This window comes from Neobacillus niacini (assembly GCF_000759675.1).
GTDB lineage: Bacteria > Bacillota > Bacilli > Bacillales > Cytobacillaceae > Neobacillus > Neobacillus niacini_A.
This window is the reverse complement of the sequence record NZ_BAWM01000092.1, coordinates 1-57671: the sequence shown is the minus strand read 5'-3', so window position 1 is coordinate 57671 and position 57671 is coordinate 1. Positions and strand designations below refer to the sequence as shown.

Below are 57671 nucleotides of genomic sequence, written 5' to 3'. Positions count from 1 at the left end.
AATGTAGGAAGAGGGTATAACGTGAAAAAAAATATAATAACAGTACTGCTCGCAGGTGGTCTAGCTGTAAGCCCCACTATTGTTCCCCTTGCCAACAATGAAGTACAGGCATTAAGCACTGTGGAAGCGGAGGAAATAAGCGAGTCTACTCAGGAACAGATAAAAAACGATTTGGCAAAGTTCTATAATGGGTTACAAGGATTTCCTAGTTACTCCAGTTCTCATGCAGGTGGTGTAAGTATCATCGGCGAGAATGCCTTTGCTGTTGCGATTAATCCCGAAACGGTTCCCATTCTTGGTGCGGCTAGATTTGGTAAAGGTAGAGTAGTTGCAGCGGGTATGAGTGAGTATTTTGATTTTACAAATACGGATTCAACAAAAACAGCTGTTGCTAGTAACATATTAAAATGGGTGACAGATAAGGATAAAGTCCTGCCCCCTCATTTAACCTACGAGGATGCTTTAAAAGGCAAAGGAAAAATTACAATGGTGACAAATAGAGAAATCCCAGTCAGTCCCGATTTACCAATAGAGTTAAAACACGTAGATAATTTCTTATCCATTCTTTTACACCCGTTAAAACACCAGGTTGTTTACGTTAATAATTTCCATCAGCCTTTATCAGACAAAGAAGTTCTAGCATTGCTTAAATATGTGAAGCAGGGAGGAGCGGTAATCTTTGGAGAAAAAGGCTGGGTAATGGAAGGTTATCCGAAAGAATGGATGGCGAATGAAAACAGTAAGCCAAACCTTTCCGATTACGGTATTCAAAAGTTCCTCAACGAAGTCGGCCTATCGCTAACCAATATTACAGCAACCACAAAGACAGCAACACTGCCACCTTTCTCCTATGAAAAAACACAAAATTATTATGTACCTGCACTTATTGACAAAGCAAAGGCGATTGAAAATGGATCATTTGATGTCAGCACCCTTGATATTGGTCCTGAAGGAGCGACATCCACTAAAAAGAAAGAAATTATTGCTCAAATTGTCAGTGGAACCATAGCCGGCTTAGTAGAGGGCCATCCTCTTCAAAAGAAAGTACTTTCTGACTTAAGCCAGCTTAACGTAACATGGCCTTTTATTAAGAGCGATTATCCCTATTCAAGTGCACTTTTAGCCTATCAGGTGAACGAAGCAACCTTAGACCCGAATGGGGAAAAATCACCGTATGCCGACCATTTTCCAGGTCCGGTTCCACAGGATGCACCTCTGATCACTAACAAAGAAATACAGGTCGATTTTGATTATGAGGATTTTAGCCACTTAAGAATGGCATATCCTCCTGGGAACTGGATCAGTACAGGTCTTTATGCCCCTGCAGGAGGCATGATCAACATTGAAGTCCCAGAAGGAACAGAGGATTTATATGTTCAAATCGGTTCCCACACAGATGTATTAACAGGAAAACCTACCTGGAGCCGTATGCCTGTGGTCGCCTTGCAAGAAAAGCTTGAGCCTGGGACGAATCAAATAAAAAGCCCTTATGGAGGCCTTATTTATCTCATTCCTAAAAAAGCAAAAGCGAATACAAAATCTTCTATAAATATAAGCGGTGCCGTTTCGTCCCCTACCTTTGTAAAGGGACAAACATCGAATGAAGAGTGGCACAGTACCATTAAGAACAACCCGGCACCTTGGGGCGAACTAGTCGGTGAGCACGTTATTTTCACATTACCAAAGGAGTCTTTATTAACAATAAAGGACCCGGCAGCACTCGTAGAACATTGGGATAACATAACAGCCAGCTACAATACTTTCGTCAGTATCTCGCCTGAATTACCAATCCCCCATAGAGGTCCCGATAGACAGCACCGATATGTGGCAGATGTTCAGATTAGCGCAGGCTATATGCATGCAGGCTACCCGATGATGATTCCAATTGACCCAGCTGCTTCTCATGTAGTCGATCCAGAATTGGCATTGATTAGAGGATGGGGATTCTGGCACGAAATGGGCCATGAATACCAGCAAAACTCTTGGAAGTGGGGAGATATTACAGAAGTCTCGGTGAATATCTATACTCTTTATATTCAGGAAAAATTTACGGATGTTCAAAGGCTGCTCCAAAAAAGTGCAGATGGGAAATCCCATTATGATAGAGCCTTTGAATTTATTGCCAATCCTTCCACTTCGAAGAAATTTACAAACTTGGATGGGATGGATCAGCTGGTATTTTTTAAACAGCTTCAATTGGCATATGGATGGGACTTCTATACAAAATTGCATAAAGCCTATCGTGAGCTTGATAGCAGTACGCTTCCAACAACAGACCAGCAGAAGAAAGATATGCTTTTATTTATGACTTCCAAAATAGCCGGCAAAAATCTTGTTTCTTTTTACCAGAAGTGGGGTTGGAGTCTTACAGAAGAAGGAATTCAAAAGGTGAATGCATTAAATCTACCAGAACCTGAGGTTGCTGTTGAGACATTAAGAGAATACGAGTAACCAATAAAATCAATCATTTCATAAGTAGAGTCGATAGCTTATCCTATCGGACTACTTATAAAAAAAATGAAAGTGGTGAAAAAATGATACCCCAAGTTAAGAAAATGATGTATTCATGCTTTTCCCTTCTCTTCTTATCTGCGGCAACTGTTCCAGCATCAGGTGCTGCAGAAGTTCAGTCTCCCATCCAGACAAGTGTGGCTCCAGCCCATTCAGTGGAGGAAGACTACCCTTTTTTTATAAAAGATTTAGATGGAATCCCTGTTGTTTCTGGGAGCGGAGGTGTTGCTGCAATTGGTGAAGATGCATTTACTGTCAATGTCCCAGAGGCAATTCCAAATATGGCAGCATCCCGGTACGGGAATGGAAAAATTGTGTTAGCAGGTGATCAAAGATATTTTTCTTTGCAAAATAATAAGGAGCCGCTAAGCTTGCTCTCTCGTAATATACTACTGTGGTTAACAGAGGATTCTGCTATTAATAATGGCAAGGGAACAAAATATACAGGAAGATATGAAGAAGCTTTAACAACTAACAAGACTTTAAAATTGATTACGACTTCAGAGGATTTAACGATTGACCCTTCTCTTCCCGTAGAAGTCGTAAAAGTAGACAAATGGGACAGAAGCTCGTTAAACCCCAATAAATATACAGTTGCTTTGATTGATGAATCTGTTAAGGAAAGTGAAATACCTATTCTTGAAAAATATATACATCAGGGCGGCAATATTATTGCTACTATATACGGTGGTAATTTAGAAGGCATTACAAGAAATACACCTGTAGAAAAAAGAGCAAAGCTCGGAAACTGGAGAGGAATCCGGATTAGCGAGCATTACCCTGTCCAGAATCTGTTAAATAGGACTGGTTTATCTCTGCTTAATATAATAACCAATTCATCCGGAACGTTAAATCATATGACTCCCGATACCATTAAGGAAAATCACTTTTTAAATCGACTAAAACAAGGAAAGGAAATTGAGGATGGAGTTTTAGGCTATGAAGATATTAATCTTGGCCCTGCTGGTACAGATAACGAAAAAAAGAAAAACCTTTTACTAAGTGTCTTAACCGAAACCCTGGAAACCATCACAATAGATTCTCCACTGTATGATTGGGCGATTAATGAAGCTGCCTCATATGGTAAAGTTCAGTTTCCTATTAAAAAGGGAGAAATGCCCTATCGTAATTCTTTATTAAACTTTCAATTTACTCATTTCACCATTGATGCAGGAAATGAAACGTCACCTTATGCTGATGAATTTCCAGGAAAAGTGTCTGAAACGGCACAACTTGTTCAGGACAAAAAGATATCTATTAATCTAGGAAACCCTGACCTTATGTACACTCGTGCTTTACCAAGCAAAAACTGGATTAGCACTGGTCTGTATGCACCTCCAGGAAAAGACATAACCATTAAAGTACCTGAAGGTGTTGAAAATGTTAGTGTCCAAATTGGCTCACACGATGATGAATTAAATGGATTGTCAGAGTGGAAAAGGGTGCCGAATATTGTTCACTTTAAAAAACTCACTCCTGGAACCAATGTGGTCAGCAGCCCATACGGTGGTTTAATTTATTTTATTCCCATGATGACTAATACTCCCAATCAGCAAGCGGATTTTTCCATAAGCGGTGCAATCGAAGCACCCTACTACGAAATTGGGAAGACCACCGAACAAGAATGGCAAAAAATAAAGGCTAGAGGTGCCACTACCCCGTTCGGTGAATTAAAAGGAGAAAAACTCATTATAACCCTTCCATCTGAATACTTATTGGAACTGGAAGATCCCGGGCGAATCATGTCACTATGGGATGATATTATTACGGATTATGATCGACTCGCAGGGCTGGATACAGAAAAAGAAAGGCCAAATAAAAGACATCCGATCCCCTTCCGTATTGTTTTGGATAAACAAATTAAAGGCGGATTAATGCATGCTGGATATCCTATCATGTTACCAATTGAAAATGGTTCCACTAATTATGCGGCTTCCATACTTGATGAATCCTATATCAAAAATAACGCTTGGGGATTCTGGCATGAAATCGGACATGAGTATCAGCAGGCTCCGTGGACTTGGGGAGATCTTGGAGAAGTGACAGTCAATCTTTTCTCCCTTCTTACACAAGAAAAATTCAATAACCCCTCACGTCTATTGGTCGAAACCAATGGAAAAGACTCATATGACAGAGCTTTAGAATTTGTCTTGGATCCAAATCCTGATAAGCTTTACAAGCAATTAGGAAACTTTGAAAGACTAGTTATGTTCCAGCAGCTTAGAATGGTTTATGGTTGGAATTTTTATACGAGCATCTTTACAACTTATAGAGAGATGCCGGATGAACAGCTCCCAGCAACAAATCAGCAAATGATTGACACCTTTGTTACGATCGCTTCCAAAACAGCGGGAGAAAATCTGGTAGAATATTTCTCTAAATGGGGAATTTACTGTTCGAACGATACTCAATCTCTAATTGAATCGTTAAATCTTCCTAAACCTAAGACTGAGATATGGCTAATAAGAGAAGAGAAAAAATAATAGGTAAAGCAGCACATTAGTAAAAAAGAGCAATGTCATTTTTAAGACATGGCTCTTTTTTGCTGCGCTAATTTTCTGACTTCACAGAATGACAATGGAATACTAAAGTCTTTCAATGTATAATTAGTGTATTCGAAAATAGATTAAATTAACGCAATAAGGAGTAATATATGATGATTAAAGATCCGAGATTACCCCTATATTTTCAATTGATGGATACCCTCCTCGAAAAAATTGAACTTGGAGAACTGAAAGAGTATGAAAAGCTGCCATCTGAAAGAGAACTCTGTGACTTATATAATGTTAGCCGGACCACAGTCCGTCAAACCATGCAATCTTTAGAACGGGATGGATATATTTATAAAGTACATGGGAAGGGAAGCTTTGTCTCTCCCAAAATATATAATCAAAGCCTAGTCCAATTTTATAGTTTTACCGAAGAAATGAAGAGAGCAAGAAAAAAACCTTCTACCCAAATACTCTCCTTCGAACAAATTATTTGTGAGGATAACATTGCAAAAAAAATGAACCTATCAGAAAATTCAGATTTATATAAAGTGACCAGGCTGCGATTAGCAGATGATGAACCAATGCTTTATGAAACTTCTTACCTCCCAGTCTCTCGTTTTGAAAATTTAACAAAAAATCAGTTAGAAAATAAGCCGATGTATGAAATTTTCCGTGAATCTTATAAAGTAACAATTACCAGGGCGAGGGAAACGTTCAAAGCAGTATCCACACGATCGATTGAAGCTGAATATCTTCAAATAATTGAAAATACCCCAAGCCTCATGCTTGAGCGTACAACCTATGAGCACGATTCCATTATTGAATATACTGCTTCTATCGCTAGAGGTGATAAGTTTTCATATACAGTAGAGTTGAAATAATAGATTAAATTCCATGTCCATTACATCGAATAAGGCGCTCAGCGTCACTGCCGTTCTAGAATTTGCAGCAGAATTAAAAGCAGATTCCGTCCTGCAAGCGTCTTTACAGTCTGCCAAATGGATCTGGTGCCACAGCTGCTTTAGGTGCATTCGATTATCTAATTCGAAATTAATATACTCCATAAGTCCTTTTCAAAAAAACCTTACTTCCGATTATGACGAAGTAAGGTTTTTTTCATAAAATTAATTTCTAAAAATCGACAATTCCATGTTTTTCGTAGCTTTGCCAATGGCACCGCCATCATTTTTAAAGATGGTTGATTGGTTCTCTGTTGATGGCTCAATATGGATAGTTATTTTGTTTTCTCCTTGATTTAGCTTGATATTACGGGAGAATGTCATGTCGTCATTGACGGTTACGGCCTCTCCATTAATGGTAAGGACACCTTCTTTAATCGCGTTCCCCTGAAGGATGATACTGTCCGCTGCGACACTTTGCCCATCCGTATGAGAAGTCACAACCACTGGCATATCAATCCATCGGAGGATTTTATCTTGAACAACCATTTGGTTACCACCTTGATTTGTTACGATGATCGAAAGGTCGGTTCCCGTTGCTCCGTAACCATAATAGCTCACGTCATCATCATTTGGGTTCGACGGAGTGTGGTCTGCTAAACCTTCTTGCTCCCAAGAACCATTTTTGACGTATTTGTAAGTAAGCACTTCACCTTCCTGTGCTTCGATTGTGTACTCATAATCATTTGTGACGGCGCCGCCGCGTGTCATCTCCCATGCGCCCGTATTCCAGCCGTTTTTTGATCCTGGCATCGTTATGTTGATTCCTTGTGGAGTGTACGCTGGTGCGTTGACTTTAAAGGTTACCTTAACAGTTATAAGTTCAGGCGTCACCGTACCAGAGTTTGATTTTACAATATTACCAGCCTGATCATACACGTGCACTTCGTACGAATACAATTTTCCGTTCGAAACATTGATATCTTTGTAAGTTTGCTGTGTTGTATCAAACAACATATCGAGAATATCACCATCGCGGACAATGGCAATCACATATGGATCATTTGCTCCTTCTACTTTCCATGAAAGATTGACCTGTCCAGATTCCTGCTCAGGCTGTTCCAACGTTACTTTTTCAGCTGGAGCTGTGGTATCTTCCCCTTTTGTAAAACTTACCTCCTGCGTTTCACTCGTGACCCAGTTTCGACCAAGGTCAGTTGAAAAAGCAAAACGATATTCATAGTTCCCTTCTTTTAATGGAAGGAAATTGGCACTAAAGACATTTGCGGTTTCCTGTTGATTAATATAAGAAGACTTATAGATAGTCCAGTTTTCATTACCAGGTTGTTTTACCTCGAGCTTTGCCTGTAAGCCTTCCATTTGATCTGTTTCTGTTTCACCTTGTACAAAGATATTAGCAGTAACGGTTTGTGGCTTCGAAAGGTCAATGATGCCCGTTTCAAGTGCGGTTACGTTCGTAATCTGGTAATTTCCATCCGTTAACTCAACATGTGGAATAACCGCATTCTTTGTTGCTGTTTTATTTGAATCATTCCCGTTTTTATCCAAAGCAGCAACGGCAAAATAATAGTTCCGGCCATTATCTAAACCATCGATGGTTACCGTATTCGCAGACGTCTCCGTTACTTTTTTATAAAATGCTCCAGATATCGTTGTTTGATAAATGGCATACTTAGCGGCATCGCCTTCCCACTTTAAAGTTGCTGAGTGACTACCTTCATCAATAGTTAATCCTGTTACGGCAGCCGGACGTTTCAGATTTTGACCTTTATCAGACACAAGCATACGGCCGCTCATCGCTGGAACCGTGACTGAAAGCTTTCCATCTTTTGATACAGTTGTGAACTTTCTATCAAGCTGGTCTGTTAATTTCACACCATTAATCAATAAATCTTCTAGTTCAAGCTCAATCGTTTGTTCTTCAGTGCCTCTGTTTGTTAAAACAACCGCAAAGTTCTTTTTGTCTGATCGGGAGAAAGCAAGAACATCGCCTTTTGCATAAAGATGGTTTAAATCACCGTAACTGAAAAGGTCATGATAGGTGTTTCTTACTTTTCCAATCGATTGATAATGTTTTACAAGATCGGTGTCCTCGTTACCCCAAGGATACGTTCTGCGGTCATCGGGGTCCTTCGACCCTGTAACACCCGCTTCATCACCGTAATAAACAGTCGGCGCACCCGCATAACCCATTTGCAGAATCGCCGCAAGTTTTAAGCGCTGAATTCCGATTTGATGGTTGTAATTTTTATCGTACTCTGCACGTTCAAAGGAGTCGGTTCCATTACCTAACACAAATGCTGCGCGAGGAGTGTCATGAGAGCCCATTAAGTTCATAAGGGAGTAAAATGCTTCTTTCGGATAATCTTCGTATACCGCATTCAACTGATTTTCTGCCCCTTCGGCATTTCCGTTCTTCAGGTAATCGATAAGAGCACCGCGGAATCGGTAATTCATAACCGAATCATATAAGTCGCCAAGGAAATATTCAGAAGCATCATCCCAGATTTCACCTAGAATCAGCGGTTCATCTTTCTTTCCGGTCTTAAGCTCATTACGGAATTCGCGCCAAAATTCAGTGTCAACCTCGTTCGCAACATCTAAACGCCAGCCTGTTGCACCCCGATCCAGCCATGTTTTGGCAACAGAATCGTCATCATACATCATGTAGTTAGCAAACTGCTTATTATTCAACTCTGATGAGTAATCCACCGCTTCTCCAGGAATCGATTTGATTTCTGGCAATGAATCGAAGCCCCACCATGCCTGGTATTTATAAACACCTTCAACCTTCACATTTTCAATGTTAAACCAGTTGTGGAAACCATATGGGCTAAAGGTTTGTCCCTCTTCCTTTAATTTTTCTTCTACTTGTTTCTTAGCCTCTTCTTCTGTTACTCCTATATTAACGAGGTCATAAATGGCTGACCAGTATTCATAAGCACCAACCGTTTCATATTTTCCATAACGGTCAAAGTAGATGGAATCGTCACCGACATGGTTAAATACGCCGTCTAAAATTAAATGCATTTTCCGTTTCTTTAGTTCTTTTGTGAAAGCTTTAAATTCTTTTGGAGAACCAAACATTGGGTCGATTTCCTTGTAGTCTGTCGCATCGTACTTATGGTTCGAAGATGCATAAGCGATTGGGTTTAGATAGAGTGTGTTGACACCTAAAGATTGAATGTAATCGAGTTTCTTTTGAACACCAGCAATGTCACCACCGAAGAAATCATTGGACCAAATTTCATCTCCATGATAGCCTTCGGAAGTGGCTTCACGCGGGTTGTCCGGAAGCTCGCTCCATTCTTGATGTTCGATTGGCTCTTCGCCGCGTGCTGTATCTTTTGCATCGTCATTCTTTTTATTTCCATTGAAAAAGCGATCCGGAAAAATCTGATACACAACCGCTTCCTTCATCCAATCTGGCGTTTTGTACGCTGGATCAAAAACCGTTAATTGGAATAGAGACGCATTAGCATCAGAAGTTGTCCCATTTCCACCTTCATTAATGTCTTCACCGTATTCCTTCTGAGATTCTCCGTCACGCGCAATAAACTTATATCCGTAAACGCCCTTTTCTTCCGGTTTTATATCTGCTTCCCAAAACTCTACAGGTGTAGCATCTATCTCAACCCATCCGGCATATTCCATTTCCACCATGATGGTATTACCAGTGCTGTAGTTTTTCAACTGAACCTTTGCAGCGGTTAAATCGCCCTTCTTCGCTTGAAGACGAAGCTTAACCGTATCCCCTGTCTTTACTGCCCCGAATGGTGATCTGTAAGCTGGATCCCAAGTATTATGAAACAGCTTATCTCCTTGGACATTGCCATCTGGCAAACCTGAATCATAATCGGTGTACACTTCCTTTGTATCATGGTTATAAAAGAATGTAACCATCGTGTCTTTTACGACATTTAGAACAAAATTATCCGCTGGATACGCGGGAGCATCCCAGTTGTTCCCAAGAACAAGCTTAAATTCATGTTTTCCTTTCGGTACTTGTGCGGTATAGGTGTAAATATTGTCGAGGTCTTCATCCTTTAATATCGCAGTTGATTCACCTGGCGCCCACTCTCCACCAGCATTCAGCTCAGGTTGGATATCTCCCACAATCCTTGGCTTCTGGTCATCTGGCAGCTCCATCGGAACAGAAACTTTATGCGTAATATCATCGTAAATAAACGTGACTTGTTTTTCCTGATCAAGAGACAACATATAATTATCACCCCCAGAAACCCCATTTACTCCATAGTTTTCATCCCATGAACCATTAATCGCAATTTTATATTCATAGTTTCCTGCAGGAAGCGTGCCCGTCAGCTTGTACTTCCCATTTTCCTGAAGTGTCATTCTTGTAGCAAAGTCAGCTGGATTCCATTCACCCGAACCACCAAGCTCATCCTGTAAGCTGCCGACTAGCGTTACCACCCTTTCAGCTGCTTTTGTTTCGTTTGGGTTTATAAACCCAACTCCTGCAAGCGTTTGCATAAATAAAAAGAAAAGTGCTATGAAACTTACGATCTTCCTCGATTTTCTACTCATCCATCCATCCCCTTTTTGAACGATTTTTGAGCAAGTGCTTCTTTGTGCAAACGCTTGCTCAAAAACTATTATCTCATTTTCTATATTTTCTGAAGATAGGATATTATTACTTATTAAGGGATTTATTTATAGGTCTTTATGCTTGTTTATTGCTTATAGTATTGAAAAACACAGGCATTCTTTCCGTGAACATTTGAAACGAAAAATGAGTTGGCCTGACTTCAAGGAGTTATATAGTATTCAGGATTTTAGAAATAACGCCTAACCTTTCTAAAAAAATTCTTTTTATCATCTATAAAACAAAGGGTCTGACCCCACTATCTCAAACATATAGCGGGGTCTGACCCTTTTGTGACATCAGAGAGATTGTAAGTTGAACAATCTATAATTTGTAAAAAAATTCCCATCGCAAATGTCGAAAAGTGAAACTATCTGACTCCTATCCTCGTATGAATTAGATGAGGTGAAAGTGATGTACATAAATATTGAGGAACCAACAGAAACAATTTCAAATGACGCAATGAAAGTGTGGAGAATGTCAAATACCATTGGACACCTGTCAGCAATCCTGATTATTGCTGTTCTGGTCTTATGTTCAGAAAAGTTTGGCTGGTATGGTTGGATCGGTATTGTCCTTTATTTTCTTAGCGGACTATTCGTTGTATCAGCCATTTTTTCCATTTTCATTGAACCAACTTACCTACAAAACACCTGGAGGTATAATATCAATCAACAATTCGTTCAGTTGAAACATGGGAAATGGCAAGAAAAGCACACCTTAATACCGATGGAAAAAGTAGAATATGTTCGAACAGAACAAGGTCCTATTATGAGACGCTACGGATTGTACAACATTGAAATTGGGACCACAGCTTCCAACCATATCATTCCTGCCATTCCATCCGAAGAAGCAAAAAAACTAAAGGCACAAATCGCTGTATATGCAAAATTAAAAGATGAAGATTTAGCGGAAGGAGAAAAAGGCGCATGACCGATGGTGTAAAACGGTACCACCCCGCTTTCATTGCGGTTGAGCTAGTATCATTCTTAAAAGGCTCTATTGGATTTTTTCTCTTTTTATTTATTTTAAAAGCAACCTCCACGGCGACCTGGGTGATTTGGGGACGTTACCTTTTCTTAATCGCCTCCGTCTGCACGATTTTTTCCATTATCTTAAAATGGTACTTTCATCGATACGAAATCGTTGGGAATTCCATTGTTGTTTATGAAGGTGTTTACGTTAAAAAACAACGCAGCGTCGCTCTAGACCGTATCCATAACCAAGTATCGAACGCTACTTTTGTTCACCGGTGGTTTGGACTAACCTCCCTCACGCTTGAAACCGGTACAAGTGGAGAAAATGCCAGATTCAATTTTCCAGTCATTACTGAAAAAGAGAAACAACAAATCCTTCTTACCTTGGAACGAAGGGAAGTTTCTATAGAGGCAGTGGAAGAAGGAAAATCCTCAAAGCGTACGATTCATTTTCATTCAACTAAAAAGGATTTGGTTAAGGCGTCCTTTACATCACTTAGCTTCTTGGCCATCTTTCCTTTATTAACTGCGGTTTATTTCAATCTGGCAGATTTTTTTCAAATCGAAGAAACAGCAGAAAATGCTCTGGATTACTTATTAATCCATTGGTGGATGTTGATTGTTCTCTTTGTCTTAGCGCTAGCCTTATCTGTTGGGATTGGGTTCATAAAAACCTCCGTGAAGTATGGAAATTACGTGATCAGTGATGATAGTGAGCGAATTTATATTGAAAAAGGGATCGGGAATTTTATCAGCTTCTCTATTCCAAAACACAGGGTACAAGCGGTGATCGTTGAACAAAGCATTCTTAAGCGTTTACTTGGATTAGCGTCCATAAAGCTACTCAGCGCAGGAGATGATAAAGGTCAGGAAACGAGTTCATTATATCCCTTTATGCCCAAGCATGAGGCTTATCGAATTTTACAAATCATGCTGCCCCACTATCATATTGAAGAAAATATGAATCGATTTCCATTTAAAGTCCTATGGCTTAAACTTATTCAACCCTATTATTTAACGATTTTGGTGATAATCGGATTGATGATTTTTAAAAGAGAGTGGCTATGGGTGGCTGCCATTGTCTTTGGACTTTCGATTCTCTCTCGTATTCTGGACTACTGGTTCACAAGCTATATTCGTCATGGAAAGACCGTCCAAATTAGAAAAGGTGGATTTACAAATGAAACCTTTGTCACCCACCGTGAACGAATACAACAGATCACCGTAAAGCACTCCTGGCTGCAACGGAAATTTGGTGTCGCTACCCTTGTTTTTACAAATAAGGCGAAACCACTACATGAGAGTGAATTATATGGAGTTTCTAAAGAAGAAGCAGGTAATTTCTATAACTGGTATCACACGAGGTCCGCTTCATAGTAAGACAAAAAACTCGGTTGTAGCTTGCAGTCCCCAGTATGAAAGGAGACGCTGCTATTGACCGAGTTTTCTAAGTATTACTTCTTATTTATTCCTCATAAAAAGGATGGTGCAAAGTTGCTACAATCCTTTTTTCTTTTAGTTTAATTCATAATAACTGCAAACAACCTGACCAACCGCTTTGGCAGCCACTAGGAGTGCATCTTCATCGATATCAAATTTTGGATGATGATTGAAGTAAGGTTTTTCTACCCCTTTTGGCGTACATGCGATATAAAAGAAGCAAGCAGGGAATTTTTCAGCATAATAAGCAAAGTCTTCGGAAGGAGACAATGCAGGAAATTCTTTCACTTCTTTTATATCTTGATCATTCATGCTTCGTAAACTTTCTGCAACCTTTGCTGTAAGCTCAGGGTTATTGTATAAAGGTGGATAATCTGGAGTATACGTAAGCTCACAGGTTACGCCAAATTCTTCTTCAATTCCTCTTACAATCCGTTTAACTTCTTTCTCAATCGTTTCTTTTGTTTCTACAGTCATATAGCGAATATCGCCTTCAAGTTCAACGCTGTCCTTGATCACGTTGAATGTACCTTTTCCATCAAAAGATCCGATCGTAATAACACCCACATCGAAAGGACTTAATCTCCGGCTAACGATGGTTTGAGCAGCCGTAACAAAATGTGCCGCAGCCACAATGGCATCGTTCGCTAGATGCGGAGAGGAACCGTGTCCTCCTCTTCCTTGAACCTTCAATTTCATGTATGCTCGTCCATTGAAGGAAAACCCAGCATGATAACCTACTGTTCCCGCAGGTCCCATTGGCAACAAATGAATGCCATATACCGCATCTAAATCATCAATCAACCCAGACTCGACAATACTTTTTGCTCCACCTGGCGGAACTTCCTCGGCATGTTGATGAATGATTTTGATCGTACCTGGAATGGAGTCTTTTAATTGGATTAAGCAATCAGCTAAAACTAACATGTAAGCCGTATGTCCATCATGTCCACACGCATGCATGACTCCATCATTTTTTGATTTAAATGGTACATCCGTTTCTTCTACAATGGGAAGGGCATCAAAATCAGCGCGTAGCCCAATTGTTTTTCCGGGTTTTCCACCTTTAATCGTTACGACAATGCCATAACCATTCCCAACATTCGTTTGAATGTCAACATCTTTCCCTTTATAAAAATCCGTAATATACTGAGCCGTTTTCTCCTCTTTAAATGATACCTCAGGATTTTCATGTAAATGGCGGCGGATTTTAATGATTTCTTCTTTTCGTGACTCTAGCATGCTCAATAATTCGCTTTTCATATTTTCGTCTCCCCTTTTGATGGCAAAGAATATATACTTCCATTCTCTGCCGTATGATAAAAATGGGCTGAATTCGACTTAATCGATACTTGATCTCTTTTAATTAGTGACTTCCAGTTGGTGTTGGTGTTGGTGTACGTCTGGTTTTTGTCGATGGAGCCTCTGAAGGTTTTCCTGCATCCTTAGGAACCATGACAATAATCGAAAGAATAGAAAGTATCCCAAAAATAACGTTTACGATAATCCCTACTGATGCAGCCGTCGCTACACTTCCAGCTGCTGCAACTGAACTATACACCGTTGCTGAAATGGCAACACCGATTGCACTACCGAGTGAACTTGCCATTTTATAGACCCCTGCTGCTTCACCCACTTTATTGGATGGTGCATTGGATACAGATGTATCTGTAGATGGTGTTGCATATACCCCAAGTCCAAGACCGAATAAGACAAACCCTATGAATACTACAACGGTATAAGTAAAATCAGGCAAGAAGGTTAAACCCATAATGGCTACACCAACCGTAGTGATAATAGCGCCCCAGACCATTGGTAATTTCGCACCTACTCTTTGCAGGATTTTCTCTCCGACACGAATCATGGCGAGCACCACTACTAAGTATCCAATGGATAGCATCCCTGATTGAAATGCTGTGAATCCTCGACCTACTTGAACATACGTATTTGCAACAACGAGCGTTCCGGCTATCGCGTTTAACAAAAAGTTAGAGTATGTGGCACCAGCGTAAGGTTTATTTTTAAATAAAGAGAAATCAATCAGGGCGATCTTTTTCCTTTTTTCAACTTTGAAGAAGACAAAAGCTCCAATAATGGTAACAATGGCAGAGATGATGGAAGTTGGGCTTGTCCAGCCTAAGTCGCCACCGAAAGTAATAAAAACGTTTAATGCGATCATGGTGACGATAAAGATCGCTAAACCACTATAATCGAATTTAAACTTCCCGGTTCCTTCTGCTTTGCTTTCAGGTGTATCTTTAATCAGCCACATGGCAAGAAGAGCAAAGATAATAGAGAAGATAAAGATCCATCTCCATCCCATATACGTTGCAATGGCACCACCTGCAAACGAACATACCCCTGAACCGCCCCAAGATCCAATGGACCAGTAACTAAGAGCACGTTGTCTGTCTTTTCCATCAAAGTAAGCTTTCATTAGGGCAATCGTTGCTGGCATAATACAAGCTGCGGAAAGTCCTTGAATGATACGTCCGATAATTAACAATGTCGATCCTTGCGCTAATACTAGGCAAAGAGAACCGATAACGCTTAAAATTAATCCAAGATAGGTAATTTTTTTGCGACCAATTTTATCTGCGATCCCTCCAGCAGCTACGATAAACATTCCGGAGAATAAAGCTGTTAAGCTGATGGCTATATTCAATGTCCCAGATGTAATCCCCAAATCTTTTTGAACGGCCGGGACCACATTGACCATTGCTTGTGCAAAAAGCCAAAATGTGATAACCCCGAACACAATCCCTGTGATCATCTTATCTGTACCTTTATAACTTGTCTCCATGATTTGCCTCCTATATTTTAATAGGTCCTTGATATAGTTAGAATGCTTCTAACCGAATAACATTAGTCAAAAGCACTCGCCATAATAAAACTCAGGAACCCTTTGTTGTGTTTCTATACGATAATTATAAGAATAAACTTATTGTTAAGAGAGTCATATTTGATGCAAATCAATCAGACAATATGTAAATTTATTAACCTGCTGTTTGTTGAGGTAAAAATTATACGGTTGATTTTTACCCTTACAACGAATAAAAGGTCCGACCCACCGCCTCCAAAGTTTAGGAGTAATGGGGTCAGACCCTTTTGGTATTATCTATAGGTTTTCCGGATATCAAAAAAGTGAATCGCATTACTGGTTAGATAGGTATAAAATGACCAATCCTCTTCAATCGATTCGTCAAAAATCTCTAAAGAAGGTCTGCTGGAATTGATAATATAATCAATCATTTCAGCATCCATGCCATGCTTACTGTTTAAACTCCACCATTTTGTATACAATGCTCCATGATTTTTATCAAACACGTGCTTGCGTATTTGATATTCCCCTTTCGGCATTCCAGAAATCGTTACGTGAATTTCCTTATTGAGTTTTTGAAGAAATGTCTCTTCAACAGAAAAATATGGATTGATGATCGTACTATTCATCAGAATCAATTGATATCCCCGCTCATTCTGTGTCATCACGTAATCCTTGCCATGTGCAACAATCTCACCATGCAGACGTTTTAAAAACATCAACGCAAAATAAGCAGGGCGTTTTCCGTTTAAATAGTGGAATAATTCGACGCCATCCATCCGATAACGCTTATCTTTTCCTACTTCTTCATGGACGATGGTATTGATCCAGAGAGCAACTGTTTTCACGTCATTGGCAATATCTAAAACATTTTTCAAGACTAATGCTCCTCGAAAAAAAGTTCCGTTCGTATACCGGGTATTGCCAGACAACGTGTTCCATGATACGAGATGAAGGGGTTTTTCTAAATGGTTGCTTTTTAAATACCGCTTCATCTTATCCGTTTTTTCCTTAATATAATCCTTTGCTAAATCGAATTTGGTATCCGCCATTTCTTTAAAATCAATGACCTCATTTTGGTTAGCGTTATAACCGATAAAATCAATAGACGCTCCATGTTCAAGCTGCCATGCATGATGATCACTTGCCTTTTCTTTGCCGAACGAAAAAGGCATATATACACCTACCTGAATCGAAGGGATTATCGTTTTCAATACTTTGTGCAGCTTTAAATAAACCCTCTGAAGTTCTTTTGCTTCGACTCCAGTGTAATAAGGTTCGTAAAACATCACATGCCATTGTTTCACAAACGATTCTCCGTACAGCTGCAAGCAATGTTTGATGAACTGAGAGAGCTTTATAAAGTATGATTCTTCATTTCGAGAGATATCCATATAATCGGACCGGACAAACAAAGATAAATCATGCTGATTCATGAATTCCAATGCACTATCAATAGTAAAATACGGAGAAGTTGTCGGAATCTCTTCATCTGTTTCCACCTCTGGAGGGATGGCTGTATTGCTAAAAAGATGACGAACTCCGATATAACGTAACTGCAAATCCCTTTTCACGTCGAGTACCTGAGATCGTACATCTTCCTTTAATAATTCAATAATTTCTCCAATTTCAAGAATGTGATCAGGACAATTTAAATTCATTGTCACAGGTTGGGACAGATTTAACGGCAGCTTTTCATACCTTGTCTCAATATGGGAATAAGATTTTTGATCATCTAAAATCATGCTGCTTAATTTTGCTACAATTTCAGGTGAGCGGATAAAATCTGAAGCATCTTCCTTGCTATAGCTTTGAACGGAATCTTCTTTTTTTACATAATGTTTGTCTCGATATACATGCGGGGTCACACCATACACTTCTTTAAAAAAGGTTGAAAATGACTTTGTATTGGGAAAGCCATTATTCATAGCGATTTGCGAAATCGAGTCAGTCGTGTAAAGCAAATCCTTCATACTATGCGTAAGCCTGATATTCATTAAAAAACGACTAAATCCCATTCCCGTTTTCTGTTTAAAATATCGGGACAGATAGCCTGTAGACAGGAAAAATTCCTTTGCAATCCCCTCTAATGTAATCATCTGGTCATAGTTTTTTTCCATATAGTCAATGATTTGCGATAAACGAAGATCGCCAGTATCCATTTTCTCTAGGACACTTCCTTCTTCTTTAAAACCTCGAATCAGGATAAGTAACATTTGACAGATATAACTTTTAACCTCAATTCGATAGCTTTCATCTTGTCGATAATAACTAATCATCACATTGGCCAGCAGCTTACGAATCGAAAGAATCATGTCCTCTCTTCCCAAATCAATTTCTCTTGAATAGCATTCAAATCGCCGATTTCGATAGTCTGCGTAATGAAAATCCATGAAGGCATCCGAAATGGTTAATAGCATGACCCTATTATTTTCACTACCCTGAACCTGGTAAAGCTGATTACGATTAATCACAAGCAAATCCTTTTCTTCCAAATGATAAAAACGACTAGACGTTTCTATTTTCAATTCACCATTTATGACAAGGATAAATTGGATCCCTTTATTTACCCTTGGAACGAGTAAATCAATATGTTGAAATGATAGTTGAAAATCTGACAATGGATCGTTCAATCCAGTCACCCCTAACCTCTTATTGTCCGATAAAGCGAATGCCCCAAAAAGCCGCAAATGATATCGCAGTTTCATTAAAAATTATAATAACTCTTTTGATACGATTAAAGAAAGAGGGAGTCAGGCACTGTTTAAATAGGGTGGTACCTGTTTATCCTATTTAACAGTCCCTTGCTACTTTCAAAAGTATGGGTATCGCTGATAATTCATAGATCGGTTAGAGAGTTCCACTCTAAAGGTTTCATTCATTCTATCAATTTCTTCTTTTTTAATAATGTGCATAGTGAATCTCCTAACTTTAGGATAATACTTTACAGTTTAAAAAGTTTCATTGATTTCTGATTACTAGATTATTTCAGAAATATTATCGCAATATAAATGCCACGGATGTAAACGAATTAACACCTACTTGTTCTTTTTCTCAGAAAATTCTATGTTACGATTATTAAAAATTAGCAACCAAAGAACATGGAGGGTAAAAGAATGCTTAAGAAAATTATATCAATTTTAGCAGTTGCTGTACTCTCAGTAACTGTAAGTGCTAATGTACAAGCTGCAAGTATTACTGTACAAAAAGGGGATACCCTTTGGGCCTTATCTCGCGCAAACAACATGTCATTAGAAAATTTCCAAAAGTTAAATAATCTTACGTCAGACCTTATTCACCCTGGGGATGTACTTACCGTCGCTCCTGAAATACGTTATACGGTTATAAAAGGTGACACATTATGGGACATAGCCATGAATCATCAGGTAACAGTATCACAACTTAAGGAATGGAATCAATTACATACTGATCTCATCCATCCTGGATTAAATCTATTAATCTTTGAAGGTTTAAAAACTACTAATATTGTTTTATCAGAACAACCAAAACAGCCTGTAGCACCAGCTCCAACTGAAAGTGCGCCCGATGCAGAAGCTCCTGCTCCAACTGAAAGTGCACCTGCAGTAGAAGCTGCGGCACCTAGTAATACAAGTTCAAAGGAAATTATAGTGGAAGCAACAGCCTATACAGCTTCATGTGAAGGCTGCTCAGGTATTACGGCTACTGGAATTAACCTATTAGAAAACCCAAATCAAAAGGTCATTTCAGTTGACCCATCTGTTATACCGCTGGGAAGTAAAGTTTATGTTGAAGGCTATGGCGAAGCAATTGCTGGAGATACCGGTGGAGCCATTAAAGGAAATAAAATTGATGTCTTTATTCCTTCTAAACAAGATGCCATCAATTTTGGTAGAAAACAATTAAAGGTAACCATATTAAACTAACATCTCTAAAAAACAAAACACTGCAAAACCTTTACTAAAGGGTTGCAGTGTTTTTTGTATCCAGTTTCCTCACGCTGTTGGATTTTTTCCCTATTTCAGTTCCGGATGATACAGTCATAATATCTATTCCGTTTTTACGGTATCAATTTTTTGATTACCACTTATAAAGTTTTGGATATACTCAAGTTCCTCTTCATTTGGTATTGTCTTTCGTATTTCTTTAAATCTGGTAACAGCTTTATCAAGAATAACCTCTTTACCCACGATTTCCCCGATACTAGTTAAATCATCTAAAAATCCCCACATTTCTTCGTGCGTTTTTGGATTTTGATGCCCAGTCACATAGTAATTTACATCGTATTTTTTTATTTTATCTAATAGGATAATGAGTTCGTCCTTGTCATAGCTCCATTCACCGCTATAAAAGTCCTGATATATGCAATCTCCAAGAAACATTACTTTTTCATCAGGAATATAAATAATGGAGGAATCCTGTGCATGTACCCCTCCAACATGCTCAACAACACAGGTTACACCACCCAAATCAATTTCGATCTTATTATTAAATGTCATATCCGGCACCTTCAACTCCAAATGATCCCGGATAGGCATTTCACGTTTTATCATTTCACTACAAAACTCAATTTCTTCACCAGTCTCAACTCGTGCATCTAATGAAGCATCATCCCATTTTAGAGTTTTTAAATATTCCAATTTCTTCTTCGTTTCATCGTGACTAATCGTTAATAAGCCCATCGTTTTGATACCAAAAATATGATCCCAGTGCCAATGTGTAATGACAACAAATTTCACCGGCGGTATATCCATTTTCTTCACTAGATTGAGAAAATCCCTTGCATGTGCAGGTGAATTCCCTGAATCAACGATCAAGCTAAAGGTATCCCCACAAATTAAACCTAATGCGGGACGATCAGTTTCTGAATAATGAGGCATATAATACACTCTATTTGCTAGCTTTTTTAGCATTTAAATCCCTTCTCTCATGTTTTTATAAGTATTAAAGAAAAAAGTCTGCCTTAACTAGTATAGGCAGACTTTACTCTATTTCAATCATATTACTCTACTTAGAAAACTTCTTATCGTGTTATATATTCATTTTTAGATAGATAATCCAAAATCATTACGTTGGCTTGAATCTCATCAAAATCTTTATCTTTTGTGTACTCAATATTCCTCTTCTTTTTTTCACTATGGGCACAATCCTTATAAAACTAATTCATTAATTTCCATGACCTATGTCAAGGAAATTAATGAATTGATATCTTAAACTAAAATTGCAAACATACATATAAAAAGGAGACTGAATAGCATGAAAAAACTTGGATTATTTTTATTAGCGGGTGCGTTAACATTAGGCTTAGCTGCTTGCGGAGGTTCAAATGAAGTAGCGAAGACATCAGACGGTAGTGAAGAAACCACTGCCCAAGCGACATCAGGATCAGATCTAGAGGAGTTTACTATCACTGCAACGAACTGGGAGTTCGCTTCAGATAAAGAGTTGACCATTAAAAAAGGAGCAAAAGTTAAACTTAAATTGGTTAATGAAGAAGGAATGCACACGATTGGCAACGATGATTTAGGAATTGAGCTTAAAGCGGATGCCCCAGCAGAATTTACAGCAGAAACAACAGGCGAGTATGATTTAATCTGTTCAACTGTTTGTGGCGCTACGGATGACCATGAAGCAATGAAAATATCACTAAAAATAATAGACTAAGTATTTTAACCAACATTGAGCTAACAAAAACCACCTTCATGAGAAAGGTGGTTTCTTTAGCATAATCACTTACAAACAATCACTTCACGGGAAAATACCCCTTTTTTCGCAATCGCCCTGTCAACAATATCAAATCCTGCCTTGATGAGGATTTCATCGATGGGTTCAACGGTTACGACTACAACTTTTTTCGCAATCCCGCGCGCACTTTGGAGCATTTCGAGCTGCTCTTCTGGTGATATCACAGAGCATAAATTATAGGGTAAATCGATTATAGCTACATCGTAATGATTGGTGATATCACGCATATCTATAAACTTCACTTCACACGAAAGCCCAAAGTGTGCGATGTTCTCTCTTGTTCCCGCGAGAATGAGAGGGTTATTATCGCTCCCCACGATATCAATCCCCATCGATAGAGCTTCAACCAATACGGTGCCAATTCCGCAGCATGGATCAATAACCTTTATCCCTGTTGGGTCCGGGATGGCGATATTCACCACCGCTCTCGCCACACGTGTGCTCAGCGCAGTGGAGTAACTATGCGGCTTCTGCTGATGGCGAAACCAAACAGATTCACTTTTCATATAGTCACCGAAAACCCATCTTCTGTTTACATTCATCACCGCAAACAAGCGCTGCGGGTTACGAATATCCGCAACACCATTAATCTCCAATCCAACTTCTCGCTCAATCGAACGTCGGTTCTCGAATGTTTCCTCGGCACTGGCATTTTTCACAAACATCACTTTAAACGTCTCACCGACTTTTAAAGTAGAGACTTGTTTGAGAAGTTCTTGAAGGCTTACCCCTTCAAAAATAACCGTAATTCTTTCCTTTATAAATGGACTTCTGCTGGGATCTATTTTTAAAGGGCTTTCCAAAATATTCGTTTGCGATTCAGCCCCAAACAATGAGCGCATTTCCAGTTCGCGCAACGAGCGTTCATCCTCATAACTGGCGTAGGTATATATATAGGTAGTTACGTTTGTATTACGATCCAAATATTTTCATCCTTTATATTTATCAATTTCTACTACACTTCAAGAGATATTACTATTATGATTCAATCCTTGGACTTCTTTCGAGTAAATTTACAAAATAACCGTCCGTACCTCAAATGACCAATCCAATAATACCTCCATCAAGTCTACCTTTGCAAATCAGCTTTCCAGTATTACCTTAACGTATTTTAAAAAAATAGAAATCATTCTTGTTGACAACATAGTAGATTTTATATGATAATAAACATTGTATTAGAATTATTCTAATTTAGTTATTACTATTTGTTGTGAACAATTCTCACAACCAACAAATTTTAGGAGGAAATAGATTATGTCATTAATTGGAAAAGAAGTATCAGCATTCAGAGCAAAAGCTTATTTTAACGGAGATTTTATCGATGTTAGTGAAGCAAACTTTAAAGGTAAATGGAGTGTCGTTTGCTTTTACCCAGCAGATTTCACATTCGTATGCCCTACTGAATTAGAAGACTTACAAAACCAATACGCAACACTAAAAGATCTTGGTGTAGAAGTATATTCCGTTTCTACTGATACTCACTTTACACACAAAGCATGGCACGATAATTCAGAAACAATCGGCAAAATTGAATATATTATGATTGGCGACCCATCTCAAAAGCTAACTCGCATCTTTGATGTACTTGACGAAGAAGAAGGTCTTGCACAACGCGGAACTTTCATCATCGATCCAGAGGGCGTTGTACAAGCGATGGAAATCAATGCAGACGGTATCGGCCGTGATGCAAGCACACTTGTTAACAAAATTAAAGCAGCACAATATGTTCGCAACAATCCGGGTGAAGTTTGCCCAGCTAAATGGCAAGAAGGTGCTGCAACACTTAAGCCAAGCCTTGACCTAGTAGGAAAAATTTAAGGAGTAGATAAAATGTTACTAGATGCAGATATAAAAGCACAGTTATCCCAGTATCTTCAACTGATGGAAGGCGATATCCTTCTTAAAGTCAGCGCAGGAACCGATGACGTATCTCGCGACATGTTACTTTTGATAGATGAATTGGCTACCATGTCCTCCAACATTAAGGTTGAAAAAACAGAACTAGAGAAAACACCTGGCTTTAGTGTAAACCGTATCGGTGAAGACACGGGCGTAACCTTTGCTGGTATTCCTCTAGGACATGAATTTACTTCACTAGTGTTGGCTCTCTTGCAGGTTAGCGGAAGAGCTCCAAAAGTTGATCAAAAGGTAATCGATCAAATTAAAGCGATTAAAGGTGAGTATCACTTTGAATCTTACATCAGCCTGACTTGCCACAACTGTCCTGATGTCGTACAAGCCCTAAACGTAATGAGCATTCTCAACCCTGGTATTTCACATACCATGATTGACGGAGCAGCTTACAAAGAAGAAGTTGAAAGTAAGAACATCATGGCCGTACCAACGGTTTTCCTAAATGGGGAAAATTTTGGCGGCGGCCGCATGTCCATTGAAGAAATCCTTGCTAAAATGGGTTCTGGTACAGATGCATCAGAGCTTTCTGATAAGGAACCATTCGATGTGCTTGTAGTTGGCGGCGGCCCAGCTGGTGCAAGTGCAGCTGTCTATGCAGCTCGTAAAGGCATTCGTACGGGTATTGTCGCTGAACGCTTTGGCGGTCAGGTTATGGATACCATGGGGATCGAGAACTTTATTGGTACAAAATATACAGAAGGTCCTAAAGTCGCAGCAAGTCTTGAAGAACATGTCAAAGAATATGACATTGATGTAATGAATCTTCAACGTGCAAATCGTTTAGAAAAGAAGGACTTCGTAGAGGTTGAACTCGAGAACGGTGCGGTTCTAAAGAGTAAAACGGTCATCCTTTCAACAGGTGCTCGCTGGCGGAATGTTGGTGTCCCAGGCGAAGCGGAGTTCAAGAACAAAGGTGTAGCATACTGCCCACATTGTGATGGTCCATTGTTTGCAGGAAAACGGGTAGCCGTTATTGGCGGCGGGAATTCCGGCATTGAAGCTGCAATTGATCTTGCAGGAATCGTAAAACATGTAACAGTTCTTGAGTTTGCAGCTGAGTTAAAAGCTGATTCAGTGCTTCAAGACCGTCTTTACAGCCTGCCTAATGTAACGGTTATTAAGAATGCTCAAACAAAAGAAATTACCGGTACTGACAAGGTAAATGGTATTTCCTACATGGATCGAGAAACTGAAGAAGTTAAGCATATTGAATTAGAAGGTATTTTCGTTCAAATCGGTCTTGTTCCAAACACCGACTGGTTAGGTGAAGGTATTGAACGTACTCGCATGGGAGAAATCGTTGTAGATAAGCATGGCGCAACGAGCATCCCGGGCGTATTTGCTGCCGGAGACTGTACAGATAGTGCATATAAGCAGATCATTATTTCGATGGGATCAGGAGCAACTGCAGCATTAGGTGCATTCGATTATCTAATTCGAAATTAATGAACAGACATGAGTAGTACGTACTGTTGATAATCTCCATTTTATACAAAACACTGCAAAACCTTTATCTACTAAGGGGTTGCAGTGTTTTTTGCAGCGAAAAAATAGTCTTCTCACCTATTTAAGCAGGTTTGGCGCAGTCACAATGATTGAAGAGGAAAGCCAATTTTTCGATCTCTTTTCATAGCCCCCCTTTTGTTTTATTTTTTAGATTCGGTCATTAGCCGAATCTATATTTTGTTCCAATGAAGCACGAGAACCGTCCCCTTGCTTCCCAGTTTACATAGCCCCCCCAAAAAACTACTTCATGAAAACATTTTCATTACTTAGGGAACGTTAATGAAAACATTTGAAAACGAATCCAACTCCATTGTGTAATCAGGAGGTGAGTTTATATAATACGAGTGTAAGAAAACATACTCTTAGAACATTACAACATGGGAGGTCAATTAGATGAAAAAGGCTTTTGAAAAGGCCCAGCAATTTGGTAAATCATTTATGCTTCCAATTGCGGTTTTACCCGCAGCTGGTTTGTTATTAGGAATCGGCGGTGCGTTGTCTAATCCGAATACGGTTGCAGCCTATCCATTTTTAGATATCGCATGGCTTCAAGCTATATTTACAATTATGAGTGCGGCAGGGAATATTGTCTTTGCAAACTTACCAATCATCTTTGCGGTTGGTGTGGCGGTTGGTTTAGCTCGTTCGGATAAAGGGACGGCTGGATTAGCTGCGATGATCGGTTATTTTGTTATGAATAGTACCATCAATGCCTTACTTGCATTAACAGGAGAATTGGCTACTGATAATTTAGCAGGTGCAGGTCAGGGGATGGCCGTTGGGATTCAAACATTAGAAACCGGTGTATTTGGTGGGATCGTGGTTGGGATTGTGGCCGCTTTTCTACACAATAAATACAATAAAATTGAATTGCCTCAAGTATTAGGGTTCTTTGGAGGATCTCGATTTATTCCAATCGTAGTTTCCTTTACATCCATTTTTATAGGTGCCATCCTTTTTGTCATCTGGCCTTATTTCCAGCTTTTAATTAATCAACTTGGATCGATTGTAACCAGTACAGGGGAAATCGGAACCCTTTTCTACGGATTTATTTTACGGATGCTTGGACCTTTGGGCTTGCATCATATCTTTTACCTTCCATTTTGGCAAACCGCTCTTGGTGGGACGATGGAGATTGGCGGTAAATTAATTGCCGGTACGCAAAATATTTTCTTTGCCCAATTGGGAGACCCTTCTACCACACAATATTACGAAGGTGTATCAAGATTTATGTCAGGGCGCTTTATTACAATGATGTTTGGTTTACCAGGTGCAGCATTAGCAATTTATCATTGTTCTAAAAAGAAAAATAGAAAAGTTGTTGCCGGAATTCTGCTTTCAGCAGCGTTAACTTCCTTTTTAACAGGAATTACTGAACCGCTTGAATTTAGTTTCTTATTCATAGCACCATTTCTCTATTTCATACATGCCGTATTTGATGGATTTGCTTTTATGATGGCAGATATATTCAATATTACCGTTGGACAAACCTTCTCAGGTGGATTTATTGATTTCATCTTATTTGGAGTTCTGCAAGGCGTCGATAAAACGAATTGGCCTTATGTGATACTCGTAGGGATTCCGTGGTTCTTCTTATACTATTTCACATTTAAATTCTTTATTAAGAAAAAGAATTACAAGGTTCTTGGACGTGAAGACGATGAGAATCAGGTTTCAGAACAAGTTTCAGCTACAGACCGTGCGAAAACAATTGTTGAAGGATTAGGCGGAGCGAATAATATAGAGGTTGTCGATTGCTGTGCCACTCGTCTTCGTGTAACCATTAAGGATGAAGCTTTGGTTCAGGACGAAGTAATCAAACAGACGGGCTCAAAAGGAATGGTCAAAAAAGGAAAAGGCGTCCAGATTATTTACGGACCGCAAGTAACCATAGTGAAAAACGAAGTGGAAGAGTATTTAGGCGAGTAAGTGAAAGATTTCAACATAAGGACGTGTTTCGAAATGCATCAAGTGTTAGCACAGATTAAAGGCGGATTAATTGTTTCCTGTCAGGCGCTAGAGGGGGAACCGTTACACAATTCGTTCATTATGGGACGAATGGCGGTAGCGGCAAAAGAAGGCGGAGCAGTTGGAATTCGTGCCAATTCCGTTCCTGACATCATCGAAATTAAAAAACAAGTAGAATTACCACTCATCGGAATCATTAAACAAGTATACGGAGACAACCCCGTCTTCATTACACCAACGATGAAAGAAATCGATGCCTTAGCAGCAACTGGTGCAGAAATCATTGCGACGGATGCGACTAATCGAATTCGGCCAGAGGGCAGTGACTTAGTGACATTTTATAATGAAGTTCGGTCAAAATATCCTCACCTTCTATTGATGGCAGACGTCTCTTCAGTGGAAGAAGCTATTTTTGCGGATGAATTGGGCTTTGATATTGTCGCACCAACATTATATGGCTATACAGAAGAAACACACGGCTTGAAAATAGATGATCATGAGTATGAAGTCATTAAACAAATGGTCAAAGTAGTGAAAAGAGCAAAGGTTCTGGCAGAAGGCAATGTTACGACCCCAGAAATTGCCCGGTCCGTGTTAGATAGTCATGTTCATGCAGTTGTTGTAGGCGGAGCGATTACAAGACCACAGATCATTACAAAAAGATTTGTAGAAGCATTACAAAAGTAAAAATTGGTGAAAATAACTCAGGCAGTCGCTTGAGTTATTTTTTACATGGTGCTGTACTAGCACAGCTTATATTCGGTAAAAATAGGTGAAAGTCCGAAACGTCAATAAGAAACGAATGGATTATCCTGAAAGAGGAGAAAAATATGGAATATCTTGGTGAGAATCTGATTCATGGGATTACAGTGAATATGGAGTTATTTACGAGTACGGAGGCAGAATTAGCAAAATATATAATAGAAAATACGGATGAAGTCAGTCAGTTATCGATTAGTCAAATCGCAAAAAAACTTCATATTTCGGCAGCAACGATTACACGTTTTTGCCAAAAGATTTCTTTTTCAGGATTTAATGAATTTAGGCATGAATTAAAACGGTATGTCGACTTAAGAAATAAACCTACTACGACAAGTGATATCAAAGAGATTGATTATTTTTCTAAACTGTATCAAAACCATTTGGAGATTATCGAAACGACCTTTCGAAAAATCACGTATCCGGATATTCAACAAGCCGTTTCCCTTCTAACCCATGCGAAGAAGGTCCATGTTTATGGAATAGGCAACTCTGGGATTGCAGCCCAAGAGTTTAAATGGAAGTTCTTTCGAATTGGAGTAAATGTGGATTCGATTACGGACCCGCATCAAGCAGTGATAGATGCCTCCTTATCAACAGAGAATAGTTTAGTCATTGGGATCTCGGTATCGGGAAAAACGAAAGAAATCATACATGCCGTCAAAATTGCCAAGAAACAAGATGCGACCATTCTTGCGATAACAAGTGAAAAAACATCAGAACTCTCCCAGTTAGCAGATTTAACGCTTTTAGTTATGAGTAAAAAGAATATGCACATGGCTCAGAATATTTCACCTACCCTACCACTCTTCCTGCTTTACGATCTACTATACACAGAACTTGTTGCTAAAGATTATATCAATCGAATTCAAATTCGAGAAAAAACATTGAAGGCGTTAGAATGAATTCCCCAAAAAGGCTTAAGAACAACCTCAAACTTCGGTGGTGCCTGTCACCGAGAATCCACACACCGGCTGGTTAGGAGCTACGAACAAGTATTGAAGGATGCTTTAAATCAGACCCATGAACTGACACTGATCGATGTTATCCAAAAATAGAATTTCCTTTGCAAAAAAGGAAAAGGAGAAAACATTTTCATCCACTTAAAAATGCTTTCTCCTTAATTTATAGAAAGGCAAATTTTTTGCAATTAATCCATATCAGATTTCAAAATATCAGCCTCAACCCTGCTCATGAACTCTTCTACTGCGCTGTATCCTTGCTGCTTTAAATACCAGTTATTCGCTGCTGCCTCTATTAGCCCTGCCACATCACGTCCAGGCTGAAGTTGGATTTCCATTGAGGGAATTTTAACACCCATATAGTCGGTATAATGATATTCCTGTTCTAAATCATTATATAAGGCATCATTTTCCCACTTCGTTAAATGAATATCTAGAGAAATTCGGGTTTCATCCTGAAAAGCCTTACGACCGTATAAGCGGACCACATTTAACAATCCAATACTGCGGAGAGCCAAAAATTCCTTGCATTTCCCATCATGAGTTCCCAGAATGGTTTGCGTACTTAGCTTCTTAAGGACAACGATATCATCCGAGACCAGCCGGTGTCCGCGGCGAATTAATGTGTGCGCCGTCTCGCTTTTGCCTACCCCTGAACTTCCCCGAAGTAAAATACCAATGCCAGAAACATTCATACAAACTCCGTGAACAGCCATTTCTGGTGCTAGCTCCTTTATCAAAAACGCATCCAATTTAGTGATAAACTCTGAAGTTGTCTCAGGCTGGTTTGTTACTAACAAGGGGATACCCTGCTCTGTACAATGGTGAATTAAATAGGTAAGTCCTTCTTCACCAGCCGTTACGATAAAACATGGCGGATGATAGTGAACAATATTTCCGATTCGAATTTTACGTTCCTCTCTACTTAACTTATGTAAGTAGGTAATTTCCTTTTTTCCTAGAATTTGAACTTGTTCTGTTGGAAAAAAGTCAAAATGGCCCACAAATTCCAAGCCCGGACGATGCACCCGTGATTGCGTAATGATCTTCTGCAGGCGGCTTTCCCCAGCCAGTACTTTCAATGAAAACTTTTGAACCAAGTTTTCTACTGTTACTTTTTTCAACCTATATTCACGTCCTATTGCCTTTTAAATAAAATTATACTTAAATTTATTGAAAACGTCATCATTTAAGTAATGTTTCCTAAAGAGGCTGGATTTAATGTGAATGCTTTATCATTGGATAAAAACTCTTGTTAATTAGATCGGCTTTTCAGCCTTTTTCGTTGATACGTTGATAGTACTACTCCTCCCACTATAAAGAGTGATCCTAAAATTTCAGCTCCAGTTATTGGTTTGTATAGCAATATCAATCCCATGATCATGGCTACAAAAGGTTCTAAATTAGATAATATTGAAGCCTTTGAAGCATCAACATGTCTAATATTGTTATTCCAAATCAATGTTGCTATACCGTGCACAACAACGGCAGTTCCAATCAGAAAAGCCCAATCAGACATTTTAGAGCTTATTTGTAAGGGAGTGTCTAGTAAAAAAGCAAAAGGAATCGACACAATCAAGCCTACAACATTTGAATATAAAGTAATGGTAAGTGGGTCTACTCTATGAGAAAGAAGCCTCGTCATGATAATCATAATGGCGAATGTTATCATCGTTATGACAATCCATAATAGACCTTTATCGATATGCAAAGAAGATAAATTGCCTTTTGCTACAACAAAATAAATACCTATGATTGCTACAATAGACCCCATTAACATACGAATTGTTAATTTTTCTTTTAAAAAAATGGCAGCTAATACGCTAGTTAAAATAGGGGTAGTTGCCAAAATTAATGCTGATGTTGTTGGATCCGCTGTTTGTAATCCTATAAAAAAAGACCATTGGTTTATAAATACACCAATAACCCCTAGAAAAAATACCGCGAGTAAATCTGATTTATTAACTCGTTTAAAGTGTTTTTTGTTTAAGGATAATCCAATTAAAAATAGTACAATAAACAAAAGTCTTAGCATGGTTAACAGAGCTGGGGAAAAATCTTGGACTAACATCTTTCCAAATACAAAATTACTTCCCCACACCATGACACAAAATGTTAGCAAAGCATATGCTTTTAACATATTTATCACCCTTCCTACACCAAAATGCTAACTGTCCTATTTTTAAACAAAGAAAGAGTATAGGAAGGTTAGCTGATTATGCTGCCAGTTTTCGGTGTTCTTTTTTAACAAGTAAATACTTTAGTAGTGTTTTACATTGCGGTAAGGAAAAGCCTACAATCGGACCCAGGAATAAGGCAATCATCACCGACCCAACACCAACTGGGCCTCCTAATGCCCAACCTAGAATGAGTACGAGTACTTCCATTCCATTACGAACCCATTGTATACTCCATCCGGTTTTGTCTACAATCATGATCATAATACTATCTCGTGGTCCAGAACCCAATTCAGCCGAAACATAGAGTCCAACTCCATAACCCATTAGAATAACTCCTAAAATAAAGAATAATACGGCTCCTATTAAACTATCGATACTTGGCAATAGCCACAAAAAGAAATCTATGAATAAACCAAGTAACAGCATATTTAAAAACGCACCTATTTTAGGTAATTTTTTCGTTACAATGGAGGCAGCGGTCAGCAATAGAAATCCTATAATGATGGACCATGTGCCAATCGTTAGCCCCAGATGCAGAAACATCCCGTAATGAAACACATCCCAGGGACCTGCTCCTAATAACTTTCCTTCAATCGTTAAGGCAGCACCCAACCCTAAAACGACCAGTCCAAAAACAAAAAAAGACCAGCGAAGAATCCATTCTTTTCTCATCATTTCCCCTCTAATCTCGAAACTTTAACTAGACCACTATACCATACCAATATAACGGAAACTATGAAAATTAAATGGAAATCCCCCTAGAGCTCTCTGCAGGCGGGTCGCCAAATCAATAATAAATGAAATTCTGCCTGTTTATTAGATGGAGACCTGATTCATTGAAACCGGTCTCTTTTCATCTAATTATTTATGAAATTTTTATTAAATTTCCTATTGCGCCTATTTTTATATTCTGATAATATAAAATAGCGTTATTGGAAAGCTATTATTCAAGAAATCTTCGAGTCTTTCCAGCAGATAATTTTGACCACTCCCTTTTGGAAGTTAAGGCCATACGGACAGCCGGGTCAAATGCCGATTGGCAACCTTTAGTTGCCTTATTGATTGAGTTAAAAGCTCAAATTTTATAAGTTGGTTACTTTACAACCAGTGCAGATGCACACAACTTGTGAAACGGTCAATAAGAGTAGTAAAAGTAATTATTTGCTATATAGACTCTGAACCTATGAAGATATATTTTGAATATTATAGAGCTTCCTTACATAATGTCCTAGGACTTTTATGCTAGATGTATACTTTTTTATGGTATACGTATGCTTTTTTAATATTGATGATATCCAAAACAAGTGTTGTGCGCAATTATGCGTTTTTGCACTTGTTTTTTTTGTTGAAAAAAATCAATTATGTTAGGAGATACGAAAATGGGAAAAGCACTTATTATTGGCGCCGGGGGCGTGGCATCAGTTGCAGTTCATAAATGTGTTCAAAACAGTGACGTATTTGAAGAAATTTGTATCGCAAGCCGTACAAAATCAAAATGCGATGATTTAAAAGCAAAATTAGATGGTACTAGCAAAACAAAAATTACTACCGCTCAAGTGGATGCAGACAATGTAGATGAGTTAATTGCCTTAATCAATGAAGTAAAACCAGATATCGTAATGAACTTAGCACTGCCATATCAGGATTTAACCATCATGGATGCGTGTTTAGCAACAAAAACTCACTATATGGATACTGCAAACTACGAGCCAGAAGATACTGCTAAATTTGAATACAAATGGCAATGGGACTACAAAGAGCGCTTTGAAAAAGCTGGAATTACTGCTCTTTTAGGCAGCGGCTTTGACCCAGGTGTAACAGGAGTATTCTCTGCTTATGCACTAAAGCATTATTTTGATGAAATTGAATATATCGACATTCTTGACTGTAATGGCGGCGATCATGGCTATCCTTTCGCAACCAATTTCAATCCAGAAATCAATATCCGCGAAGTTTCTGCGAACGGACGTTATTGGGAAAATGGTGAATGGGTAGAAACTGAGCCTATGGAAATCAAGCGTGTTTATGACTTCGCTGAAGTGGGCGAAAAAGATATGTATTTGCTATACCACGAAGAGCTTGAATCTCTTGCGGTTAACATGCCAGGACTTAAGCGCATCCGTTTCTTCATGACATTTGGCCAAAGCTATATTACGCACCTAAAGGCGCTTGAAAATGTAGGAATGACTTCGATTGAACCAATCGAATTTGAAGGAAAACAAATCATTCCACTTCAGTTCTTAAAGGCGGTCTTACCAGATCCAGCATCACTTGGACCACGTACAGTTGGAAAAACAAACATCGGTTGTATTTTCCAAGGTAAAAAAGACGGAAAACCAGTTTCCTATTATGTCTACAATATTTGTGACCACCAAGAATGCTACCGAGAAGTTGGTTCTCAAGCCATTTCTTATACAACAGGTGTGCCGGCAATGATTGGCGCAGCGATGGTCATGACTGGAAAATGGAATAAACCAGGCGTTTTCAATATTGAGGAATTCGATCCAGATCCATTCATGGAGGAATTAAACAAATGGGGCCTTCCATGGGTAGAAGACTTCAATCCTGTTCTTGTTGATGAGCCAGTGAAAGAAAAAGAGTTGGAGCTTGTTCGATAACATGCGGTTCGAGGAATTACCAACCCCATGTTATGTAGTCGATGAAGCCCTTATCGAAAAAAATCTAAAAATCCTGAACGGAGTCATGAAGCGTACAGGAGCTAAGATTGTTTTAGCCCAAAAAGCATTTTCGATGACAACCATGTATCCGCTCATCGGTGAGTATTTAAGCGGTACAACCGCAAGCGGCTTATACGAGGCACGTCTCGGTTACGAGGAAATGGGCAAAGAAAATCATGTCTTTGCCCCAGCCTATCGTGAAGATGAAATCGACGAAATTGTATCTATTTGCGATCATATTATTTTTAATTCTTTTTCACAGTTGGAAAAATTTAAAGAGAAAGCTCTTCAAGCAGGCAGGAAAGTGGGCTTGCGGATTAATCCTGAATGCTCCACACAAATCGGGCATGCCATCTATGATCCTTGTTCACCAGGTTCTAGATTCGGTGTAACTTTAAAGCACTTTCGTCCGGACTTGCTAGACGGTGTTTCAGGGCTGCATTTCCACACCCTTTGTCAGCAAAACTCTGACGACTTAGAAACCACTCTGAATGCTGTGGAAGAAAAGTTTGGCCAGTGGCTCCCGCAAATGGAATGGATCAACTTTGGCGGCGGCCATCATATTACAAGAGAAGATTATGATATCCCGCGACTAGAAAACTGTATTAAGAAAATGCAGGATCAATATGGTTTAGAAGTATATCTCGAGCCAGGAGAAGCCATTGCTCTCAATGCAGGATATTTGGTTACGTCTGTACTTGACCTGCATCAAAACGGAATGGAGATTGCGATTCTTGACACTTCAGCAACCTGCCATATGCCTGATGTTTTAGAAATGCCTTATCGTCCTCCTCTTTTTGGATCAGGGGAAGCAGCAGAAAAGCCATTTACGTATCGACTTGGCGGGCAAACTTGCCTGACAGGAGATGTCATCGGTGATTATTCTTTTGATCAGCCATTAAAAAGCGGTGATAGATTAGTTTTCGGTGATATGGCGATCTATACAATGGTCAAAAACACCACTTTTAACGGCATGCCATTACCGGCCATCGCTGTTCAAGATAAAGATGGAGATTGTAAGGTCGTGCATCAATTTGGCTATCAAGACTTTAAAATGAGACTAGCTTAACCATTTAAAAGCCAGATTCTGAAATAGGAATCTGGTTTTTTATAAAAGAAAAAAAATCTGAATTATTTATGAACACCTAATTTTCAAATAGGCTTTGTAAAAGTTATTAGGTTATAATAGTAAACAAACTGGTAAAAGAAGATGATACTTTGTTATGTAAGAGCCTAGAGTTCAAAAATGCGGTTGGCCAGAAGATTAAAGTCATGGATATCCCTGTATTAGCAAAAAACAATCGATACTTTTTTTTAGTACAAGTTCGATTACAGCGCTTTATTTCCCTTCTCTATGATCAAACGCAAGAAAAAAACTGCCATTCCTTCCGTGAACATCTGAAACGAAAAATGAGTTGGCCTGACTTCAAGGATTTATACAGAATTCAAAATTTTAAAAATAACGCATAATTACCAAAACCGGTATCCAGTAGCAATGTGCTGCTGGATTTTTTTTCATTTTTTGGTAGCGTCCGCTGATTGTTACCCAATCTCTAAGTCTCCTTATTTTTCGGTAACAATCCGCCCCTGATTGATGGCGAAACCAAACGGATCCACTTTTTACATAGTCACCCAAAACCCATCTTCCATTTATATTCATGACCGCAAACAATCGCTGCGGCTGCCGAATATCGGCGACACCATCTATATTTAAGGTACTTCTCAAGCAATCCGTTTTGAAGTATCAAGTTGGTGAAGAAATTAAATTAACTAAAGAGGATTTTGTATTACTATCCGCGGTTTTTTTTTGCTGAAATTATAAGTAAATACATATAAAAGGCAATAGGCACAGTCATTTATTGACTGTACCTATTGCCTTCAATCATCGGTTTTTATCTAAAAAACACTTTGTCTATATTGTACTTCGACTTTGATTCATTAATGATAAACGTTTCATAAATTTCTCTATGTGTTGGATCTTCAATCACACAAACCTCAATTTTAGTAACTTCATCTCTGTGGTTTTTGATTGGAGACACGGTGTCCTCAAAATGTTTTTTGATTCTAGGTCGCAATTTCCTTGCTTTACCTACAAACAATAACTCATCGTTCTTGTTATAAAACATGAAGATACCACCCTTCTCACGAGTGATAAGATGAAAATCAGTAAAACCATAAATATTACTTAGCTCAGGTTTGTCCTGTTTGGTAATCGTAACATCTGGTTTTGGAACGGTTATATTGATCACGCAAGCTCACTTCCTCTTTCTACAATGCTTTAAATACTATCACAAATCCTCATATATTACTATCTCCTGAAAATCAATCATTTAATCTAACTACTGACAATCCCATATTTAAGTGCCTTTCTCCCTTTTTGAAGAAGGGATTCTTCGTTTTTTAAGTGATAAGTAGCCTTAATGAAATGCTTTTGCATATAGTAGAAAAAAGTCCTTTTAAGGTGGTGTTCATGATAACCAGTATCCAGGAAGTGACTGACGTCCTCTCCAGTCTTAATCATAGGCTAGCCAAAAAGTGGCTGTGCAACGACCTCATCAAAAAAACCATCGCAACAAGTTATGATTATTGGTTAGAAGATACCAATATCCCTATGACCTTAAAAGAATTTGTGTTACAGTATCTCGACCATGCAGAGTATCTGGGTGAATTGTTTGCTGACGAGTAACAACCCCATTCCGACAAATCCTGGCTTGGACTCCCATGTAAAAATAAATTGAAAGGGGTGAATCTGGTGATTCACCCCTTTCAATAAGGACAGGTATTAACATTCATAAAGTTCAATAGGTAAGCCATCTGGATCAGCAAAGAAGGTAAATTTCTTTTCGGTCCAGGGGTCTACCCGAATATCTTCAACTTCCACTTGCATTAGTGCTAAATGGCGAACTGCCTCTTCAATATTATCGACTTCAAACGCCAAATGCCTTAAACCCGCAGACTCCGGATAATTGACTCGTGCTGGTGGGTTTGGAAAGGAAAACAACTCAATTTGGTATTGGCCATTCACCTCAAGATCAAGTTTATAAGAATCTCTTTCCTCACGACACACTTCCCTTATAGGAGTAAGCCCTAAAATCCGCACATAAAAGTCTTTTGATACTTCATAGTTAGAACAAATAACCGCTATGTGGTGTATTTTGTTTAAATTCATTTACTATATCTCACTTCTTTCACAAGTAAATACATCTTTTTAGCAAACCTAAGAACACTTAGGAAACCATACCCTATGATCTTTCAACCTCTTCTTTGTCCAGTCCCGTCAGATCAGCAATCTACTCTACCTACTGCCTTGATAAATCAATTTCCCTGCAAAACACCCTGTCTTGCTTTTTCCTTTTTCTGTTCTTTTTCCGCTCTACCATGTAAGAAGTAGTAAAGAACGAAGGATACTACAACCACACCTGCCATATATAAAAACAGACCGCGATATCCTGTAATAGGAACGAGGAAGCCAAGTAAGTATGGTCCTGCGCCTAGTCCTAAATCATACAGGATATAAAATGTAGAGGTTGCCAAGCCAAAACGATTTGGCGGTGAGACCTGGATCGAAATGGTTTGTGCGACTGAAACAAAGTTACCATATCCTAAACCAATAAAGGCAGCTGCTAGTAATAAAATGACTCCGTAGTAGGCTTGACTAAACAATACCATTCCAATTGCAAAAACAGCCAGGCATGGATAAATAACGATATTAGCTCCTTTTGCATCCATTAAGCGGCCAGAAAAAGGGCGTGATAATAACAATATAATGGAATAGACAAGAAAGAAAAAGCCAGCAGCATCCACTAAATTAATGTCCTCAGCATAAAAGGACAAAAACGATAACACTCCTGAATAACTAAAACCAACTACAAGGGCTACAAATGAAATCGGTACCGCCTTGTATTCAAGATAATTAGATAGTTTAAAGCCTGTTCCAACCTGCTCTTTATCTTTTTTAACTGCTGGAATCGCTGGTAGATTCACGGCAAAGGATATGACCATACAAATAGCAGCTAACAGTAAATTAAACATAAAAATCATATTAAAATTTCCATACCGAGTGAAAAGCATTCCCACAAATGGTCCTATTGCTGTTGCTAATACGGCACTCAAACTAAAGAAGCCAATTCCTTCGCCTCTTCTACTTCTTGGAACAGTTTGAGCAATAATTGTTCCTGTTGCCGTACTGGCAACTCCAACTGCGACCCCATGTAACAGCCTGTTAATGATTAATAATGATAAATTTGATGTGAAAAAATACAACGCAGTGGTGATGATGAACAATAGTAAGCCCACACGAAATGTTTTCTTGCTCCCGACATCTTCAATCATCCGTCCCGTTACCAATCGACCAATTAACGATCCAATAATAAAGATACTGGAGACAAGCCCGGCAATACTTGTAGATGCACCAAACTGATCAACAGCATACCTAGCTATGGTCACCATTAATAAAAAATAAACTAAAACTAATAAAAAGTTAACCAAAGACACGATGGTAAAATTCCTCGTCCACAGCTTCTCCTTACCCATATTTCTCCCCCCTGATTCTTCCACATAACAGGAAACCTGCTCTGCTTTCCTTATAAAATAAACGTCGATGTCATCTCGCGAATTTAGTTGGTCGATACAACTAATTACTATACGGTACCACAATTTCTATTATATGTATAGTGTATATTTTCTTCAAAATCCTCAACTCTACATACAAATTTCGACTAGACCCAGCATTCACTACCTAATTAAACGTTTAATTAAATGTCCCACGAGCCCTTTTTTTGATAAACGAACTTTGGTATCATTTGAAGATATTTAGTTTTTTTGGAAGGAGTATATTAAGTTGAAATTAACACGATTTGGTATCCTTTTTATTTTGCTAATAGGTCTTTTAACGGCATGTGCTATAGAAGACAGCACGCCTAAGAAGGATACAGAAACACCTACGGAGCAAGCAAAAGAACAGACCCCACTACAAGAATCTGCTCCCGAGGAAGAAGAAGAGACTCCAAGTGAGCCAGTTAAAAATGAGAATGAATACTATACAGGAATTCCGAGGGGCAAGGTATTACCAGCTACTATTGTAAGAGTCGTGGATGGAGACACGTTAAATATTAAGGTGAATGGGAGAGAAGAAACAGTTAGGCTGTTACTAGTGGATACACCTGAAACAGTCCATCCCGACAAGCCTGTACAGCCCTTTGGACCAGAGGCCTCTGCTTTTGCAAAAGAGACATTAACACCTGGAAAACAGGTAGAAATTGAGATTGATGTCAGTGAGCGAGATAAATATGGCCGCTTGCTTTGTTATTTGTATGCCGATGGTAAAATGTTTAATGAGCTGCTGCTCGAAAAAGGGTTAGCTCGAGTGGCATATGTATACGCCCCTAATACTCGCTATGTTGACCAATTCTACAATTTACAAAAACAGGCACAAGCAAAGGAAATTGGGATTTGGTCGATTGAAAATTACGCAACTGATCAAGGCTTTAATGAAGGAACCGCCAAAAATCCGTCCACTGGTTCTTCTTCGTCAGGGAAGTGTAGGATTAAAGGCAATATCTCAAGCCGGGGAGATAAGATTTATCATATGCCTGGACAACAATATTATGATGTGACGAAGCCTGAAGAGATGTTCTGTAGTGAGGAAGAGGCACAGAATGCGGGGTATCGTAAGAGTAAGCGATGAATATAAAAGAACCAAAAAGGTTGCTCATGAATGAGTAACCTCTTTCGCAATGCATATCTATGAAAAACTGATGAATGGGGATGATTAGTCTTGAAGTTTATTGGTCATAAATCCGATTCAGTAATAGAAAAGCTACCCAATCATATAGGCTTGGGTAGCTAATATAAATCTTTCTTCAAAAAATTTTTTAATCCGTCCAAGGATTGTTATCAAGATGGCCTAAGTGGCATCATTTCCTATTATTAAGAGGCGTATCGATTCCAGCATTGATTCTATTTATGCTTTTTAATGGTGCAATATCTACATGGATGTCTTTTTTATTTAAAATGGGGAATTTCCCGCTGGTTTGAGACGACTTCCAATCATCGTGCATAAATCGGTACATATAGTCCTCAAATTGATAAATATCTCCACCGATTTTTTGACTTTTTAAATATCCATCATACACTTCTTTTCTTATTTCTTCTTTAATCTGTCTCTTGATTGTTGGGGAGAGAATCTCTTTGCTTGATTCTCTGACAATGGCAGAGATTGTTATATCTAAACCCATTTGTATCCCGTTTTCGTCTTTATTCACCATTCTTTTAATCTTTGGGTTCAATAATTCGATTTGAACAAATTCCTCCTTTCCTGCATTTCTATCACTAAAAATGACAGGTGATCGGACTGATTTGTTATTCACTCGAATAAAACCCTTAAGATCTTTTTCATTTAGGTGACCCTTCAATTTTGCCCCCTTCATGAGATAGGCACCATTAAAAATGGTCACAGGCAATTTATCTTTATCATGATTCATGATCGCATCGTTCGTGGATATACTTGGCACTAGTATCGTTTTTGTTTTTTCATGTAATTGATAAACAAGTCCCTGCAGCGATAAAGCTGGAATAGAGGAATCTTGCTGCTGCATGTATTCTGGCTGAACAATCCTGGCGTTTGTGTAGGCATAATTAAAGGGAACCTTCGTGGTAAAAATCTTTTCAACCGGTTCCTCTGTACCGTAAACCCAGCCCGTTAGACGTATATTGAAATTAGTATCTAACGCCTCTACTGTTTTACTTAATCTGTTTTCTAATACTGACTTTCCAAAAACAAACACACTTATCTGGTCGTAATTTACTGGAATTTGAATGCCATGGTAGATCTTAATAATCGCATCTTCCACCGTTTTTCCTTTACCTTCTCCAATCCAGACAGGGCTAGATTCATCACTTTTCCCCTGATCCATTTTCGCTACATTCGAGAAATCTAGGAACTGGAGCACAACGTGATATTCATCATTTTGATAGTCAATCCCCATCCCGACTGCATAGGATTGAAATTGGATCTCATTAATTTTCATACATCCCGTTAAAACAGATAGTATACAGATAATGGTTAGAAATTTCCTCATCTATTCACCTGATCTGGTGCCATCTTTAATATGTAAAGATGCATTCCGTTTTTTCATGAATGAAAACGGGATGCGGAAAAAGGTAAAGAGGATATCTTTACCTTCTGGTGAAGAGATATCCGCTAATATAGGAACCCCAAAGGACTTCAACCTTGTTAAATAAAGAAAAACGAACAACAGACTGATAATAAATCCATAAATCCCCATAAAGTAGCTAAAGATTAGAACGAACACTCTTAAGAGAAAAATGTTACCCGCTAGAGACTGATTGACAAGAGTAAAGCTAGAAATCGCTGTGATCCCAATAACAACTAGCATTGTCGGTGATGTAATACCCCCGCGGATGGCTGCATCACCTATGATCAAGCCGCCAAGAACGGCAACGGTTTGTCCAATTCCCTTCGGCAAGCGTGCCCCTCCTTCTTTAAATAACTCAAACATGACTAGCATGAGTAAGACTTCAATAAATGGTGAAAATGGCAAACCTAATCTCGAAACCGTGATCGTTGCAATAAGAGGAAGGGGTAATTGTCCTACATTATGTGTGATTAATGCCGTATAAAAGCCAGGCAGAAACGTCGTCGTAAATAGACCTATAATACGCAGGGTTCTTTCCAATGAAGCATAATAAAAACTCGTATTTTCATCTTCAGGGGTCTTAAAAAGAAAAGACAGATCGATCGGTGCTATCAACGCTGTTGGGGCTCCATCCATTATAATGGCAAACCTCCCTTGATTGATGGCTTCTGAGACAAAATCAGCTCTGCCTGTATAGTCTATTAGCGGAATAAGCGTAAATTTATTGTCCAATATATGTTCCATCAGCATAGAGGAACTTGTTAGAATATCAATATCTAAAGCCATAAGACGTCCCTGTATATCTCTTAAAATCTCTTCATTTATAATATCCTTTATATAAAGGAGAGAAATCTTTGTATTCGTTCTTTTGCCAATCGTGTAATCTTCTACCACTAAAGATTTCGTCCGTAACCTTTTGCGGATTAGTCCAAGATTCGTCGTGATATCCTCAACAAATCCATCCTTCGGTCCGCGAACCGAAACCTCTACCACCGACTCATCCGGCTGTCTTGAGGGAGATTTACTGATATCATAAAAAATAATCTTATCTCCAGGAGGTATGACCATTAGCTTCCCTGAAAAAATCGCCTCCTCTATTTTTTCAGCATGGATATCCTTTTTGCTCGTAGCCTCCATCTGTAAAGATTGATAAATGGAGCTGGAGGTTTCCATAGAGGGCAATACAAACGAGGGAATCAGACTAGTATCCGTTAAGGGTTTACAATAGACAAAAATAGAAGATTTCCCCTTAGAATGCTCCTCTTTTATTTCGATATCAGACGAATGGTTGAAAAGCTGCTTCAGGTTTTCAATCGAGAAAAGGTGTTCGTTCATGATTCAATCTTGCCTCCTGACCACTTCTGTTTATTCTTCACGATATAGACCATCAAGGATAAGATTTGAATGGTTAATAAAAAGAACGACAGAGGTCTGAAATATCCATAGATAATGGTAGAGAATGGGCTTTGATCAAATGGATAGATACAGGCGATAAAAAGGATCGCGTATATGATCCTTACTACTTTTACATTCGCTATTCCTTTAGTAAGAATTTGGGATGCGATGAATACAAATAAACTGATTCTAATCACTCCACCTGAAAGCCATTGATAAATCGCAAAAAAATCCGCATGGGAAAAATATCGTCCAATGGAAATTAAGCGCCACTCTTCATATGCAGGATATCGATACTGAGAAGCCTGCTCAGGTCCAAACTCAACAATCGCCCCAATAGTCGGTCCTAGCATTAACCCTATGATAACCAATCCAACAAAGAATAATTGCTTTCTTGAAACAGCCTTCTGTAATACCGGAGTTAAAAAAATGATGATAAATAACTCTAAGATGGGTAAAGAAGTATATAGTAGACCCTTAGTCATTGGTAAATAGCCATCCGTAAACAATGGGAATAAAAGTTCATAATGCTTTTTCTTCATATTTGCAAACGAAATAAAAAAGCCTAAGAAAAGAACGATAGGACAAAGAATACTGCTTAAGAGCCCAATCGAAAACAAGCCAGACTCGGTACATAGCAAACAGAAAATGAGTAGTACAACGGCCAGTGTAAAACTGTTAAATCCTTGCATGTAGCTCAATTGTGACCAATAAATGATATCCTGTGCAGTCACAAAAGCATCAATCAGCATATAAATGGCTAATGGTAATAGAAGGAGGTAATAACTAAGCAGGCTCCCATGTTCCTTTAAAAGCTGAATGATGGAACGCTTGTTTACGATAGCGATAATCTTGTATAGAACGTAAATCCATAAAGGTAGAATGATGAACGTTACTAGGATACTAATCCAAGAATCTCTTTTGGCTGTCCTTAACAGGAAAGGAATAATCTCAACATGTGCAAACAAGCCCACAGAAAGTAAAATGATGTACACGATTGAAATAAATCTTAACTTATTCTGCATTTTTTTATTTCCTTTTTTCCATATTATTCATCTTGTTTTTGAAACCTATTCTGAGATATTTAACTATTTAGTTTTAAACACGATAAATAATGATGTTCCCTCTTTGATTCGAGGATACTCATGATTCCATAAAAAAAGAGAAGAAATTTCTCTTCTCTACGTATTTTAGTTGCAGGATATTCCTTACTTTTAAAAGATGTTTCAATAAAAGTGCGGGACGTTTATCAATCATCATCGGGTCTCTACCTCCGGAAATAATCATATAATAATACGCTTTCATATAATTGAATGATTGGGAACAATTAATGTGTGAACAATCTGACAAAATTGTGCTCAACTCCCAATCAGACAAATCTTTGTTCCACGATGGACAATTGTGAATATATTCACTATAGTAGTTTTAAAAAAAGCTGGTGAAAAACTATGTATTTAATGGATTATCATCATCACACCAATCATTCTTTTGACTCCTCCGCTAGTATGGTGAAAGTATGTAAAAAAGCAATCGAAAACCAGATCCAAGAAATTTGCTTTACCGAGCATTTCTCCGTTAATCCGCTTGCGCCAACCTACGGTCACATGGTTTTTGAAAAGTATTTGAATGAGATTCGTTCTTGTCAGAAACAATTCCACACCCAATTAACTGTAAAGGCCGGAATTGAACTTTGCGAGCCTCATCTATTAAAAGATCAATATGATGAAACACTACAACCACTAGACTTAGATTTCATCTTGGGTTCCGTCCATAATCTTAATAACCAGAAGCTTCGTCTGGCCCTCAAGGAAGATCATCCAACCGCCTATGAACGGTATTTTAATGAACTATATCATATGGTATCGACAGCAGATATAGATATCATCGCCCATTTCGATTTAATGAAACGATATGCCTATAAAGAACATGGTCTTTATGATTTTCATGAATATCAAGAAATGATCGAACAAATATTGAAAAAAGCAATTGATAGAAATATAGGAATTGAAATTAATACCTCTGGACTTAGAACAGGATTAAAACAGACATTGCCATCCATCGAAATCATCCAACAGTATAAAGACTTAGGCGGAGAAATTTTAACCATTGGATCAGACTCACACACCGCTGAGTCAGTTGGAGCAAACCTCTCCGATGCGCTTTCTATTGCAAAGGAATGTGGATTCAACTATATCTATAAATTTGAAAAAAGAAATCCTATACCAGTAAAAATAGAATCATAAATTCGGGTGAACAAAAACTTTATTCATCCTTGTAAAATAGGAATTCTATCCTCAAAAAAAGATATGGCTAAATATTAATAATTAATATTACCGTAAACCTTTATTCATAGTTTGTTCATGTTTACTAGGTAAGATAAATACATGAAAAGGACCTCCTATTTACTTTACCTTTTTCATACCCCCCTTTTTAAGATTCAGCATTATGCTGAATCTTTTTTGTTTTCTTCATTCCCAGGCATAATCTAGCCCTTCTTCGAATCTATCAACTTAGATTTCTACTTAAACTTCGAGCCTCCAAATCTAGTTTCGCTGATAAAGGGTGGGTTTTCGCTGATAACCTTTAATTTTCGCTGATAAAAGGTAGATTATCGCTGATAGATTTTTCTAGTAGCCTATGAGTCAACGAAATTAGATGGAAAACAGAAAAAAGCCTCTTAACCTTCAATTTTTTCTCCAGATAATAAATTATTTTCCACGACCATGTCCTTTTTCCCTATTTTTCTATATATAAAGGGTGAAAGGAGGTGATTACGATGGCACAAGCAGTTATAACAACGTCTAAGTTACGTTTGGTGTTCCAGGTAGGAATGGATGATGACGGCAAACCGCTTCTAAAGGCGAAGACTTTCAGCAATATCCAAAAATCTGCAACTCCAGATCAACTTTTACAAGCAGCACAAGCCATTATTGGTTTATCCAATGATACTCTCAGCAATATTGAGAGAGTCGACAATTCTGATTTACTAGCGTAAGCGGAAATTAAATGATGATAGGAGGTGAATAAAATGGCTAAAACACTAGAGTTAGAGTTTGTTACGGAGTTCGGGAAGTCTGCGCGTCTTTCAGTAGAAAATCCGAAGGAACCGATTGAGGAAGCAGTGGTAAAGGCTGCGATGGAGGAAATGATCGCGTCTGGAGTCTTTACATCTACAAATGGTAATTTTGCTTCTGTAAAAGGAGCACGAGTGATTGATCGCAATGTAACGGAATATGAGATTGTTTAATAGAGTAGGGGACCGGCTTCAGGTGAAAGCCAGTCTCTTTTTTGATTGGCTAAGAATTAATAATACCTTAAACCTTTATTCATAGTTTGTTCATGAATACGGGGTAAGATAAATACATGAGAAAGAACTCCTATTGATCTTTTCTCTTTTTCATAAAATCCCCCTTTTTTATGATTCGGCATTTTGCCGAATCTTTTTTTGTATACTAGGCCAACTAACAATATTCCACCATAATTGTTACCGAACGCTTCTTTAGGCACTATCATGCCCTGCTCCCGTTTCTGAACGAGTTCCGTATTCAAAAAAAATAAATCTACTCCAATGAAGGAGTAGGTTTATTTTTACTGCCAGTTTGTGTGAAAGACTCCTGACATATCCGTACGTTCGTAGGTGTGGGCGCCGAAGTAATCACGTTGTGCTTGTAAAAGGCTAGCATTTGAAATGCCTGTTCGGTAACTATCATAATAGGTAAGGGAAGCACTTAAACATGGAAACGAGATCCCAGAAGTAACGCCGTCACAGACGACTTTGCGTAATCCCATTTGATACTCTTTCACCTTTTCAGCAAAATAAGGGGCGATGAGCAAATTCGCCAAATCCGGCTGCTCTTGATACGCTTCGCTTATTACATTTAAAAATTCTGCACGAATGATACAGCCGCCACGAAAAATAAGGGCAATATCCTTTAATGGTAAATCCCAGCCATAAAGTTCAGAAGTCGTTTTATATTGAGTAAATCCTTGCGCATAGGCACAAACTTTACCTACATATAATGCTTGTCTAATGTACTCAATCCACACATCACGATCGAAATTCCGCTCATCCAACTCTGGCCCAGCTAAGATATTTTCAGCCAGAACCCGTTCTTCTTTTAAAGAGGATAGGTAACGGGCAAACAAAGACTCTGTAATAATTGATGCCGGGATCCCGTTATCGATGGCTTGCATGCTCGTCCATTTACCGGTTCCTTTTTGTCCTGTTTTATCCAGAATCATATCTATCAGTGGTAAGCCTGTTACTTCATCCTTCTTCCGTAGAATCTCTGAAGTAATCTCGATTAAATAGCTTTTCAATTCTCCTTGATTCCAGGTTTCAAAGATGTCGGCAATTTCATTAACGGATAAATGTAACCTATCTCTTAAAAAAGTATAGGCTTCTGCAATTAATTGCATATCGGCATACTCAATCCCGTTATGTACCATTTTTACAAAGTGACCTGCACCTTTTGGACCTATATACGTACAGCAAGGAACATTGTCCACTTTGGCTGATATTTTTGTAAGAATAGGTGCTGCTTTTTCATAGACGCCTTTATCGCCGCCTGGCATGATAGATGGTCCTTCCAAAGCCCCGACTTCGCCGCCAGAAATCCCGATTCCTAAATATCCAATTCCTTTTGACTTTAACTCATCGTATCTACGTTCCGTATCTTCGTAATGAGAGTTACCGCCATCCATAATGACATCACCTTCTTCAAGATATGGTACTAACGAGCCGATCACCGAATCAATCGCCTTACCCGCTGTAACCATAACAAAGACTTTTCTCGGAGTTTCTAACGACTGTACAAAATCTTGAACTTCATAGTAAGGGGTAATCGCCTGTCCATCAAGTTTTTCTACAAGTTGATCGGTTAAATCTCTCGTGTAATTATAAACAGCTACTTGTTCTCCTTTATTAGCCATGTTTAAAGCAATATTACTGCCCATGACTCCTAAACCAATGACACCAATTGTATGTAACATTTATTTCTTCTCCCTTAATCTAAGATGAATAGGCAGTAAAACCCTCACTAAAAAAGGGGTTTACTGCCTGAAATGACTTATACAAATAAGCTTAATAATAGAATAAATCCTAATCCCGCCACGGAAATAATCGTTTCAAGCAAAGTCCATGTTGCAAACGTTTCTTTCATGCTTAAACCAAAATACTCTTTAAACATCCAGAAACCAGCATCATTCACGTGTGAAGCGACTAAACTTCCCGCACCTGTTGCAAGAACCACTAATGCAAGGTTAACGTCAGATTGACCTAACATAGGAATGACTAGTCCAGCGGTTGTTAGTGCTGCAACAGTCGCAGACCCTAGCGCAATACGTAAGATTGCTGCAATGATCCATGCAAGCAAGATTGGTGACATAGAAGTTCCTTTAAATAGTTCAGCAACATAATCACCTACGCCGCCATTAATCAACACTTGTTTGAAGGCCCCGCCACCACCGATGATTAAAAGCATCATACCAATGTGTAAGATTGCTTGTGTACATGATTCCATAACATCTTTCATTGGAATCTTTCTTGCTATACCCATTGAATAGACCGCAAATAATAAGGAGAGCAACATGGCAGTTCCGGCTTCGCCAATAAATCGGATTGCTGCTAGTAAACCAGTATCTTCAAAGCCCATTGTCTTTTGCATCAACGTAATAATCGTTGCAATTGACATTAAAATAACAGGAAGTAAAGCGGTAAAAACACTGATTCCAAATCCTGGTGTGTTTTCAAGTTTAAATGTTTTTTGTTCACCTAATGAGGCAATGCTGCCCATTTTCGTAAAAGATTCTGGTACAATTTTTTTAGCAATTTTCGTAAAAGCAGGTCCTGCTAAGATTACTGTTGGTACAGCAATGATAAAACCATAAAGTAAAACTTCACCAATGTCCGCACCAAATTCACCAGCAATAGTAGTTGGACCCGGATGTGGAGGCAAGAAACCGTGTGTTACGGATAAAGCTGCTGTCATTGAAATACCGAGAGACAATATTGAAACTTTTAATTCTCTTGAAATCGCATAGACAATTGGAATCAATAATACTAATCCAACTTCAAAAAATAATGCGATACCGATAATAAATGAAGCAACAACTACAGCCCATTGAGTATTTTTTTCTCCAAATTTGTTCACAAGGGTCATCGCAATTCGCTGGGCACCGCCAGAATCGGCAATTAACTTACCCAGCATTGCTCCAAGTCCAAAAATTAACGCGATATGGCCAAGTGTACCGCCTAATCCCGCTTCAATTGTTTTGACAACTTCCTCTAGTGGCATTCCAAGTGCTAATGCAACACCGAACGATACAATGATCAATGAAACAAAGGTGTTTAATTTTAAACCCATGATTAAAATAAGTAATGCTACAATTCCAATTGCTACAATTACTAATGGCATTTTGTAAATCCTCCAAGTTTTTATCTAGTTGTGTGGTGTAAGCTTTCTTTGATAATTGGCTATCCGTGTATAATCTTCTTTTAATACTCTGGATAAGTGAATAAAGATCGGCAGCAATTGCCTGTATTCTTTTGAGGCAGCCTCTTCAGGTGTATGTGTATAGGTGCTGCCAACCATTTCAGAAACAACTTCAAATGAATCGATTTTTTCTGTTGCATATAGTCCTAAAATACAAGCACCAAGGCATGAACTTTCATAGCTTTCAGGAACGACTACTTCAGATTCGAATATATCGGACATCATTTGTCGCCAAACCTCCGACCTTGCGAAGCCTCCCGTTGCTTGGATTCGGGTAACTGGCCCATCCATGCATTCCGTTAAAGCTAGAAAAACGGTGTATAAATTGTAAATAACTCCTTCTAACGCTGCTCGAATCATATGTTCTTTCTTATGTGACAAAGTTAAACCGAAAAATGAGCCGCGCACGTCTGGATTCCATAATGGCGCACGTTCACCTGCGAGGTATGGATGGAATAACAATCCATCCGCGCCTGGTCTTACGCGTTCTGCAATCTTGGTTAACACTTCGTATGGATCAATTCCTAATCTTTTCGCTGTTTCGATTTCAGAAGAGGCAAATTCATCTCGAATCCAGCGAAGGACGATTCCACCATTGTTCACCGGCCCGCCTATTACCCAATGCTTCTCCGTTAAGGCATAGCAGAATATTCTTCCCTTTTCATCTGTTTGCGGCTTGTCAATAATCGTTCGAATCGCACCGCTTGTCCCAATAGTGACGGCAATCTCGCCTTTTCCAATCGCATTGACACCAAGATTTGATAGGACTCCATCACTTGCTCCAATGACAAAAGGAGTTTGTGGATCGATACCAATTTGTTTGGCTAAGTCAGGATCACAGTTGCGGAAAATCTTCGTTGTGGGAACAAGTTCAGATAATTGATCACGCGTTACACCCGCAATATGTAATGCTTCTTCATCCCAATCCAAGTTTTCGAGATTCATCATGCCCATACATGAAGCAATGGAATGATCGACAACATATTGATCAAAGAACTTTTTAAAAATAAATTCTTTAATTCCGATATATTTTTTCGCTTTGACAGCGATTTCAGTACGGTCATTGACTATCCAGGCCATTTTGGTTAATGGTGACATTGGGTGAATTGGTGTTCCAGTTCTCCTGTAGACTTCATGCCCATTCATTTCATCTTTTATTTTATGTGCCCAAGCTTCACTCCGGTTATCTGCCCAGGTGATACACGGAGTCAGTGGTTGGTCGTTTTCATCCATGGCAATGACACTATGCATGGCGCTGCTAAATGAAATAAAAGATGGTTCTTTATCAGAATGATGTTTCGTGATGTTCGAAATCGCTTGCAAAACAGCCTGATAAATCTCATTCGGATCTTGTTCCGCTGTCGACATATCAGGTGTGTACAGTGGATAACCAAAATTCTCTTGCTGGATGACTTCGCCTTTTTCAGTAAATAATACTGCTTTGGTACTTGTTGTACCGATGTCTACTCCTAACATATAGTTAGTCATTTTGTTGTTCGACTCCTTTTGAAAGCAGCTGTTGAGACCTCCATAAGTCCTCAACTTTCTCTTGAACATCATCAAAGTTTTGATGTAACGATTTGACCATAAGCTCTCGATCTTTTGTTTCGATTGCATCAATATAAAGTTGATGATTATTAATGATCCTTGAAAAGTCTTCATACTTTTCTTTAAAGCGACTACGCATAGATAAAAGAATCAAGCTTTCCATCACAGGTTTTAAATTATCCCAGATCATTAGGATATAAGAATGATCGATAGCCCGAATAATCGTTTCGTGGAATAGGACATCCTGATAGGAAAACTCATCAGCGTCCTGGTATTTTATAGCAACCTTCATCATTTCTAGTATTTTACTAAGTTCCATTACCAATTCAGTCGTTTCCACCCTTACAAGCCGTTCAAATACAAATGTTTCAATAAGGATACGTACATCATAAATTTCTGCATATTCTTTTTCTGTTAAACCTACTACAGTGGCTCCCATCCTTTCTAATCGGATGATATTTTCAGATGCAAGTACTTTTAATGCTTCACGGATGGGGGAACGGCTCACAGCAAAGTCTGAAGCTAATTTATTTTCCGATAGGACGGTACCGCTTTCAATCATACCCGAAATAATCCGCATTCTAAGCTCACTGGTTACACGATCTCCAGTTGAAGCTTTTGAAAGCCATTTTGTGGGATATAAAAGTTCATTGGTTTTTGTCATTCATTCACCTTCTTTTAGAATACGAGAATACTTGTATACAAGTATTATAAATCAGAATTTAAATTTTGCAAGCGCTTTTCTTCTTCCATTATTTAGTAAAATTACTCTGTTAAAAAAAAGCTTGAGGATAGTCCTCAGCTCTTACATGGAATAATTAGGCGTAGTTTCATAATCGAAGTGCGCTTTTTTATATGCCTGACTTGATTGGTTAAGATGAACCTAGTCCTATCACACTGTTTTTTAATTCTTATATCCCCACTATGAATATACAAATTTGGTAAATCATATCCAATATAGCAACAAAAATAGATAAATAACACTAGAGTATTTACTAATTCTCCTAAAATTAAAGGTAGTTTCTACGTCTACCAACCCTTTTGAAAAACGAACTCAATGTAACGGAATATGAGATTATTTAACAAAGTAAAGGCCGGTTTCCCATGGAAGCCGGCCTTTTACCTTGTTAGTTCGCTATTTGTGCCAAAGATGACTTTTTGTAATCTAACAGAAGGCTCACGGAAGTACGATTACATAATAAAAAGTGCTAATTATTAGCACTCTAAAAATTTTTCTCGATGGTAATTTACCATCTTTAAAAGTTTTTGTTTTAAGCCAGAATTCAAGCAATCACAATGAAGTTGGTAAAAGTAATTATAACTCAATTTATGATAATTTTTAATCAGTTGCCTTTTCACTTTCTCACCTCAAAAGAAGGATTATACCTATCTTATCGGTTTTAAAAAAATAAAGTTTAGAGAATAATGTACATTTGGTTAAAAAGTCCTACTTCCAACAAAGGAATTCCGTTAAAACGTTATCGTATAATTGAATCCAATTGCGTAATACTCTACCTCCTCTTTCCTTAACATCAGCGATTCCAACATCAAAAAGGGAGGTTTCTAAGTAATAGAATCACCTCCCTTTCACAATTACCAACATCTACATCTAAATAAACACCCAATATTCCTACATCGTTTGCGTTCAGTATTATCCTTCTTATGCTTTTCATCATGATTACAATCATCGTGCTTGTCTTTATTGTCTCGCTTCTTACAATGACAATCATCATGTTTGTCGTTTCTGTCTCGTTTATTACAGTCATCATGCTTGTCGTTATGGTCTCGCTTCTTACAATGACAATCATCATGTTTGTCGTTTCTGTCTCGTTTATTCCAGTCATCATGCTTGTCGTTTCTGTCTCGCTTCTTACAATGACAATCATCATGTTTGTCGTTTCTGTCTCGTTTATTACAGTCATCATGCTTGTCGTTTCTGTCTCGTTTATTACAGTTATCATGCTTGTCGTTATGGTCTCGCTTCTTACAATCACAATCATCATGTTTGTCGTTTCTGTCTCGTTTATTACAGTCATCATGCTTGTCGTTATGGTCTCGCTTCTTACAGTCATCATGCTTGTCGTTATGGTCTCGCTTCTTACAGTCATCATGCTTGTCGTTTTGATCATGGTTTTTCTTATTGTCATGGTTGTCCTTATTGTCATGCTTGTGCTTATGATGTTTTCTACCCTTCATTATCACTATTCCCTTCTTAACAAACTTTTTTATATAGTTAGTTTATTAAGACTGGAGAAAACTGTTTGGACGAACTGCCATCTTAGAACAGTTTTTTTACTTACTTCTAATATTGGTCCATCTGGATATTAGAAATGGAGGTAAAAGCTAGTTGATTATAGGGCTTTGACAAGAGGGAGTAGGAGATTGCAGCTTCTTCATTAAAAATAAGACTTGCCCTCATCCAAGAGCAAGTCTACGCGTTACTTCATGATAAAATACAAAACCATCATTAAAACCGAGACTCCCTGTCCAACGGCTAGCCCAATCAGCCATTTTTTAAACAGTCCTTCACGCCGAACACCACTCTCAACACTCTGCTTCCACTTTTCTTCCCACTTGTCCTGAACGTCTTTTTGAACTTGCACAACCTGTTCACTCAACTGCGCCATTTCCGCTTTGTACCTGTCTTCAACCGCAGTAATCTCTTTTAAAATCAACCCTAACCGGTCGCTAACCACTTCATATTTCACATTCAAGGTGGAAGCCTGCTCACTCAAAGCCTCCGTCAGATGCCTAATACAAGTCAGCACCCTTTCCGTTTCCCTAACGATAAACTCTTGATCATCCGGCTGCAATCCTTTGACATCAGCTAACAGCTTTTCTGTCTTCTCTATATAATCCTGATATTGCTGGTGCCAAAAAGCAATCTTCTTTTCAAGCACCAAGATATTCTCATCGAATCGTTCCATCCCACGATCAAACAACTCATTCTGTGGATTTATGACCTCTTCCTTTAGCTGCTCGCTAACCTGCATGGGGAAGCTATTCATTGATTTCTGCATGTTTTCAATAGATTCATAAACTTCTTCGTTCAATCCCGCAATCGTTTCTTCCCGGTCTTTCATAAGCTTCTTCAGGTCATCATAGAAAAGTTCATTATTAATTTTCTTAAGTGATTGAATGGCCTCTGTATATTTCTCATCAATTGTATTAGAAGTATTCATTTCCAATGATCCTCTCCGCTTGCTTTAATATAATTTGGCAGAACTGGTGATAGGCCCATCGTTCCTCATCAGAAGCATTCTCCGCGAACAACTTCTCCTGCCAACCTGAAACAGCTCTCACAAACTCTTCTTTTAAAATATCATCTAGCAGTTTAGGACGTAGCAAATCCTGTTCCCATTCCAGCTTTGCTCTACCCAATCTATCCTGAAGCTCTAAAATACAGTTTTCCTTTTGACGTTCCTTTTCCTGCAGCTCAAGTAGGTTTTCCTCTGCTAACCGTTTATGCTCATTCTTTAGTGCCCATAGCTGCATCATTTCTTCCTTGCTATTCACCTTAAACTCGTTGATCTGGCTGAGATAATAGTCATAAACACTATCGTTATTCCGTTCTAACGTATCAAGCACAATCTGATAATCCTCTTCAAAGTTGCCAAGCTTTAAATATTGATCAAGCCCCCGACCATGCTTCAAACTTACACCCACAGCAGGCAGGTTGGTTTCAAAATCAAATTTGGCGTTGGAGGAGATGTTCTCCATGCTCCGTGTTAACAACAGCCAAATGTTGGATAGCTGCTTTTGATAAAAATCAAGCATTTCCATCTCGACCAAATGATAGCATTCCATCAACTTGGATATCTTCCGCTCCTTAAAGACCACTTGATCCTTTTTATCAAATTGAAACTTGTCATCTAATGAGCACTGGAACTTTTCCAACTGAATCATATCCAAACCCTTACCTTCACCCTCGTAAATCGCAAGTTCCTTTTGCAAAGCAACAACAGTTAACTCCAAATTCTCGAGAATTCGCTGATCTTCTTCTATGCTTTCTTCCATCGTTTTCATCTCAGTCTCCATCCGTTCAAGATCGAGATTCTTCTGCTTGCTCATGCTATGCTCGATGTTTTTTATCTGCATAATCTGATTTTCAGCGGTTCTTACCGCCGTTAACTCATCTAACAGTCCATTAACACCAATCAGTACCTGATCCTTCTCATACCTATGACCATCAAACTGCAGGAGCTCCTCATTAAAATGGTCAATTGCTACGTAAATCCATTGATCCTTTTCTTCTTCCAACCTCGTTAGCAAATCAGCGATCATGTATTCGTCACCTTCGGATCAAATGCCCGGTACTCCCCTGACATCACTCTCATCTTGTTAAAAAGATTCTCTACAAAAAAAGCATAACATGCATTCCGCATCCTTTTCCCTCCTATGGGACTAGATATTTCCATTTTACTATAATACTAGGCAGACTTCGACATTTCTCTACCATAAATCCTTCCAATCAAACGTTTGATTAAAAAGGTCACACACCCTTTTGAAAAACGAACTCTGTATGATTTTCAAGAAAATTTATAGTCGAGGATTGGCACGGTTTTTTATTACTAATCTCCAAAGATCATCAAAATGATGGCTCTTTTACAATCCTCGACGGGTTCCTACAGGAATTAAATTAATTAAATGATTGATTAAAACGGAGAAATATCCCTTCAAATTAATCTTTTGCCCTTGAAAATTGTTAAAAGCAAGTCAAAATGTGAAAGGTAAATCTTGCGATTTACCTCCTTTTATTTAGGATGGTGAGGTTGATACCCCCTTACCTACGTGGAGTCGATTGCCAGGAAAGAGATACTCGGAATGGGGCATCAGCACAATTTGAGCGGAGGTTGAATAATGTGTTTAAAAGCTTTTTAGGAGTGGTTATTCATGGATATACCTGTTTCTGGCTTTATGTATGCTTCCGATGGTTCAGACCCTATGCATTCCCATCGACTTTATATTACTTCCTGGGATGGAAGACCTGTTCATGTTCACAGCTTTAGCGGCATTACATCTTTTGAAGATGGACACAGTCATCAATACGCTGGAACTACTGAACCAGCACCTACAGGGGTCCCGCATAACCATAGATTCTTTACCTTTACTTCTGTTGATAACAGACATAGACACCAAATACAAGGGGTAACAGGACCTGCCATTCCTCTTGCAAATGGTGGACATTATCATGAATTTAATGGTACCACCACTATCAACGGATCCAACCCACATAGACACTTTTATAGTGGAAGAACAAGTCTCTAAAATCATTTTAGCCATATATTTGTCCATATAAAAAATAGCTTGGCATTCACGCCAAGCTATTTTTTATGTCCTTCGGGTAGTGACACTTTTTATTTGCGGTTTGCAGATGCGTAAAATCGATCTCTTACGCGTTTAAGCCTTGCATGGTAGTTAAGAAGATCCAGCCGCGCCTTTTCTGCTTCAGGAGCAATCGGCCTAAGCTTCTCGATTTCCCAATAGTCAACAATGACATCCAGCACTTGATCAAAATATTCGAGCGGCCCGTAATTGGCTTCCTTTGCAATAATGGACATTCGGTCTTCAAAATCAGGCATGACCGTACCCGGCATCTTAAAATTTTTAATGACATGACCGAGGTAGTAGCAGTAATTTGGTTCCAATTGCAAGTGTAACTTGATGACGTCGCGATAAAAAGCATAATGAAGCGTTTCATCCTTTGCAAGCCGTCTAAGGAGCGTGGCCAATTCTTTATCATGACTTCCAGCTACTTTGGCAACATTATAATAAAAAACCATGGTTGCAAGTTCCTGGAGTGAAGTATAGACCATCGTCTCAAAAGGGGTATCAAAATCTGGCTCAAATCCACCTTCTACTGTCTGCTTGTGCAATTGACGAATGCGTTTGGGATCGGCGTTTCTTGTAATCAACAGGTAGGTCTCCAATAGGTTTGAATGTTGATCTTCTTCCGCTGTCCAGGTATGGACAAAATCCTTGATGACAGTGAGCGACCCTTTAAAGGTTTGATCTAGATGGGATGTAAACCAAGGTAGATTAACCTCTGTCAAAAGAGCGGTCTCTACTGCAGTTACCACACCTGGCGGTAGTGCTACTTGGTCAGGGTTCCAAGGTACTCTCCGAAAATCCTGCGCTTTATCCCAAGGCAAGAAGTCATGATAGCCCCAATCTATTTTTTCAGCCCTTCTCTTGTGTTCCTCGTAAAGCTCCTTCAATTGCGGTTCAAGTCTAAAGTCTAAATGGTTCGTCAGCAAATATTTCCCTCTCCCTTTACTACTACTTTTTCTTATTATTCCATTTAACCATAAAATTATAAACATTCCGATTTTATAGGCTCCATTTTTGAAAAGTATTTAATTGGTTAAAATTGTAATGAACATAATGTTAGTGAGTTTCCCAAATTAAAGGTAATTACAAATAAAAATTCGACTAGTGGTAACCCTGATTTGGCTTCATTCTAAAATTTATTAAAAACAAGGACAAAGGTAATAGGAGGATACTCCCGAAATTTGTCGAAATCACAGTGACTTTTTTCTACTTTTATGTTTATAATAGTAAGTATTTAAGGGCAAACTCACTGAAAGGTGAAGACGCAAAGCTATAGGGGCTTCTGTCCTAGGACCAGCCAGCCAGCTACCATCAAATGAAAAAGGGGAATTTTTTGATGTCAAAAAGTATTTGGATCACACCTGAAGAGGCAATGAGAAAGAAGAAAATGAAGAAGAACCTACTGTATATTTCAATTATGATTGGCACAGTCGTTCTTAGTGCAGTAGTGACTGTACTCGCCAACTCAATTTAGAATAGTCTATGCTTATATAGATCGCTTCGTTTTCCTATTATTTCAACTAATAAACTACAAGAAACAAAACTAGCATTAAACCCTACTGGGGACACAATTGCTACTATGTTTCATTAAATCGGCATTAAGCCGATTTTTTTGTTCATAAATCAGGCACTTGACTGATTGAAAAATCCATTTTTAATTTCATCATGCTAATGGCTGCGATAGCTGACACGATTCAACATTATTCAAGCTTAATTTAACTATTTTAATCTAACTAAACGATTGCAAGAAAAAGACTACCATTTTGGCAGTCAGATATTTAAGTAAGCATAAAGCACCTGTCTTTGGAAGTCCTGGCTTAACATTTATTTAGTTTTTCCTTAAATTCTCTTAAAACTTACTTCCGTTTTTAGAGAATGGGATTTCCTTCTTACTTACCAAAGCAGGTATCTATTCGATTACTTCCTTATTACTTTTAGCCTTCTTCACCACGTAAAGTAAATATAGTCCAATTAATACATGAGTATCCCCATAGCTAAAGCTAGGGGTTTCGAAAGAATAGTCTTAAAAAGCACCATTGTCTATACGTGGGCTACCACAAGTCCCGCTACTACATCAGGCCGAAGCCTTCAGCTTTGCATGGCTATTTTTCATGATGATGATTTTCTGTGGAGCTTGAAGGAATTGATTTCTTTCAAGTCCTTCAAAGGCATTCTTTACATGTTTTCGAACGATATTAAAGGCTCCATTTACATCTGCATGGATTAGAACTTTTGAGCCCCTAATTTTGTAAAAAGCTCTAGTGCTTCGATACCCACTAAAAATAGTT

Annotated in this window: 47 protein-coding genes, 2 pseudogenes and 1 riboswitch; of the genes and pseudogenes, 25 read left to right on the top strand and 24 right to left on the bottom strand. The window is 38.6% G+C overall.

Annotation, left to right across the window (positions count from 1 at the left end):
- Positions 1-21: 21 nt before the first annotated feature.
- The 4 genes and pseudogenes from TR08_RS21850 to TR08_RS34050 all read left to right on the top strand — a co-directional run.
- A complete protein-coding gene (locus tag TR08_RS21850; RefSeq protein ID WP_052427568.1) occupies positions 22-2451 on the top strand; it encodes a M60 family metallopeptidase in 2430 nt (809 codons plus the stop codon).
- An 83-nt stretch (positions 2452-2534) separates the two neighbouring features.
- Entirely contained in the window at positions 2535-4994 is a 2460-nt protein-coding gene (locus TR08_RS21845) for a M60 family metallopeptidase (RefSeq protein WP_052427567.1), read from the top strand.
- Positions 4995-5167: 173 nt separating this feature from the next.
- Positions 5168-5884: a GntR family transcriptional regulator gene (locus TR08_RS21840; protein WP_045521850.1), complete on the top strand. Its 717-nt coding sequence runs from the start codon at positions 5168-5170 to the stop codon at positions 5882-5884.
- 52 nt (positions 5885-5936) lie between these two features.
- Positions 5937-6003, top strand: a pseudogene (locus tag TR08_RS34050) (hypothetical protein); the annotation flags it as partial.
- 124 nt (positions 6004-6127) lie between these two features.
- On the opposite strand, the gene TR08_RS21835 reads toward TR08_RS34050, so the two are convergent.
- Positions 6128-10471 carry an alpha-amylase family glycosyl hydrolase gene (locus TR08_RS21835; protein WP_052427566.1) on the bottom strand — a complete coding sequence of 1448 codons (4344 nt, stop codon included), beginning with the start codon at positions 10469-10471 and terminating at the stop codon, positions 6128-6130.
- A gap of 34 nt (positions 10472-10505) precedes the next feature.
- Here TR08_RS21835 and TR08_RS34045 point away from each other — a divergent pair, with 34 nt between their 5' ends.
- The 3 genes from TR08_RS34045 to TR08_RS21825 all read left to right on the top strand — a co-directional run bounded on the left by TR08_RS34045 (position 10506) and on the right by TR08_RS21825 (position 12883).
- A complete protein-coding gene (locus TR08_RS34045) occupies positions 10506-10736 on the top strand; it encodes a DUF2535 family protein (protein WP_370576386.1) in 231 nt (76 codons plus the stop codon).
- Between the two features lie 207 nt (positions 10737-10943).
- Positions 10944-11462, top strand: coding sequence for a PH domain-containing protein (locus TR08_RS21830; protein WP_045521849.1), 519 nt, complete (start codon positions 10944-10946; stop codon positions 11460-11462).
- Entirely contained in the window at positions 11459-12883 is a 1425-nt protein-coding gene (locus tag TR08_RS21825; protein WP_045521848.1) for a PH domain-containing protein, read from the top strand. The genes TR08_RS21830 and TR08_RS21825 overlap by 4 nt, the downstream gene beginning before the upstream one ends.
- A gap of 138 nt (positions 12884-13021) precedes the next feature.
- Here TR08_RS21825 and TR08_RS21820 read toward each other — a convergent pair whose 3' ends face one another.
- The 3 genes from TR08_RS21820 to TR08_RS21810 all read right to left on the bottom strand — a co-directional run bounded on the left by TR08_RS21820 (position 13022) and on the right by TR08_RS21810 (position 18400).
- Positions 13022-14209 carry an amidohydrolase gene (locus tag TR08_RS21820; protein WP_045521847.1) on the bottom strand — a complete coding sequence of 396 codons (1188 nt, stop codon included), beginning with the start codon at positions 14207-14209 and terminating at the stop codon, positions 13022-13024.
- Positions 14210-14312: 103 nt separating this feature from the next.
- On the bottom strand, positions 14313-15749 hold the full coding sequence (locus TR08_RS21815; protein WP_045521846.1) for an MFS transporter: 1437 nt from the start codon (positions 15747-15749) through the stop codon (positions 14313-14315).
- 311 nt (positions 15750-16060) lie between these two features.
- The gene (locus TR08_RS21810; RefSeq protein ID WP_045521857.1) at positions 16061-18400 is read right to left on the bottom strand and encodes a helix-turn-helix domain-containing protein; all 2340 of its coding nucleotides are present in this window, start codon (positions 18398-18400) and stop codon (positions 16061-16063) included.
- A 483-nt stretch (positions 18401-18883) separates the two neighbouring features.
- Here TR08_RS21810 and TR08_RS21805 point away from each other — a divergent pair, with 483 nt between their 5' ends.
- The gene (locus tag TR08_RS21805; protein WP_045521845.1) at positions 18884-19672 is read left to right on the top strand and encodes a LysM peptidoglycan-binding and 3D domain-containing protein; all 789 of its coding nucleotides are present in this window, start codon (positions 18884-18886) and stop codon (positions 19670-19672) included.
- A 123-nt stretch (positions 19673-19795) separates the two neighbouring features.
- On the opposite strand, the gene TR08_RS21800 is transcribed toward TR08_RS21805, so the two are convergent.
- Positions 19796-20659, bottom strand: coding sequence for an MBL fold metallo-hydrolase (locus TR08_RS21800; RefSeq protein WP_045521844.1), 864 nt, complete (start codon positions 20657-20659; stop codon positions 19796-19798).
- Between the two features lie 343 nt (positions 20660-21002).
- Between TR08_RS21800 and TR08_RS21795 the strand changes: the two genes are divergently transcribed.
- Positions 21003-21410, top strand: a complete 408-nt coding sequence (locus TR08_RS21795; RefSeq protein WP_045521843.1) for a hypothetical protein — start codon at positions 21003-21005, stop codon at positions 21408-21410.
- Positions 21411-21475: 65 nt separating this feature from the next.
- On the opposite strand, the gene TR08_RS21790 is transcribed toward TR08_RS21795, so the two are convergent.
- The gene (locus tag TR08_RS21790; RefSeq protein WP_081954600.1) at positions 21476-22333 is read right to left on the bottom strand and encodes a TRM11 family SAM-dependent methyltransferase; all 858 of its coding nucleotides are present in this window, start codon (positions 22331-22333) and stop codon (positions 21476-21478) included.
- Between the two features lie 412 nt (positions 22334-22745).
- Between TR08_RS21790 and ahpC the strand changes: the two genes are divergently transcribed.
- The 5 genes from ahpC to TR08_RS21765 all read left to right on the top strand — a co-directional run bounded on the left by ahpC (position 22746) and on the right by TR08_RS21765 (position 28543).
- Positions 22746-23309: an alkyl hydroperoxide reductase subunit C gene (ahpC, locus tag TR08_RS21785; RefSeq protein ID WP_045521841.1), complete on the top strand. Its 564-nt coding sequence runs from the start codon at positions 22746-22748 to the stop codon at positions 23307-23309.
- Between the two features lie 12 nt (positions 23310-23321).
- Entirely contained in the window at positions 23322-24851 is a 1530-nt protein-coding gene (ahpF, locus tag TR08_RS21780) for an alkyl hydroperoxide reductase subunit F (protein ID WP_045521840.1), read from the top strand.
- A 453-nt stretch (positions 24852-25304) separates the two neighbouring features.
- Complete coding sequence (locus TR08_RS21775; RefSeq protein ID WP_045521839.1) at positions 25305-26840, top strand: maltose/glucose-specific PTS transporter subunit IIC; 1536 nt, start codon at positions 25305-25307, stop codon at positions 26838-26840.
- Between the two features lie 33 nt (positions 26841-26873).
- Positions 26874-27566 carry an N-acetylmannosamine-6-phosphate 2-epimerase gene (locus tag TR08_RS21770; protein WP_045521838.1) on the top strand — a complete coding sequence of 231 codons (693 nt, stop codon included), beginning with the start codon at positions 26874-26876 and terminating at the stop codon, positions 27564-27566.
- Positions 27567-27709: 143 nt separating this feature from the next.
- Positions 27710-28543, top strand: a complete 834-nt coding sequence (locus TR08_RS21765) for a MurR/RpiR family transcriptional regulator (protein ID WP_045521837.1) — start codon at positions 27710-27712, stop codon at positions 28541-28543.
- A 245-nt stretch (positions 28544-28788) separates the two neighbouring features.
- Here TR08_RS21765 and hprK read toward each other — a convergent pair whose 3' ends face one another.
- The 3 genes from hprK to TR08_RS21750 all read right to left on the bottom strand — a co-directional run bounded on the left by hprK (position 28789) and on the right by TR08_RS21750 (position 31452).
- Complete coding sequence (gene hprK, locus TR08_RS21760) at positions 28789-29724, bottom strand: HPr(Ser) kinase/phosphatase (RefSeq protein ID WP_045521836.1); 936 nt, start codon at positions 29722-29724, stop codon at positions 28789-28791.
- A 131-nt stretch (positions 29725-29855) separates the two neighbouring features.
- Positions 29856-30740, bottom strand: a complete 885-nt coding sequence (locus TR08_RS21755; protein ID WP_045521835.1) for a DMT family transporter — start codon at positions 30738-30740, stop codon at positions 29856-29858.
- 76 nt (positions 30741-30816) lie between these two features.
- Positions 30817-31452, bottom strand: coding sequence for a YczE/YyaS/YitT family protein (locus tag TR08_RS21750; protein ID WP_045521834.1), 636 nt, complete (start codon positions 31450-31452; stop codon positions 30817-30819).
- 707 nt (positions 31453-32159) lie between these two features.
- Between TR08_RS21750 and TR08_RS21745 the strand changes: the two genes are divergently transcribed.
- The 3 genes from TR08_RS21745 (at position 32160) to TR08_RS31375 (ending at position 34928) form a co-directional block, all read left to right on the top strand.
- A complete protein-coding gene (locus tag TR08_RS21745; RefSeq protein ID WP_045521833.1) occupies positions 32160-33398 on the top strand; it encodes a saccharopine dehydrogenase family protein in 1239 nt (412 codons plus the stop codon).
- Between the two features lies 1 nt (position 33399).
- On the top strand, positions 33400-34527 hold the full coding sequence (nspC, locus tag TR08_RS21740; protein WP_045521832.1) for a carboxynorspermidine decarboxylase: 1128 nt from the start codon (positions 33400-33402) through the stop codon (positions 34525-34527).
- Positions 34528-34730: 203 nt separating this feature from the next.
- Positions 34731-34928: a DUF2535 family protein gene (locus TR08_RS31375; RefSeq protein WP_370576387.1), complete on the top strand. Its 198-nt coding sequence runs from the start codon at positions 34731-34733 to the stop codon at positions 34926-34928.
- Here TR08_RS31375 and TR08_RS32155 read toward each other — a convergent pair.
- Entirely contained in the window at positions 34912-35184 is a 273-nt protein-coding gene (locus TR08_RS32155; protein WP_152597487.1) for a hypothetical protein, read from the bottom strand. The two genes, TR08_RS31375 and TR08_RS32155, sit on opposite strands and share 17 nt — an antisense overlap.
- Positions 35185-35350: 166 nt before the next feature.
- Entirely contained in the window at positions 35351-35707 is a 357-nt protein-coding gene (locus TR08_RS21735) for a nucleotide excision repair endonuclease (RefSeq protein WP_045521831.1), read from the bottom strand.
- Positions 35708-35928: 221 nt separating this feature from the next.
- Between TR08_RS21735 and TR08_RS21730 the strand changes: the two genes are divergently transcribed.
- Positions 35929-36144, top strand: a complete 216-nt coding sequence (locus TR08_RS21730) for a hypothetical protein (protein ID WP_045521830.1) — start codon at positions 35929-35931, stop codon at positions 36142-36144.
- A 96-nt stretch (positions 36145-36240) separates the two neighbouring features.
- On the opposite strand, the gene gloA2 is transcribed toward TR08_RS21730, so the two are convergent.
- A complete protein-coding gene (gene gloA2, locus TR08_RS21725) occupies positions 36241-36627 on the bottom strand; it encodes an SMU1112c/YaeR family gloxylase I-like metalloprotein (RefSeq protein ID WP_045521829.1) in 387 nt (128 codons plus the stop codon).
- A 146-nt stretch (positions 36628-36773) separates the two neighbouring features.
- Complete coding sequence (locus TR08_RS21720; RefSeq protein ID WP_045521828.1) at positions 36774-37991, bottom strand: MFS transporter; 1218 nt, start codon at positions 37989-37991, stop codon at positions 36774-36776.
- Between the two features lie 307 nt (positions 37992-38298).
- Here TR08_RS21720 and TR08_RS21715 point away from each other — a divergent pair, with 307 nt between their 5' ends.
- Positions 38299-39144, top strand: coding sequence for a thermonuclease family protein (locus TR08_RS21715; protein ID WP_045521827.1), 846 nt, complete (start codon positions 38299-38301; stop codon positions 39142-39144).
- Positions 39145-39373: 229 nt separating this feature from the next.
- Here TR08_RS21715 and TR08_RS21710 read toward each other — a convergent pair whose 3' ends face one another.
- From TR08_RS21710 to TR08_RS21700, 3 genes are read right to left on the bottom strand one after another with little or no spacing between them, the layout of a single operon-like run.
- Positions 39374-40537 (bottom strand): Ger(x)C family spore germination protein, encoded by a 1164-nt coding sequence (locus TR08_RS21710; protein WP_045521826.1) that lies wholly within the window; start codon positions 40535-40537, stop codon positions 39374-39376.
- Positions 40538-41950 (bottom strand): spore germination protein, encoded by a 1413-nt coding sequence (locus tag TR08_RS21705; RefSeq protein ID WP_045521825.1) that lies wholly within the window; start codon positions 41948-41950, stop codon positions 40538-40540.
- Positions 41947-43035: a GerAB/ArcD/ProY family transporter gene (locus TR08_RS21700; RefSeq protein ID WP_045521824.1), complete on the bottom strand. Its 1089-nt coding sequence runs from the start codon at positions 43033-43035 to the stop codon at positions 41947-41949. The genes TR08_RS21705 and TR08_RS21700 overlap by 4 nt, the downstream gene beginning before the upstream one ends.
- A 423-nt stretch (positions 43036-43458) precedes the next feature.
- Here TR08_RS21700 and TR08_RS21695 point away from each other — a divergent pair, with 423 nt between their 5' ends.
- From TR08_RS21695 to TR08_RS21685, 3 genes are all read left to right on the top strand, one after another.
- A complete protein-coding gene (locus tag TR08_RS21695; RefSeq protein WP_045521823.1) occupies positions 43459-44253 on the top strand; it encodes a histidinol-phosphatase HisJ family protein in 795 nt (264 codons plus the stop codon).
- 533 nt (positions 44254-44786) lie between these two features.
- On the top strand, positions 44787-45005 hold the full coding sequence (locus tag TR08_RS21690; protein WP_045521822.1) for a DUF1659 domain-containing protein: 219 nt from the start codon (positions 44787-44789) through the stop codon (positions 45003-45005).
- Positions 45006-45038: 33 nt separating this feature from the next.
- On the top strand, positions 45039-45257 hold the full coding sequence (locus tag TR08_RS21685; RefSeq protein ID WP_045521821.1) for a DUF2922 domain-containing protein: 219 nt from the start codon (positions 45039-45041) through the stop codon (positions 45255-45257).
- A gap of 341 nt (positions 45258-45598) precedes the next feature.
- Here the strand turns inward: TR08_RS21685 and gnd are convergent, their stop codons facing one another.
- The 4 genes from gnd to TR08_RS21660 all read right to left on the bottom strand — a co-directional run bounded on the left by gnd (position 45599) and on the right by TR08_RS21660 (position 50716).
- A complete protein-coding gene (gene gnd, locus TR08_RS21675; RefSeq protein ID WP_045521819.1) occupies positions 45599-47002 on the bottom strand; it encodes a decarboxylating NADP(+)-dependent phosphogluconate dehydrogenase in 1404 nt (467 codons plus the stop codon).
- Positions 47003-47079: 77 nt separating this feature from the next.
- Positions 47080-48426: a GntP family permease gene (locus TR08_RS21670; protein ID WP_045521818.1), complete on the bottom strand. Its 1347-nt coding sequence runs from the start codon at positions 48424-48426 to the stop codon at positions 47080-47082.
- A 24-nt stretch (positions 48427-48450) separates the two neighbouring features.
- Positions 48451-49992 carry a gluconokinase gene (gntK, locus tag TR08_RS21665; protein WP_045521817.1) on the bottom strand — a complete coding sequence of 514 codons (1542 nt, stop codon included), beginning with the start codon at positions 49990-49992 and terminating at the stop codon, positions 48451-48453.
- On the bottom strand, positions 49985-50716 hold the full coding sequence (locus tag TR08_RS21660; RefSeq protein ID WP_045521816.1) for a GntR family transcriptional regulator: 732 nt from the start codon (positions 50714-50716) through the stop codon (positions 49985-49987). The genes gntK and TR08_RS21660 overlap by 8 nt, the downstream gene beginning before the upstream one ends.
- Before the next feature lie 998 nt (positions 50717-51714).
- Between TR08_RS21660 and TR08_RS32150 the strand changes: the two genes are divergently transcribed.
- Positions 51715-52380: a hypothetical protein gene (locus TR08_RS32150; RefSeq protein WP_193747821.1), complete on the top strand. Its 666-nt coding sequence runs from the start codon at positions 51715-51717 to the stop codon at positions 52378-52380.
- Between the two features lie 110 nt (positions 52381-52490).
- On the opposite strand, the gene TR08_RS21650 is transcribed toward TR08_RS32150, so the two are convergent.
- A complete protein-coding gene (locus TR08_RS21650) occupies positions 52491-53234 on the bottom strand; it encodes a hypothetical protein (protein ID WP_045521814.1) in 744 nt (247 codons plus the stop codon).
- Entirely contained in the window at positions 53221-54336 is a 1116-nt protein-coding gene (locus TR08_RS21645; protein WP_045521813.1) for a hypothetical protein, read from the bottom strand. Before TR08_RS21645 ends, TR08_RS21650 begins: the two co-directional genes overlap by 14 nt.
- A 609-nt stretch (positions 54337-54945) precedes the next feature.
- Between TR08_RS21645 and TR08_RS21640 the strand changes: the two genes are divergently transcribed.
- Positions 54946-55320, top strand: coding sequence for a YmaF family protein (locus TR08_RS21640; RefSeq protein WP_045521812.1), 375 nt, complete (start codon positions 54946-54948; stop codon positions 55318-55320).
- An 89-nt stretch (positions 55321-55409) separates the two neighbouring features.
- Here TR08_RS21640 and TR08_RS21635 read toward each other — a convergent pair whose 3' ends face one another.
- Positions 55410-56309: an acyl-ACP desaturase gene (locus TR08_RS21635; RefSeq protein ID WP_045521811.1), complete on the bottom strand. Its 900-nt coding sequence runs from the start codon at positions 56307-56309 to the stop codon at positions 55410-55412.
- A gap of 303 nt (positions 56310-56612) precedes the next feature.
- Positions 56613-56696, top strand: a riboswitch (cyclic di-GMP riboswitch).
- A 23-nt stretch (positions 56697-56719) separates the two neighbouring features.
- Between TR08_RS21635 and TR08_RS32735 the strand changes: the two genes are divergently transcribed.
- Complete coding sequence (locus tag TR08_RS32735; RefSeq protein WP_193747820.1) at positions 56720-56857, top strand: hypothetical protein; 138 nt, start codon at positions 56720-56722, stop codon at positions 56855-56857.
- A 600-nt stretch (positions 56858-57457) separates the two neighbouring features.
- On the opposite strand, the pseudogene TR08_RS32730 reads toward TR08_RS32735, so the two are convergent.
- Positions 57458-57671: pseudogene (locus TR08_RS32730) on the bottom strand (hypothetical protein); the annotation flags it as partial.

Bases quoted from the DNA above. Each gene is read 5' to 3' on its own strand.
- TR08_RS21805 (WP_045521845.1), top strand. From the start codon at position 18,884: ATGCTTAAGAAAATTATATCAATTTTAGCAGTTGCTGTACTCTCAGTA.
- TR08_RS21710 (WP_045521826.1), bottom strand. From the start codon at position 40,537: ATGAGGAAATTTCTAACCATTATCTGTATACTATCTGTTTTAACGGGA.
- TR08_RS21765 (WP_045521837.1), top strand. From the start codon at position 27,710: ATGGAATATCTTGGTGAGAATCTGATTCATGGGATTACAGTGAATATG.
- TR08_RS21840 (WP_045521850.1), top strand. From the start codon at position 5,168: ATGATTAAAGATCCGAGATTACCCCTATATTTTCAATTGATGGATACC.
- gnd (WP_045521819.1), bottom strand. From the start codon at position 47,002: ATGTTACATACAATTGGTGTCATTGGTTTAGGAGTCATGGGCAGTAAT.
- TR08_RS21800 (WP_045521844.1), bottom strand. From the start codon at position 20,659: ATGCTAAAAAAGCTAGCAAATAGAGTGTATTATATGCCTCATTATTCA.
- TR08_RS21795 (WP_045521843.1), top strand. From the start codon at position 21,003: ATGAAAAAACTTGGATTATTTTTATTAGCGGGTGCGTTAACATTAGGC.
- TR08_RS21660 (WP_045521816.1), bottom strand. From the start codon at position 50,716: ATGACAAAAACCAATGAACTTTTATATCCCACAAAATGGCTTTCAAAA.
- TR08_RS21750 (WP_045521834.1), bottom strand. From the start codon at position 31,452: ATGAGAAAAGAATGGATTCTTCGCTGGTCTTTTTTTGTTTTTGGACTG.
- TR08_RS21640 (WP_045521812.1), top strand. From the start codon at position 54,946: ATGGATATACCTGTTTCTGGCTTTATGTATGCTTCCGATGGTTCAGAC.
- TR08_RS21775 (WP_045521839.1), top strand. From the start codon at position 25,305: ATGAAAAAGGCTTTTGAAAAGGCCCAGCAATTTGGTAAATCATTTATG.
- TR08_RS21730 (WP_045521830.1), top strand. From the start codon at position 35,929: ATGATAACCAGTATCCAGGAAGTGACTGACGTCCTCTCCAGTCTTAAT.
- TR08_RS21820 (WP_045521847.1), bottom strand. From the start codon at position 14,209: ATGAAAAGCGAATTATTGAGCATGCTAGAGTCACGAAAAGAAGAAATC.
- TR08_RS21720 (WP_045521828.1), bottom strand. From the start codon at position 37,991: ATGGGTAAGGAGAAGCTGTGGACGAGGAATTTTACCATCGTGTCTTTG.
- ahpC (WP_045521841.1), top strand. From the start codon at position 22,746: ATGTCATTAATTGGAAAAGAAGTATCAGCATTCAGAGCAAAAGCTTAT.
- TR08_RS32150 (WP_193747821.1), top strand. From the start codon at position 51,715: ATGCTTTTCATCATGATTACAATCATCGTGCTTGTCTTTATTGTCTCG.
- TR08_RS21650 (WP_045521814.1), bottom strand. From the start codon at position 53,234: ATGAATACTTCTAATACAATTGATGAGAAATATACAGAGGCCATTCAA.
- TR08_RS31375 (WP_370576387.1), top strand. From the start codon at position 34,731: ATGGATATCCCTGTATTAGCAAAAAACAATCGATACTTTTTTTTAGTA.
- ahpF (WP_045521840.1), top strand. From the start codon at position 23,322: ATGTTACTAGATGCAGATATAAAAGCACAGTTATCCCAGTATCTTCAA.
- nspC (WP_045521832.1), top strand. From the start codon at position 33,400: ATGCGGTTCGAGGAATTACCAACCCCATGTTATGTAGTCGATGAAGCC.
- TR08_RS21745 (WP_045521833.1), top strand. From the start codon at position 32,160: ATGGGAAAAGCACTTATTATTGGCGCCGGGGGCGTGGCATCAGTTGCA.
- TR08_RS21670 (WP_045521818.1), bottom strand. From the start codon at position 48,426: ATGCCATTAGTAATTGTAGCAATTGGAATTGTAGCATTACTTATTTTA.
- TR08_RS21685 (WP_045521821.1), top strand. From the start codon at position 45,039: ATGGCTAAAACACTAGAGTTAGAGTTTGTTACGGAGTTCGGGAAGTCT.
- TR08_RS21705 (WP_045521825.1), bottom strand. From the start codon at position 41,950: ATGAACGAACACCTTTTCTCGATTGAAAACCTGAAGCAGCTTTTCAAC.
- TR08_RS21825 (WP_045521848.1), top strand. From the start codon at position 11,459: ATGACCGATGGTGTAAAACGGTACCACCCCGCTTTCATTGCGGTTGAG.
- TR08_RS21835 (WP_052427566.1), bottom strand. From the start codon at position 10,471: ATGAGTAGAAAATCGAGGAAGATCGTAAGTTTCATAGCACTTTTCTTT.
- TR08_RS21645 (WP_045521813.1), bottom strand. From the start codon at position 54,336: ATGATCGCTGATTTGCTAACGAGGTTGGAAGAAGAAAAGGATCAATGG.
- TR08_RS21845 (WP_052427567.1), top strand. From the start codon at position 2,535: ATGATACCCCAAGTTAAGAAAATGATGTATTCATGCTTTTCCCTTCTC.
- TR08_RS21695 (WP_045521823.1), top strand. From the start codon at position 43,459: ATGTATTTAATGGATTATCATCATCACACCAATCATTCTTTTGACTCC.
- gloA2 (WP_045521829.1), bottom strand. From the start codon at position 36,627: ATGAATTTAAACAAAATACACCACATAGCGGTTATTTGTTCTAACTAT.
- TR08_RS21815 (WP_045521846.1), bottom strand. From the start codon at position 15,749: ATGGAGACAAGTTATAAAGGTACAGATAAGATGATCACAGGGATTGTG.
- TR08_RS21830 (WP_045521849.1), top strand. From the start codon at position 10,944: ATGTACATAAATATTGAGGAACCAACAGAAACAATTTCAAATGACGCA.
- TR08_RS21690 (WP_045521822.1), top strand. From the start codon at position 44,787: ATGGCACAAGCAGTTATAACAACGTCTAAGTTACGTTTGGTGTTCCAG.
- TR08_RS32735 (WP_193747820.1), top strand. From the start codon at position 56,720: ATGTCAAAAAGTATTTGGATCACACCTGAAGAGGCAATGAGAAAGAAG.
- TR08_RS21755 (WP_045521835.1), bottom strand. From the start codon at position 30,740: ATGTTAAAAGCATATGCTTTGCTAACATTTTGTGTCATGGTGTGGGGA.
- TR08_RS21770 (WP_045521838.1), top strand. From the start codon at position 26,874: ATGCATCAAGTGTTAGCACAGATTAAAGGCGGATTAATTGTTTCCTGT.
- TR08_RS21700 (WP_045521824.1), bottom strand. From the start codon at position 43,035: ATGCAGAATAAGTTAAGATTTATTTCAATCGTGTACATCATTTTACTT.
- gntK (WP_045521817.1), bottom strand. From the start codon at position 49,992: ATGACTAACTATATGTTAGGAGTAGACATCGGTACAACAAGTACCAAA.
- TR08_RS21790 (WP_081954600.1), bottom strand. From the start codon at position 22,333: ATGCGCTCATTGTTTGGGGCTGAATCGCAAACGAATATTTTGGAAAGC.